Source organism: Candidatus Bathyarchaeota archaeon (assembly GCA_029882535.1).
In the GTDB taxonomy this organism is placed as follows: domain Archaea; phylum Thermoproteota; class Bathyarchaeia; order Bathyarchaeales; family SOJC01; genus JAOUKM01.
This window is the reverse complement of the sequence record JAOUKM010000012.1, coordinates 1-43,184: the sequence shown is the minus strand read 5'-3', so window position 1 is coordinate 43,184 and position 43,184 is coordinate 1. Positions and strand designations below refer to the sequence as shown.

Here is a 43,184-nt window from a genome sequence, read left to right as displayed (position 1 = left end):
AGAAATCTCCCCAGAGAACTTGCCAACATAAACAACATTGTAAACTTCATCACCTTTCGTGATCTTCCCAGTATCCCACGGTTGTCCTCCACCCTTAGGATAGAAAATAGTTTGATCTAAGACTATATATTTACCATCTTTCACTGAAACAACAGTAGCATCACACTCCCGGAGGTAACTATCCTCCAAATACAAGGCCTTAGCCATAGAAATAATCCCTCTAACAATGAAGCGCTGGAGATTTATAAGCAATATTTTCAAACTTCGACTTGCCTGCACACGCGATCTTAATGACGACTACAAAAAAGGTGAAGAGCAAGGAAAAAGGTTAGACCTATTTGAACATGCGTGAAACAGCAGAATAAAAAGGGGATTGTGGGTTTTCTATTTTATGAAGTTGCGGTGCCCACCGCCTCTCCAGTTAGGCTTATCAATTAGCCAGTATTTCTTGCCCATTTGCATCTACTTATTCACTCTTATCAGTTTGAAGGTAACTAGGCATTCGAACAATATGTTGCATCATAGCCTAGTCTGCCTTTTGTTGTGATTAAAAGAACGATGGCCATACCCCAATAAACGATTCCTCTAAGGAAAAACCAAGTGCCGAGTCCCTGAAGCACATCTCCCGGCGTCGGAATAAAATTGGAAATCACGTTTGTACCTGAATGTAGAAGCATAACTGGGATAACACTCTGATTCGACTTGAGGTACAGCCGATTGAGAATGAACGTAAGAGGAATCAAATTGAACAGATACCATCCAAAAGTTGTATCGTAATAGTTCATGACAGGGAGGTGCCACGCTGCATGGAAAAGTCCTAGGATCAAAGAGGCAGGCACAGGGTGGAAATGCTCAAGCAAAGCGGGTAATGCGAACCCTCGCCATCCAGGCTCCTCATTACCACCAAGTAACAAAGTAACCAACAACAAGTTAATGGGATAATAGGACCAGGGCATTGCTGCAGATAAGTCTGACCTTCCTCCTAGAACCCAGTATAGACTGTAGTGTAATGCTCCAATGCCAATAGGAAGGAAGAACGCGCCAGCTAGATACAGAACGATCGGAATGCGTATTTTGAAGACTTGGCGTAACCATTGAATAAGTCCAGATCGCCCCCGGTATATTCCCATCACAACGATTGCTGCTAGGAATGGCCCAAAGGCTGCCGGAACGAAAAAAGGTGTTAGACTCTCTTCGGGCACCGATGATAGCGCTGGAATCAATATTGCCCAAGTTATTGCAAATGTTAATACGAAATATAGTGCCGTCATGCGTAGAGTAAACCGGGATTGGTATGTGTTGGTATCAGCCATTCCTCTACACTCCAATCTTTTTTATATTTCCGTTGCTGCGTAAGTTCTCTATTATGTAGTTCCTCTTCGATTACATTCAGGAAGTCCCTGGAAAGTTCCGTCTCTGATTTTTATGATTCCACGGTCGATTTTCGTAATCAGATCAGTTATTTTCTGGATGAACAATATCATCCGCTCATGGTTATTAAGCGAGCGAATAAATAATGTTTACGTTAAATTTTAATCCCCACACACAGCCTTCCACTTTTCAACCTTCCGATAGGGAGAACAGGGCGTGGTCTAAACAGACAATCTTGTCGGGAATGGAGAAAGACTAGAAGATACTTCCATAGGATCTCATAAACTGCGAAGTACATTGCATAGAGTGGAAGTCACACAATGGATAGGGCTACTTCGGGAGACATCTCCACTGTAACCGATACGTGAAAATTTGGGTAAGTCAGAGAACGAAAATAGGATAGCAAAGTAGGGCATTCATCCGCGCGCGCTCATGTTATGTGAAATTCTCAGGGAGCTGACACCTTTGAGATTAGAACTTTCGACCTTCTCTCCCCTCTATACTATGACGGTCGAGCATTGGTCTTATTACTTTGTCAAGCCAACGACAGGTTGAGTTGACGCCTTTGGATCAAAAATCTATTGTCCGAAAGCAAGGTGAAGTAGATGCTGTTAGACTGCCTTTCCACGAAGCAACCAAAGCGAAGGCCAAAAAGGAATTGATCAAAAGACTTGACCATATACAAGAACTGGCAAAGCAGAAGAACTACTCTGAAATAGAAAAGCTGCTACAAGAATGCTATGTCTGACTCTTGCCACGAGCATTCCGATGTGCACGAAAGAATTTTCTGGAACCAAAGAATAGGTACTAACCAGAATGAGAAAACTACATCAAATAATCGCAATCATTCTGATTGTATTCTCTGTCATACTTAGCGTTCTAGCTGTCTATGTTCTATATCTCCAACCAATGGCATACGAGAACTATTACTTAGAAATAATGAACAATTGTAATGACCCATCAAAGAAAGTCATAGTGAGAAGTTGGTTCATAAGAGACTACAATTTCACAGAGATCTGCGATTGGGTACGTGGAAACCTTGACTTCGTGCCTTTCAATGAAAGTTTTCCACAAGAGCAAAGACATACAGATCCGCTTGAGATTAAAGAATTTGGCAAAGGAAGATGTGGGGAATTCAGTATTCTTTATGTTGCCGCTTGTTTGGCTCATGGTTATGAGTGCAGATTGGTTGTCGCTGCTGATTGTAGCGGTCTTGTCTGGACTGGCAAACACGCATGGGCGGAGGTCAAATTTATGGGTGAATGGATTCATGTTGATCCTTCAGAAAGGAGATGGAATGAGCCCCAGATGTATAAGCAGTGGAGCTGGGGAGAAAACATCGGATCAAAAGTTAGGATTTTCGCATTTGAAGAATGTAGAGCAGAAGAAGTTACAAAAAAATACCTCTGATTACAGATCTGTAGAAGAAATGTTGGGTTCGGGGTTCAAATCCCATGCAAGCTGTGAGTCAGCATTAAATAGGCTCGATGTACGATAACTTCTGATGGAGCGGATATATTGAGCAATCAGGTTTTTGAGCAACTTGCGGAAGCTTTGAACAAACTTCCCAACGGCTTTCCCAGAACCCCTTCAAACGTGGAGATAAGAGTTCTGAAGAAGATATTCTCCCCTCAGGAGGCTTCAGTGGCAAGTCAGCTAACTAGCTCTATGGAGTCACTTGAGGTTGTTGTTGAGCGCATTGGGCTTTCATCTGAAGATGCAGAAGCACGGTTGGGGAAGATGGCGAAACGAGGACTTTTGTGGAGCTGTAAAGAAGGTGATAAGCTATTCTTTAGGCTGGCACCTTTTGTCGTGGGCATCTACGAATCACAGCGGGAAAGTATGGATCACGAGTTAGCTCACTTGGTCGAAGAGTACTTGGCAAATGGTGGAGCTGTTGGAATTATGAAGCCACAACCAGCTCTGCACCGTGTTGTCCCGGCTCAGAAGGCAATCAAGTCTGAATGGATTCTCCCGTATGACGACGTGAAAGCGATTCTCTTGAGCTCCAAAACATTTCGTTTGAGTGACTGCATCTGCAGAGTGCAACAGGATCACATTGGTCGTAGGTGTGACTTTCCCTTGAGGACTTGCCTTAGCTTCTCTTCAGCCGAGAGACAACCGAGTGAGGATGATATTTCGAAGGAGGAAGCACTGGCTTTTCTCGATAAGGCAGAGGAGATGGGCCTTGTGCATACGGTTAGCAACGTGATGAAAGGGCTCGGCTATGTCTGTAATTGTTGTGGGTGTTGCTGCGGCATTCTCAGAGGAATAACTGATTGGGGCATTGAGAATTCAGTGGCCTACGCCAACTATTATGCCGTAATTGACCCTAACGAGTGTCTAGGATGCGGAATATGTAGGAAGAGATGCCAGGTACACGCCATCTCAGACGGAGGAGGAGTGTCAGCTGTGGATCGCGAGAAGTGCATTGGCTGTGGCTTATGCGTCACAGGATGCCCAAATGGTGTAGCGAGACTGGAGAAGAAGCCTGAAAGCGAGATTGTCAATCCTCCCGCTGACTTCGAGGCTTGGGAACATGAGCGTCTTCGAAATCGTGGGCTAAGTAGTTGACATTGTGTTTCTGAGAAGAGATCTTCACACAAAAAAGATGGGATTTGCGGGAAATAGTGGAGATATCTCCACTTGTCTCTTAAAGCCTAATTTTTCTCTCAACAATTTCCACAAGTTTTTCAGGTTCTTTTAGAACGTCTACAACAGGTATGCTTAACCTTTTTGCGGTCAAAACTGCAGAACTTGTAAATGCAATTATTGGTTTGAAACGCTTTGATGCTTCCACAGCCTCCTCAAAAGTTTTGATAGCTACTATTTTAAGTACTGTTGGCTCATGTTCAACCAGATTTCTAAAACCCTCAAGGACAACCATGTCTGTGTCGTTTTGGCAGTTTCTGATAATTTCTTGAAGACTCAAATTTGTCGTGTCAACTTTCTTTATGAATCCCAATTCTCCAGGCGCAACTACCACCACTGTTTGTGCTCCTGCCTGCGCATGCCGCCACGTGTCTTTTCCCTCAACATCCATTGTGAAGCTTGGTTCAGAAACATGTTTTATAGTGGCAACACGGCATCCTCGTTTTGTTAAGCCTTTAACTAGAGCCTCTATTGTTGTTGTTTTGCCTGAATTTTTTCTTCCAATCACTGCAATAACAGTCATAGTGGCATCCACGTTGTTGATGCATCTAAAAGAACTGTCTCAAATTAAAAGAGTTTCGTGGTGAGGGCATCTCCGCAAACTTCACGAAAAAGTAATTATAAAAAACGCAACAAGAGTTTTTATTCGACCAAAATCTCATGTAAATTGAGGATGCAGTAATTGCCTAGCCTATGGTGCAAATTAGGACTACACAAATGGAAAAACTATGGAAAACAAGTGCTTATTACTTGGAAAGAGCCAGGCTTTGTTCTAGGAATAAAAAAAGAAATCCGAAAATATGTGTTCTCTGAAAGGGAATGTTTACGGTGTGGAATTAAGGAAAAAAGGAAATTTTCTGAAAACTTAGATGGAACTTTGGCAGCAGCAGGATGGGAAAGAATAGAAGAAAACAAAGATAGTATGTCCATGCGTGCATAAAACGGCTTTATGGACGATAACCGTTCAGAACGCTTACGGCTAGAACCGCGGCTATAATGTCTGCAGTTGTTCCTGGATTATGCTGATTAGTTGGTCCACGCAATTCTCTATCGAAGACAGAAAGCTTTTTTCTACCAAAGGACGTTGTTAAACCACCTAATCTTAATACTTCTCCCGCCCTCTCAGAGATCTCTTTCGCCTTATCCAAGCCAGCCTTTCGAGCAATAAGGGTGTCAGGAACTGTTGAAAGAACCTTAAGGAACGCGTGAACTATTGCACTGTTTAGATTGTTTGTTTCCTTGAGTTGCTGAGTGAAATAACGTAAACCCGTTTCAAAAGTTATGTGATAGTTTTCCACCCATTCCTTTGAAATTGAGTCGTAAGGCGCGGAAATTTTGAAAACTTCATAGAGGGTCACATTTTCTTCGAGGATTTTCTTTTTCGAGCTTGGGTCGTTCACATCTAGAGTTGGAGCCTTATCAACCAAACCATTAGGATTAGCTATGTTAATTGCTTCATAAACAGCTACAGCATCCGAGGGCGTGGTAGACTCTACGACCAATTTTATGTTCTCTCTTAGTTTGGAAAAGGAAAACTCTTCGCCCTCCGTCAATGTCATTCCGGCTGCAGCAGCGATCGGAGAAAGCAAAAGAATCGCGCCCAGCAACGTGTTGCCTCCGTGTTGCCAAGCATCGATGTTTACCACTGCATCCTTTATGATTTCTCCAACACCTATCTCATTTAAGTCAATTTTTCCTGCAGAAAACATGATACCCCGCTCAGCAGCGCGTGCAAAACTGGGTTCGACAGCTACTGCAGAAGCCAAAAAATGTTCATACTGGGTATTCTGAAAATCTGCTGTTCTGCTAACGTTGCCAGGCTTGTGTGCGCTAACTTCTAAAAGGATGGCTAATTGGAGGCAGCTGGAAACATGCTTTGCTGTTCTGCGCACATCTTGGTGCAAAAGACTACCTCTTTTAAGACATGGAGAAGAAGTTTTATTAACGTTGTGTAAAAAAGTACACAGCAATTTACAAAACTACACAGGTGGAGAAAATGAACAGAAAATATGTTACAAATGCAGTTTTTATTGCGCTTATATCAATTTGGGTCGCGTTAATGTTGGGGACTGCAATTGTACCTGTTTACCCCATTTTTGGAACGCCTGCACAAATCACTTTATCGAGTATTCTTTTCTCCAGTCTTACGGCACCGCTTCTGGGTCCTCTGTGGGGCACTATTTCTGGTTTTATTTTTGGCTGGCTAGTTCCCTTCGTAAATCCTGCAACATCAATAGGCTTATTCACTTTTCTGAGTCCTACATTAGGAGCTTTGATGAGCGGACTTGTCCTATTCAATCGATGGAAAGAAGCGACGCTAATCTTCGGATTGGAAATGATCGTTTGGTTTGCACATCCATTTGCTTGGTATGAAGCCATGCCTATTATAACGTGGCAATCCTGGCTTGCGCTGATTCTGATTGCAACACCTCCAATACGTAAATGGCTGATTGACTCGATACGGACAAGAGACGAAAAGAGGTTACCCATAGCTCTCTGGTGCTTAGCTTGGATTGCTCGAATTGGTGGAGAAGTTGCCACTAGCAATAACATTGCTGTTTGGATTCTGGGTTGGGGAACACCCGAGATGTATCCATTTTGGGCGCCACTTACTTTATACTATGCTATAGCAGATTTTCTGAACTGTCTTGCAGGGGCTATCATAGGTACAGCAGTTCTTTTGGCTCTGAAAAGAAGAGGTACTAGAGTATTAGCTGTTGATTTTCTTCAAACAAAAATGGAAAGCCAAAAATACTAATTTTCTTGCATTGTTAAAGGGATAATTCTTGGAAGTAAGATCTAGAGAAGGTGACTTAATCCAAACAAGGAAAAAGTGGATTTTTGACGTTAAGGGTTTAGTTCATCCTCCAGACAAAATAGTTGCTTTTCCCCGTTTCATTCCAGACCCTCATGGAAACCGAAAACGAAGAGGCATTGCTTATAGAAAGATTTACGCTCTTTCCGAACGTTACGAGCTTCTCGAAGAACGGTTTCCCCGCTATTTAGTCTTTGATCTCGTTTTTGATGAACGCCTTTGCAAAGTCCCTAAAAAAGACATAAGAAATTATTATAATCCAGTCAATCGTCTACAGGAACTTCGTAATAGTCACCAGTTAGACCAGTTAGAAGAAGATGCTTTGCAGTTTGCTGAGTTGTTGCATATCCACTCAGATGTTCCTTCGAATAAGCTCGGCATCTCTGGCTCTCTTCTAGCACAGTTGCATACACCCAAATCAGATATAGACCTGATAGTCTATGGAGAGAAAAACTGCCGCGAAATCTACAGGACATTAAAATCGGTGACGAGAAATGGAAAAAGCGCAATAAAAGCGTTTACGCAAGAGGGACTAAGCCTTCTTTACAATTTTCGTTCACAAGACACAGAAATGCCCTTTGAAGACTTTTTGGTAACGGAGCGTAGAAAAGTTTTGCAAGGCAAGTTTCTGCAACGCGACTTTTATATCCGATGCGTAAAAAATTGGAACGAAGTCGAAGAACACTACGGCGATGTAGTTTACAGAAAAGTTGGCTATGCGAAAATAAAGGCAGTGATTTCGGATGATTCTGAAGCCATATTTACGCCCTGTCGCTATTCTGTTGAGAACGTGCAGGCGCTTGAAAGAAAATGTGAAAGAACTGTGACGGAAATTGTGTCTTTTCGAGGAAGATTTTGCGAACAGGCAAGAAAAGGGGAAACAGTGATTGCGCAGGGAAAAGTTGAGGAAGTGCAAAGGAAAAATGGGGACACGTTTTTTAGGCTTCTTTTAGGCGGCAAACCCTTAGACTTTATGGTGCTAGCAGGGTGAAGATTTTGGAGGAACGAGGCTTCAGAGATCGCGATTTTCTAAGCACAAAAGAAGGCTTTCTCTTCTGTGTTGTGGGTCCATATCATCCCACTGACCGTGTAATTAGTTATCTCAAATATTCGCCCGACTCAAAGGGAAAATGGTGGAAGGGAAAAAACCGATTTAAGCGTGTAATGCGAGTATACACGATTTCAAACTTGTTGGAAACATTTGACCTTTTAAAAAATGCTTATCCTCAATACTTGTTCTTCTCTTCAGCCTATAACATTACAATGACTGGTGTTCCACAGAAACATGTAGTGAAGCACCTTAAGCCTGATGAGAAGCTGGCAAAGCTTTTCAAGAAATCACATCTTGACTCTTTGCAAGGAAAAGTTGCCCGTTTCGTGTCCTTACTAGCCAAATTAAGCGCTGTTCCAGCTGATAATTTTGGCGTTACAGGTTCAATACTGCTGGACATTCACAATCCTGCTTTTTCTGACATGGACATCACCGTGTATGGAGCGGAAAATAGCTACGCAGTGAAAAACGCCTTAACCAAAGCGCATCTGACTGGTAACTCTGGGGTTAAACGTTTTGGAAGAGAAAAACTTAGGAATTGGTATATGAACAAAACACGTAATCATCCAATTAGTTTAGCTGAAGCAGAGCGGATTTATGAGCGAAAGTGGAACATTGGCATATTTGACGACACTTTTTTCTCTGTGCATCCCATAAAGCTGGAAGAAGAGCTGACAGAAAGCTATGGTGACAAGGCATATCATCCCGCTGGGATGGTGACTGTGAGAGCGGTTGTTGCCGACTGTGAAGACAGCGTGTTTCTCCCTGCCGTTTATGGGGTTAGAGAGGTTGAGGTTGAAGGAGATGTCGAGGTAAACGTTGAAGAAGTGGTTTCTTACGAAGGACTCTATGACAGTCTTGCAGAGAAAGGCGAGACAATTGAGGTTAAGGGAAAACTTGAACACGTTGTTGACAATCGCACAGGTAGAAGGTATGACAGGGTTTTGGTGGGTTCGCTTGAAGGAAAGGGTAGAGAATACATAAAACCAGCCTAGACCAGTGAGAGCGTTGACAGTTAGGGAACCCATTTAAATATTCTGGTAATATTACAGTTGTTTTAATAACATTGCCAGCAAGATAGCAGAGTATCGAGAAGTTGGAGGCTCTAAGTTAGCTTAATCCGAGAACCTCTTTAAGATAAGCGTGATAAGGACCAAGTTTTCCGCCGTAATTTCCAGCAGAAATTCTAACTACGCCAGGTATTTTAACAGCCGCCTTTATCCCTTCAGCCATCGCTTTCTTCACAACATCCAAGTCAAGCCCGTTGATGACAATTTCGTAAATGCATCTGACACCATCAGGTACCTGCGAATCTGCCACTAGCTCTTTAAGTTTTGGACAGAAAGGATGGTTAGTAGACGCTTTAAGCTTATAATTAATCGAGCCTGCTTTAGACCCTGCCCTGCAGATGCCTCCTGGAAAAGGCATTATCACCTCTTTAGTGTTTTTATTGATAGCTTCTGCAGCCTTTTCCGCCGCCTGTAAACCTGCTGTGCTGTTTTGAGCCATTATTATTAAATTTCCCCCAGCAATTGCTTTTGCAGCGCCAAACTTATCTTCCACCATAAATTCGCCTTCCATAACTGGAAGACGCCAGACTTTCCTATCCGCTAAGACATCTTTTTTCTGAAATCCGTCTCCGAAAAGACGAAGACTCCGCCCTACCTTTAGTCTTCTTTTCGCTTCGGGCAACGCATCAAAAGCCGCAGTAGTTGGACAAGTCATTATACACTGGCCAATTCTGAGAATCATCTGAGCCTTCAAGTCAAACCGTGTTCTGTGGTAAATTTGAATCAACACTCCCGCTCTTCCGTCTGGCGTATTCGCTGGCTGCACAACTCTTTCTATTCCAGCCTCTGCTGGAGACATGATAATTGAGGAAGCAAAACCAGTAGCAGTTTTAGCCGCTGTGTTAGCCCATTTCTGATTCTCCGCAGTAATTAAAATCCTTCCTACCCACATACCGAACATTTCGGCAAATGTGTCTTCAATTAACGTATCCTCATAGAGAAAGTGTCCCGCTAGTATTGTTTTAGGTGATTTTTCTAACATGGTTTCCACGTATTCCTTTTCTTGAAAGCTTGTGTAGAGTCACGTTTTCAAAAGCCATGCCTGAGTCTATTAACATTTGTGCCTTTTCCAATGTGATTTCAGCCTTAAGGTTATCGGTCTCTTCGATACCCTCTATCAGCTGTATGCAAGGCTAGGGTGCTTGTGATTGACCTGAGATCTAAGTGTTGCGTGCAGCCGGAATACTGTAGCACCTCAATGAAGACCTCTTAAGATAAACCGAAACAGTTATCGTTTCGCGTGTTTTCTTACGTAAGGGACATGGAGTGACGTGAGGATGGAAGCCTCTTGAAAGATAAAAATAGGGAAATTCACATTCAAAATGTCGTGGCATCAGCTGCTTTTGATCAACCAATAGACCTAGACGCCGTAGTTAAGGCTTTTCCACACGTCGACTACCGACCGAAAGTTTTTCCTGGACTCGCCTTCAGGCTGAAGAAGCCGAAAACGTGTACGCTCTTATTCAAAACGGGAAGAATGGTGTGCACCGGCGCCAAATCAGAGAGGAATGCTAGAAGGGCGATCTTGAAGGTTGCCAGAGAATTAAGAGCAGTTGGCATAATCATTATCGGAAAGCCTGAAATAAAGATTCAGAATATTGTTGCCTCTGGAAACCTCGGCGGACCGGTTGATCTTGAAGCATTGTGTGAGCGAGCTCACGTGGGTGGGAACCTCATGTACGAACCGGAGCAGTTTCCAGGCGCGATTTACCGAATGGAAAGCCCAAAGGTAGTTTTCCTAATATTCTCCGCTGGCAAGATTGTGTGTGTGGGCGCAAAAAAGGAAGAAGAAATCTACGAAGGCGTCGAAAACCTTGGGCAAAGGCTGAAGAAACTGGATGTCCTATATAAAAGAATGCCCTAAATGTGAAAATGCAGGTTTTGAGGCGACAGTTGATGGCTCGAGGTAAGAAAATAAAGAACATTAAATGTCCCCAATGCGGAAAACTGATGAAGAAACATTGGAAAAAGGCAGAATACGAGTGCAGAAGCCCGAGGTGCCCTGTAATTTTCGTGAGGATACATCACAACACAGAACAAGTTGGGCGAGCGCCGAGATTCAACGAGACATAATGCGAGTTTGAGGAACGCGAAAAAGTGTTAAGAGGTGGAGAAAACCCAAAATTTGGCAAAAAGACACTGAATATGTGCTGCTTGTGATCTTGTGGTAAAAACAGGCGTGTTTTATAGGTCGATGCCTTTTTTGAATGCGTATAAGTTTGTTTCTGCAGTGCCTGCTCTGACGCTGGCCGTGATAGCTTTTTCCATGGCTTCTTTGCTTACTATGTTGGTTATCTTTGTTAGTGCGCCAAGCATTACGACGTTTGCGTACATTTTGGACTTCAGTTGTGTTTCAGCAATTTTGGTTGCTGGTAATCTGTGAACTTGGGCTTTAATTTCGGGGATTTGTTCAACCAAATCTTTGTCGACTAGGAGAGTGGCGTTTTCTTTCAAGTCTTTAACGTACATGTCAAGAGCGCTTTGGCTCATTGCCACAAGAACGTCACATTTTCTCACCATTGGGAAGCCTATTTTCTTGGTTGAGATTATTACTTCGCTTTTTGCGGCGCTTCCTCTAGCTTCAGATCCGTAGCTCTGGGTTTGCACCACGTTTTTTGCGTCATACACTGCAGCACGACCAAGTATTTGGCCTGCCAGCACGACTCCTTGTCCTCCAAGTCCGCAGATTCGCACTTCGACTCTACTCATCGCTTTTTCGCCTCTTTCAACACTGTCTGAAACATTTCGGTTAGGGTTGGGCGAGTCTGGTGAATGAACTCGCCGACAACTATTTTATCCTCCAGTTCTTCTCTAGTCAGCCTTTCAACATCCTCAATCTTCACGCTTTGCTTTTTTAGCCACAGCAGCATCTCTCCAGCGTTTTTGAACCCAGCACGGCGACCGTAAGCAGTTGGACACTGACTGACTACTTCAACGAAGCCGAAGCCCTTTGTGGTCAACGCCTTTTTAATGGCTCCCTTTAGCTGATTTATATGCGCTGTGGTCCAGCGTGCTGCATAACATGCGCCTGCGGAGACGACAAGTTGAACAGCATCTAAAGGACGTTCAAAGCCGCCGTAAGGAGTGGTGGTAGTTTTCGTCTTCAAGGGAGTTGTCGCTGCCACCTGCCCTCCAGTCATGCCGTAGATCATATTGTTTACCATAATCACGGTAATATCCAAGTTCCTTCTCGCCGCATGGATCAAATGGCTCAAACCTATTCCTACAATGTCGCCATCGCCGCCAAAAACAACCACCTTCAAATCAGGTCGCATGAGCTTAACACCCGTCGCAACCGGTATACTTCGCCCATGCGTCGTGTGGATGGAGTCTGCTTCAAAGTGTGGGGAAGGAATCCACGAAGAACAGCCGATGCCGCTACAGAAGACAAATCCTTGAAGGTCTCGGTGGCCAAGCTCATGGACAGCCCTAAGGAAACACGTAGCTACTGTCGTGCCGCCGCATCCTGCGCAGAAGGGAAATTCTATGCCTCTTAGATAGCTTTTGCTGGAAAAGGGTTCACTCACGGTTTTACACGCTCCTTTCGATTTCAGAAAAGAGTTCTTCAGGCGTTGACATCTCTTCGCCGCCAATCTTGTTGACGGGGATAACTTCTGTAGCGCCATTAACAACTCTTTGCACTTCAAAGAAAACCTGCTGCAAGTTCATCTCTGGCACAATAATTGCCTTGGCTTTCTGCGCCATCGTTTGAACAATTCTTTCTGGAAAAGGCCAAATCGTCTTCAACCTAATAAAACCAGCATTAATCCCTTTATCTCTTGCCATTTCTAACGCTTCATAAACTGCACGAGATGTGCATCCGAAAGAAACGAAGCCGACTTCACAATCATTTACGTTAAAGGCTTCAAAATCCATCAGCAATTCAGCGTTGTTCCTAACTTTTCTTACAAGCCGAGTTACAAGATTGCGATGGACTTCTGGGTTGGCTGTGAAACGCATTCCAAACTCGTCATGAGTCGAACCTGTCACTGCTATGTTATAGCCTTCACCTACAGACGGCATAGGAGGAACTTCTTCACCGCCAAAGAACGATTCGTCGCCAGGCTTCGCCTTCTTTCTATTAACAATCTCTATTTTTTCCAGAGGCGGCATAAACATTTGTTCTCTCATGTGAGCCACGATTTCATCAGCTAGCAGAATGACAGGTGTGCGATATTCTTCAGCCAGATTAAAAGCACGCACGGTTAGGTCAAACATTTCCTGCACCGAATTCGGAGACAGCACAATTGAAGCATAGTCTCCGTGCGTACCCCAACGAGCCTGCATAACGTCACCCTGACCACATTTCGTAGCTTGCCCCGTGCTTGGTCCAGCTCTTTGGATGTCAACTATAACACATGGAGTTTCGGTCATGAACGCGTATCCGATGTTTTCTTGCATGAGGCTGAAACCAGGACCAGAAGTTGCCGTCATCGCCTTAGCGCCCACCCAGCTTGCTCCAATCAGAGAGGCTATCGAAGCTATTTCATCCTCCATCTGAATCATGATACCGCCCACTTGTGGAAGACGCTTCGCCAAATGCTCAGCGATTTCACTGGCTGGCGTAATGGGATAGCCTGCGAAAAATCGGCATCCAGCGATGATAGCGGCTTCAGCTAGGGCTTCGTTTCCTTGCATGAAATACATGCTTGAAGACAGATGTTTAGCCATCCCCTGTGTCTCCTTGTTGTTTTGTTTGTGTCCACTGTTTAGCTTAAAGCTTTATCTAGGCAACTAAAAACGTGTGTGAGATAATCGTGGCTATTGTCTTCTTCGTCGAATCATAACCACAACAACTACTATAGCCGCTGCGCCGGCACCCGCATAAATATACATCGAATACTTAACCATAAAAGAAGGCTCTACGACGACGAACTGCAAGGTATCGCTGACGGATTCATACATCACCTGATTCTCCATAAACTGTGCTTGGACGCTCCAAGAACCGAGGAAGGATGGTTTAAAGCTAGCTGAGAAATTGCCGTTCTGTATGTAGCGATATTGTGCGAATGTTGATCCATTTGAAGCTGTGAAAATTAGTTTTACACTTGCATTTGCAGATTCTGTTATGGGTCTTATAAAGCCGTTGATTGACATGTTTTCTCCAAATGTTATAGCTTCGCTGCTTAGAGTGAAGTTTATGTAAGAAGGATACTTTACTATGTAGCTTCCGTTAATGTTCATCATGTTGTCAAGAAGATCAAAGGCGTCCACACGATAATTCACCATTACGCCAGCCTCCTGACCAAGAATCGTTCCGTTGCAGGTGCGATTGCTGACCAGCATTTCAGAAAAACTAGATGTGTTCCAGTTGTCAATGGAATAGTAGAGGAAGGCTTGTTGAATGTAGGAGTTGTTTGAAACAGCGGTGATAGTTGTTTCGTTGTTAGGATAAACCATTTGAATAGGAGTTGCCAATTTCAACACCGAACCGCCAAAGTTTGTCTTAACTCTGAAACTTACATTTCCGGCGCCGAACTCGCCAATGATGACAAGGTGATAGAGACTTTCCCCATCATAAGACGTTGTGTGGTTGATTAGCATATCTTGCCCAAAATACTCGCAGCTCGCATAGACATCTCCTCTGAAACCTTCACTGTCTAAGTTGTAGCCGCCGAAAGAACCGCTCACTTCGCCGTAGAGTCCATGCTCCCACGCTAAGGGAGTACCATTCAACAGTTCACCGTTCTTGCTTGAAGGATTCGCCATAAGATACAACCTTGCCTCGTACATGTCAAGCGTGTCAGGCACCTGAACTTGAATTTCGATGCGTTCGCTGTTGGTGGTGAACTCGTATGCCCAGCTTGTGTTTTCAACAGATGTGTTGCCTTGTTTTCCTTCAATGAAGCGGCTGTGCCAAATATTTGGTTTAACATGTTCAATAGCCATGAGTGTAGCAGGTTGGGCAGCTTGACTTTCTCGAGGGTCGTTTCGGATGACAAAGCTGTAGTTGCCCGAATGCTTTGGCGAGAAGAATGGCTGGTCTATGGTTGTTCCTAAATGTTCAGGCAGTCCAGCTGCTTCGGTGTGGTAGCCTTCTAATTCTCCTTTGGGGTTGTAGACATATATGTCGTAGTCGGTTTCGGGCGTGGAGCCGTCGTTTATCCAGTCGCCATAGCAGTAAACGTGATACGTGTGGTTTGCGGCTAAATTATAGACGTATGTCCAGTTAGCGCCGATTTGAATTTGAGACTCGTTAATCTGCATGGGGGCGGCTGGTCTGCGTGTGAAAGTCCAGTTGCCGTAGGGCGGCTCATTGATGTAGGTAAAGGTCCAATCGTTCTCGTAGATGAGACCCGAAGCTACAATAGCTAGCGAAGAGGCTAGAATACACGTTAGCAGCGGCAAGAACATCAGCGTTTTAGCTAACTTTATGAGCAATGGTTGTTCCTTCGCCGAGTGAAACTTTGTGTCTAGGTTGTTTTGTGGGGGCAATAATCGTTATGAAGAAGGGGTAAGGATTCTGAATCAGAATCAACCTATTCATTACATGGCTTATGAAGTTACATGGTTTGTTCTATTTTGCCTTAAAAATGCCATGCAAAATCTTATGAGAGGGCTTATTCCTAAGTGCTACAGAAGGTGAAAACCTTGGATAAAGACCTAGTGGACTACGCGCTAGACTATGCACGAAGCAAAAAAGTTGAGTATGCCGAAACAAGAGCCCACAGCACACAACACGACGAACTAGTAATAAAAAACGGTGTCCTAGACGCTTTCGTCTCAACCATCGACACTGGATTCTGCGTAAGAATACTAGCCAACGGCGGACTGGGCTTTGCATCAACCAACAAATGGACAAAAGAAGAAGCAAAAACAGTCGTCGACACAGCATACAAATTTACCACAATAGCAAGACGCAAAGACAAGATTACCTTCGCAGAAGAAAAAGGTGTCGAAACAAAATGGAGTGTCGAACAGAAAAAGAAGATAGAAGACATTCCACCCGAAAAGAAGATAGAAGAGTTGATGGAAGTCGACAAAACCTTTGCGTCTCAAGAAATAAAAATTCCTGGAAGAATAATGGCTTGCACAATAAACCTCACAGAGAAATATTTTGTAAACTCTGAAGGTTCAGCAATTTCATCTTTTGTGCCAAACATAGAAACCTTTGCTTTCATAACCGTGGCTGAAAATGGCAAGCCAGAACAAGCTTACAAACAGTTTGGACGCAGTGGAGGATGGGAGGCTTTCGACGAGTGGAAGATGACTGAGGCAATGCTGCATGAAGCCAAAGTGCTGCAAAAACTAGTCAAAGAAGGAAAAGTCGTCAAACCTGGAAAAATGGATTTGGTTTGCGGAACAGAAGTTACAGGCATCGCATCCCACGAATCTTGTGGACACCCAATAGAAGCAGACCGCATACTCGGACGTGAAATGAGCCAAGCAGGACGTTCCTTCATATACCCCGGCGGTCCCTTCTGGATAGGAACCAGAATTGGCAACGACATAGTAACCATAGTAGACGACCCGACAGTTAAAAACAGTCACGGTTATTACGAATACGACGACGAAGGAATCAAAGCAAGACGACGATACCTGTACAAAAATGGCATAATAAACGAGTTCCTACAGAACAGAGAAACCGCAGCTAAACTTGACACGAGGAGTAATGGTTCTTCAAGGGCAAATAGCTACGCTAGAGAAGCCATCGTGCGAATGGCAAACACTTTTCTGCTGCCTGGCGACTGGACGGAAGAGGAAGTCATCGAAGACGTAAAGCATGGAATTTACATGAAGTCTTTTACAGAATGGAACATCGATGACAGACGTTTCAATCAACGCTACGTAGGCAGAGAAGCATACCTAATCGAAAATGGAGAATTGAAGCATCCTGTTGCGAGACCAATTATTGAAACTACGACTAAGAATTGGTGGAGCAGTGTCGATGCTATATCAAAGGAGGTTGGATTTGACGCCGCGACATGTGGTAAAGGTGATCCGATGCAGGGAATACCTGTTTACGCGGGTGGTCCAGTTATTCGTTTGAAAGAGGTGTACGTAAAATGAGCGAAGTATTAGCGAAAACAGAAGCCATAGTAAAGAAGGGAAAAGCCCTTGGTGCAGACGAAGTTCTCGCCAAAACCGTCTTTGGACGGCACAGACAGACACGATTCAGTAACAACCAAATAGATATCGCTGTGGCGTGGAACAACTACGTAACAGATGTCGCCCTCACATGGAACAAACGATTAGTCGCAACCCAAATTCGAAACTTCCAAAACACAGACAAAATCATGGAACAGTTATTCAAGTTGGCTAAGGTTTCGAAGGAAAACCCGATGTACGGCGGAATAGCTAAGGGTACATTCAATTACTTAAAACCTACAGCAGATAAAAAGCTGCAAGAACTAGAAGACCCTGCCGAATACGTATTCGAAGCCATAGAAGCCGCCAAGAAGGAAGCTGGTGTAGAGGTAAACACGGGAGGAATCCTCTACGCAAAGTACGAAGACGTTTACCTTGCCTCTTCTGAAGGACCAACTGGCCAAGATGCAAGATCAGCAATCGAGTTGTCAATCAGAGCCTTTTCGCAGATTGACGCCTCAGGTCACGGCGTAGAATGCTGTTCCTCATTGAGAGATTTCAAGCCTTTCAGAGCTGGAGAGAAAGCGGGCAAAATAGCAAGGTTGGCTAAGAACCCAAAACAAGGAGAAGAGGGCAAGTTTAATGTTATCTTTGACCCGCTGTTTTTCGGTTCAATGCTTGGCACTTGGGGTACAATGGCATCTGCGTATAGCGTTATGATCCAATTGTCAGTGTTTGTGAAAAAACTTGGCCAGAAAGTCGCGTCTGATATGGTGACATTGCGAGACAACCCTGCCGAATACTCAGTTAGCAACCGTGTTTTTGATGCCGAAGGTTTTCCTATACAGGAAAACGTGTTCATCGATCACGGTGTGCTTAAAACATATTTACACAACACGTCAACTGCAAAAATCTTCAAGACCAAAACAACAGGTAACGCTGGATTGGTACAGCCGATACCGTGGAACATTGAAATGGACTCAGGCGACATTAGTAGAGAGGAGCTTTTTGGCGAAGTGAAACGTGGCTTATACTTGACTAACACGTGGTATACCAGATTCCAAAACTACGCCACAGGAGACTTTTCCACAATTCCCAGAGACGGCATATTTCTAATAGAAAACGGTGAAATCAAGCAGTCATGGAAAGATTTGCGGCTAAGCGACAACGCTCTTAGGTTACTAAGTCAAATCACAGGCATGTCAAAAGAAAGACAGCATGTGCATTGGTGGCTTGAAGCCGAACCGCCATCCTTGTCGCCGTATGTTCTGGCAAAAGACATACAAATGACGAGGCCGAAGTAGCAGCTTTCTTTTCTTTTTTTTCTTTTTGCAAAAATCTTAAGCATGCGACTGTGCATATGAAGAAATCAATAGAAGGGTTTTTCTGTGAAAGCAGAACTCGAAAAGATAGTGAAAGATGAACTTTCAGGAGAAGTCGCTAAATCCTACGTAGCCCAAATCACCTGTTTCCACCGAATTCAAGCCTCCACAACGTTCCACGAAGCTGCAGAATACGTCAGAGACACACTGCGGAGTCTCGGTTTTGAAAATGCCAAAATCGAACAATTCACTTCTGACGGCGCCACAAAATATTGGACCTATACTTCTCCAATTGGCTGGGAAGTCAAAACCGCCGAACTGCACTTGGTTGAACCTAAAAAGAAGCTAATCATCAGATACGAAGACACGCCTACATGTCTTCACACCTACAGCAAATCCACACCACCCGAAGGCATCACAGCCGAGCTAGTTGACGTAGGCGAAGGAACGAAGCCTAAACATTATGAGGGAAAAGATGTAAAGGACAAATTCGTTTTAGCAACTGGCAGAGCAAAACAAGTTCACGAACAAGCGGTTTACAAGTACGGCGCCGCCGGCGTCATCACAGACACCATAACACATGAGATGAAAAATGTTCGAGAAAGCGTTGACATACCCGACGCTCATGCCTACCAGTCAATATGGCCTACAAAAAAAGAACAAGACAAAGTAACTTTCGGCTTTTCGCTCAGCAAACGACAAGGAAACCACCTGCGAGCCTTACTCAGCGGCGACAAACCTGTTATGTTAAAAGCTAAAGTCGACGCGAAACTGTTCCCAGGCAACCTAGACATAGTAACAACCATAATACAAGGCAGCTCAAAGCCAAATGAAACAATCTTCCTCATTGCCCATCTTTGCCACCCAAAACCAAGCGCCAACGACAACGCCTCAGGCAGCGGCTTACTTCTGGAAATCGCCCGCACCATACAAACATTGATAAAATCGGGCAAAATCGAAAAACCGGCAAGAACCATACGATTTCTTTGGGTGCCAGAAACTTTCGGTACAATCGCCTATCTGTACCATCATCAAGATTTGGCATCCAAGTTGGTTGCGGGCATAAACCTTGACATGGTAGGACAAAATCAAGAGCTTTGCAAATCCACACTCAATCTAGACAAGACGCCAGATTCTAATCCATCATACCTTAACGATTACGTTTTCAGCCTCATAGAACACTCAGCGGAAGAGTTCGACCCCAAGACAGTCTTCGGTTCAGCATCAACATTCCGATATTCAATTAATGCCTTCAGCGGTGGAAGTGACCATGCAGAATTCAACGACTCCACCTTCAGTGTCCCGTGCATTATGTTGCTTCAGTGGCCAGACCTGTACTACCATACAAGCATGGATTCAATCGACAAAGTCAGCGAAAACAGCTTAAAACGTGTAGGCTGGATAGCCACGGTTGCTGCCTTAACTCTTGCCAACGCTACAGTTGAAGATGCGATTTTCATGGCAAATCTAGCAAGGTTGGGAGGAATAGCTAGATTGCAAGAAGCAAGCAAGGAAGCATTTACAGGTTTGTTCAAGAAGAGGAAAAACCTAAACCCCAACGAGTCAGCAAAAAACCTTGCCAAAACAGCGTTCAACTTCAAGAACAAGATGGAGCATTTAGTTTGGCGCGAAAAAAAGGCAGTAAAATCGGCGGAAAGGCTGGGAAGCAGTCCTGAGTTTGAAAACCTCACCGCAAAATATGTGAAAGACGTAAAACAGTACGGTCGACTTGAAATTGCACGATTCGAAGAAACCTTGGCCCACGCCACGAAAACAGCGGGCATTACACTTCCTGTGCAACTAGAAGAAACTGAGGCAGTAAGAGAGGCAAAAAGTCTAACCCCAAAACGATTGTTCAAAGGCACTTTCAACGCAGACGCTTTGAAGAGAGCATTGGGCGAGAAAGAGTATGAATTGTATGAAGAGATTGGAAAGAAAGACGAAGATTTTAGAAAGAAGACGTATGAAATCTTTAACTTTATGGATGGAAAACGCACAGTCTATGAGATTGCGAAAGCAGTGTCAGCGGAATACAGCGTAACCAAGCTGGAGCACGTACTGAAGTTTATACATGACCTTGAGAAGACAAATTTCGTTTCTTTCAATAACTAAGCGCTAAGCGAAAAAACTAAGGATTACTTGTATCTCTCTCTTCGCCGCTGTCGCTTCTTTTTCTCTCGCCTTTTTCTTTTCTTTTTCCATTTAGCTCGCATTGCATCCGCCTCTATTCTATTGTCGCATGCTTCCGCCTTAATTCTTCCTCAGTCTTATTTAAGCGATACATAAGTTCTACAATAAGACTGTCAAGAAATATCGTACAGTTATTTTCAAAGATACTACCAAGAGGGCTCAGAGGTTCACGTTCGCCCAAAATCTGCCTTGAAAGATAGTCTTCTTCTCTAGGCCAACCCATCTTCGTTCGACCGGTAAGAACAACAATGTGATCTGCTATGTCTCCTAGGGGAGACTTTGCATAAGTGGTAACGGCTATAACCTTTGCACTAATATCCTTTGCAGCCGTGCTTGCAGTTAGCACCATCTTCGTCATGCCGGTGCCTGAGATGGCGATAACCAAGTCATTTTTTCCGCCGGCTGGTGTTATGGTTTCGCCTAAGAAATATACGTTGAATCCTAGATTCATCAAACGCAACGCGAAGGAACGGCCGACAAATCCGCTTCTACCCACTCCTACAACGAAGATTTTCTCTTTTTGGGCTTCGATTATCATTTGCAACATTTTTTCCACTTGTTCAGAATCTAGTGCTTCTATGGCTTTTTGTGCGCCAGCAAGGAGTTCTCGGGCTGCGGCTTTCAGCATTTTCAAGCTTTTTCGCCGGGAGAGGCATACTTTTTTACTTATTAAAAATCTTGTGGTAGCCAGCTAGTTTAACAATAAGAGTTTTTGCGGAGACTTACAGCTTTAAAAGGTCTGAAAATGACGGTGTAGGCACATAATACCGTATGTAAACACCGATTATCAATATAAGAATGGAAGCTAAGATTAGCAAATAGTCAGCTTTTCTCATTTTCAAAACGTACAGGTTAGTGCGCTTTTCGATGGCGCCCCAAGCTCTCGATTCCATAGCTTCTGCGAGCTCTAGACTTCTGCGAATGGCACTGATGATTAGGGGGATGAGAATTGGAATGTAGTTTCTTATTCTCTTCAAAAAGTTTCCTTTTTCAAGCTCCAGCCCCCGAGCTTTCTGAGCATCCATAATCGTTTGGGCTTCATCAGCCAAGACTGGAACAAACCTTACGGCAGTGGTGAAGGCGAAGCAAAACTCGTATGGAACGTGGCTTTGCTCCAAAGCCAAACCCAAATGGTCTGGCGAAGTTGTTAGAAAGAATACTGAGAAGGATTCGACAAGTACTACGAAGCGCAGTGTCATTGCTGAAGCATATTCAATGTCCTGAAGCGTTGGATAACCTGTATACATAAACCTGAAAAAAAGGTTAGTACTGAAAATAATTACAGCTAGAAACGCTGCTCCTCTCAGAGAGCGTACCCATTCTTTCTGAACACGCGCCAAAAGAACAAACGGAATTTGCATTAGAAATAAGATGATTAGGGGAAGTAATTCCCAAAAGAGTATTGCGACCACGAAAATTGAGCAGACATAAAGAAACTTGATTCGCGGGTCTAGCATGTGGATGGGAGACGTAACTCTTCTGAACTTTAAACCGTCAAAAACGCTCATTTCTCACCCAGCCGTTTCATCAGGATTTCTCTTGCTTCGTAAAGGTCAATTACATCTGTTGGTAGCCCAAAATCTGTTAAACCCATAAATATCTGAGCTACTTGCGGCAGCACTATAGAAGCTTGAGTTAAACGGTCAATATCTGTGAGCACTTTTTTTCCGACACCGTCTGCGACGATTTTTCCTTCAGACATTAGTATTACGCGGGGGTTACATTCCGCTACGAACTCCACATCGTGAGTGACTACTACAACGGTTTTTCCTTGCGTGTTCAGTTGGATTATAAATTGGCGAAGTATTTCCTTTTGCTGGTAGTCTTGTCCTATTGTAGGTTCGTCCATTACCACAACTTTAGGGTTCCAAGCAAGCACCGACGCTAGAGCAACACGTTTTCTTTCGCCTCCGCTAAGCATGAAAGGCGAGGTTTTCCGGTATTCCGTAAGCCCTAACAGGTTCAGAGCCCATGTCACTCTCTTTTTTAATGTGGTGTCTTTGTAGCCGAAGTTTTTGAGGGCGAAGGCAACTTCTTCTTCTACGGTTTCACAGAAAAGTTGGTTGTCGGGATTTTGGAAGACAAACCCTACGTTTCGCGCGAGTCTAGCCACGCTTGTAGTTTTCGTATTTACGCTGCCAACCAAAACCTCTCCCTTTGTGGGTTTCAGCAGCCCGTTGAAATGTTTTATTAACGTTGTTTTTCCAGCGCCGTTTTGACCCATTATGGCTATGAATTCGCCATCTCTTATTGTTAGAGAGACTCCTTTCAACGCTTCAACGCCGGTTGGATAAGTGAAGTAAACGTCTTTGACTTTTATCATGTTTTCAAAACCTCGCGCAAAAGCTTTACAATCTCCTCGGACGTTACTGGCACGTTATCCGTTTTCAGTCCATTTTCCTCTTCGAGAATTTGGTACAGTCTTGTTGCTTTCGGTATCCCAACTCCTAGTAAACGGGCTTTTTGAGAGCCTAAAACCGTTCTAGGTTCACCATCTAAGATAATTTTTCCTTTATCCATTACAATAACATGGTTTGCATATCTTGCCGCTAAATCCAGCCGGTGTTCAACTAAAATTACTGTAATGCCTAAAGATTTATTCAGCTTATCTATAACTTCGAAGATTTTTTCAGCGCCCATAGGATCTAGGAAAGAGGTTGGCTCGTCTAGCACCATGATTTCAGGACGCATGGCAATGATGCTTGCAATAGCTACTCGTTGCTGCTGTCCTCCAGAAAGCTCGTCAGGTGCTCTCTCACGCAGGTTATAAATGCCACTGGTCTCTAGCGCCCAGTCTACTTGCTTCTGCATATCCTCTCGTGGAACACCGAGGTTTTCCAGCCCGAAAGCGACGTCTTTTTCAACTGATAGGGCAAACAACTGGTTTTCGGGGTTTTGGAATACTAGTCCAACATGAAGGGTAAGCTTGTGAATTGGATTGCCTGCAACGTTTAAGCCAGCGACTTGGATTTCGCCTGTTAGCTCTCCTTGGTAGAAGTGGGGGATCAAACCGTTAAAACATCGGCAGAGAGTGGTTTTTCCACATCCGCTTGGACCTGTAAGGATGACGAACTCACCTTTTTCGATTTTTAATGAGACTCCGTGGATAGCGGGTTTTGTAGCGTTTGGATACGTATATGTTAAGTCTTTAGTTTCGATGACTGCCAACCTAGGTCGCTCACTTAACTGCCAAACTTTCTTTCATTTAAGAGTAGCTACTTAAAACAGAGTCAACTATTTTTCGGTTTCCGTAGTATTTGCTCTTTTTGACGCGTATGTGTTCAGTGTATTAGAGCAGGGAATAGTGAATTTCGATGTTAGAGAAAAAAGGGATTCGCTTGTTATGGTTCTTTTGCTCCATAGTTGCCGGTGACTTTTACTACATCGTAGATAGTAACCTGACCATCTCCGTCATAGTCGCCTGGGAAACCTCCAAGTTCTTTTCCTACAATGTCTAGAGTGTAGCGGCCTCTCACGTAAGTAATGTTTATGAAAGTATAGGTGTCATTGGCTTCCGGCGGAAGAATTTCTACTTCAGATCCGTTAACAAGAACTTTGAATGGGCCGTCTAGCCAGTCCCTAGGAATCGTTATGTTTAAGATCCCAGAGTAGCCTGCTGTAGCTTTTAAGCTGATTTGTTTGAGGGTTCTGTTAAATTTGAACGAAGCTAAAGTGCAGTCACTAGTTGTAAAAATCGCTTGAGCTGTATCAATAAGTTTCCCACTCAACGAAATCACTTGTCGGCAAAATATTCTTTTGGCACTCCATGGTTCTATTAGCGGGTAATTGTCTCCGTGATGAGGTATCTTTGTGTCACCAATTCCGTCACCAAGGATTCTTCCTCCGCTTCCGTCATCCTGTCCTTCATAGTCACTCCAGTAATTGCCTTCTAAACCATTATCCCAGCTAGTATTGAATGACGTGAAATTCAAGATTGTGTGTTTGTAGCTTGCAAAGTTGTTGTGATGAAGAATTGTTCCATTTGAATTTGAAAAAACTAACGTATGATGTGGAAGCTCTGTTAATGTTGAGAGGTGGTTGCTAGCGATTACGTTGTTATGAGACTGCTCCAGCACAATGCACAATGTATATTTCCCATAAGACGTACTGTTTGTTATTACATTATCAATGATATAATTGCCATCTGAATAACCCAGCCATATGCCTCCCATCACATCGGATTGGCTAAACAGTTTATTGTTCATAATGCTATTGTTTTCTGAACCCGCCAACCAAATTGCAATTCCACCATGAGTATGATGTGATACAGCCACATTTTGGACTTTAGAATTGCTACTAGTGATAAGTTGTATTCCTTGCCAATTACTAACGGAATACATAGGCTCTAGGAGCTCCAAGTCTTGTATGGTTACACTTGTAGACTTTATCACCGATACACATTTGTGGTGATTTTCAAAGGTTATGTTTTGTATGGTTACAATTGTAGAATTCACCACTAATGTGCCTCGGTAGTTACTTTTGAGGCATAAATTCTCTGCGGTAATGTTTCTCGAATTTACAATAGCTACATATCCAGCATCCTTGGGAATTGACTTGTCCTGCTGATCTACAAAGTAACAAATTCGTTTCCCGTCAACGGTATTTGACTCGTCGATGTCTTGGATGAAATGGTCAATGTGTGTAGACAGGCCTTCTACTGCGAAATTCCATGTGTTGCCAATTATCTCGTTATTTCTCAAAGTAATGTTACTCGAATAAAATATGAATAAACCATAGTCACCATTCTGTATCTTTAAATTGTTGATCACAACGTTTGGTGCAGTTATATTAACCACAGCTCCGTACCCCCGACCATTGATAACGGGCTGATGAGTATCATAATTCCTAATTGTCAAAGACTTGTTCACAACCACATGCTCATAGTAAGGAGACGTGTCATTTTCCATAACTTCAATTATATCCCCTGGCTTCACACTAGCGTTGTTTATCGCCTCTTGTATCGTAGCAAAATCTGGGTATGTTGGAGGCTTTGTGGGACCTACGTACCATATTTGCGGGCTATCAGAAGCCCTCATCTGTCGTATTTCAAACACCATCGTCAAAATACTGATCAAAAGCAGAGTCTGTACTATTACTAACATTGCCTTTTTCATTTTTCCTTTCTCCGAAATTCATTATATCTCACAGACTATTATATTTTTTGCACACATCTTCTATCTTTGCATAGATTATATCTACCCTGCACAATTCTGGCTAAATCTATAATAGCAACACCGCTAGAATCATAATATACACACAGAGCAAAATCATTATCGAACCACTAAAAACGAATTTTAAGAGTAGCTGGCCAATCTTCTGAAGAAGTTGCTTGAGTTCACCATTGAGGATCGGAAGTGATCCACAAGGAAAAAAGAGAACAGGTTAAAATTTCATTTTTCCAATGTTTTCATTTATTACGTGGCGAGTGGAGGGGGGAGATAAAGTGAAGAAAAATTCTAGACATTTGTCTAGAATAGATGCCTCACACTCGCCATTATGAATAAATAAACGCTTTAGATATATTTCTTATTCTCAAACAAGAAGCACTTCTGCTATAGAAAAGGATAGTATTCTAGAGACATTGAATAGACAATACAAAATGAAGAAAAGAAATCTCAAGAGTATCCACTTAAAATTCGGTCATGCTTTAGATGTTTTCATGAGTGCACTTTCTCTTAAATGGCGTGTCTACGGTAATCGGTTCCAAATAATGAAGAAAAGAAGGAACAGTTTTCTCAAAACTCATGTGCATGTGCAGAGTTATTTGAGAATGGTCAGTTGAATCTTATTTGAAAATAGAATTTAGAATTCAGAATTTTTATGTCAAGTTCACGAGTTTCTATTTGGATTGGTGACAATTCCGAAATGAAACCGATCTTTGCTTTCAGAATCTTGCTGAAGCATAAAGGATACTCTGAGAAAGCGATTAAAGAGATTTGGAAATGGTATGACTTTTCAGAAAGAAAAGGAGTTAATTTTGGCTAGCGCGGCGCATCAGCTTTTTTTGCACAATCATGGTAAGGGTATTCCGTTCAATGCCAGTGCTCGGGCTCATTTGAATGGTTGATACAGAAAATTGCCTTGATGTATCAATTAATCTTATATAAGGCTTAAACACAAGCTTTGTTTATATTCAGCTGAGTTGGTTGATGCGGATATGAAAAAATTAAAGCCTGTTGACTATAAAATTCTCTTTGAGCTGGTTAAGAACTCCAAAATTAGCGACAGAAAGCTAGCTAAGAAAATCGGGGTTTCTCAGCCAACCGTTACGAGAAGAAGAGCAGGATTAGAAAAGGAAGAGCTGCTTGACTACACTGCAATTCCGAATTTCGAAAAACTTGGTTTTGAAATTATGGCGTTCACTTTTGGTCATTGGAAGCATGGGACATCTCCTGACGAAAAGCCGTCAGAGGCTAAGTCTTTTCTTTCAAAGTATCCAAATATAATTTTTGTCTCTACAGGGCGTGGTTGTGGAATGGATAGAATGTTCGTTTCAGTTCATAAAGACTATACTGATTATGCAGAGTTAATGAGTGCACTTAAAACTGAATGGGGGAAGTTTATGTCCGCTTCTGACACTTTTATTGTCAGCCTCAAAGGGGACAATATTCTTAGAAACCTCACATTCAAATATTTGAAAGATTATATGAAGAAGGTAGGAATTTTTCAAGTTTCATAGTGTTGCGAGCACTATAAGGTTAAGCCTAATTCTAGCCTAACTTCTTTCTTTTCTATGTTTTGGTGGAATAATGTGTAGTGTCAAAACCAATTAGCTCAAATCCCTGTTTTATATAGAAGTTGATGGCTGAAATGTTGCATGTTTGTGTTTTAAGAATCAGCATTCTTGCCCCTCTTTCCTTAGACATCCTAACAGCCTGCTTCATCAACAGTGTTCGGATACCTCTTCTATGAAACTGTTCTTTGACGAAAAACTGCTAAACCCGCATTCTATCATTCCACTTATGATATCCTATCTCAATCCAGCCTACTTGCTCACCATCTAATTCAGCAACGAAAACTCTTGGCTCTTCAACGTATTCCCTGAAAAGCTTAGATTCATGTTTCTCTTCCAGAGTTTTCCCAAGAGGTTTAAGAGTCAACGCTATTTTCCAAGAGTTTGCTTCATGGCAAATCGATAAGTCATAATAGCTGGTGTCATATACCGATACTTCAACTTAGGCAATGAGGCATCGTTTCTCGTAAGTTCAACTACCTTAACTTTCTCTTTAACATCCTGACCTATAGATATCCCAAGGCTCTACACACATAACCATGCCCCTCCCAACCCCTAAATGATAACATGCCATAAACCTATACACGAATGGGAATAAGGGCTAGCAACAATAAGTTATTTCTCAGTATACAATGAAACTGTCTTAAGCTCACTAAAGAAATAGTCTCTATCCTCTTTGCTCTTAATCTGCTCTCCAGCCTCTCTCGCTAAACCAACATACTTCTCACACTCTGCCTTCTCCCCAGCAACAGCACACGCCCTCGCCATCGCCTCGTAAGCAAACACAATGTCAAAGTCGCCAATGTTATTCTCCTTGCAGATTTCTAGACATCTCTTAGCATGGTAGAGTGCTGATTGAGGCTTTTTTAGAACCGAAAATACACGAGAAATCTGCCCCTCACCTCTTTCAAACTCGACAGCTCCTCCAATTACGCGCCAATGAAAACGAGCAGCATGAACCATTTTATCATCTTCTTCTATGACTCTCCTTTCTTATCAAAAAAGCTCTAAACAAGATTGAAACAGTCAACGGCAAGCCCCCTGTGAGATTCTTGCGCTGTGTACCTTTTTTCTTCAGCCATTTTATCACAACCACATTTTGTTTCTTGTTTGCCCTATAATTTGCGTATTTAGAATATTCATAAATTCAGATTCTCTGTGCTCGCCAATTGTTTTTCAGTTTCAATAGTGCCCGTGCAGTCAAGCGTTTTTTAGTTTATCTTTCAGCAATCTAACACAGCGTTTAAAACACGCCTTCAAATCCCCAACTCCATTAACCCCCGCAGCAACCGCGTGACCACCACCCATACCTTGAAGATACTCACCTAACGGCCTTGCCAAGTCACGGCCAAGATGCACGCCAGCTGCACGATAAAATTGCTGAGAAGCTCGTATGCTAATCTTCAGTTTTTCGTCTTTCTGACCTGCTACAATGGCTATGTGGGCGCCTAATGAAATTAAAGCTCTGGCAGCAGAGGCTTGATAGGCGCTGACATGTGAAAAAGCGACAATCCATCTTCCGATTTTAAGAAGTTTGACCCTCTTTGACGCCTTCAACCGCGCTATACGCTCAGATTCGTCCATTGGCAAAGAGAGGAGACTCAAAGCTTCCCGTGCATTTACGCCAGCATCAATCAAATCGGCAACGATTTTGAGGGTTGTTGAGTTTGCCAAAATAAAATGGCGTGTATCAAAGGCTATGCCTAAAAAAAGCGATTTGGCTTCGTTCTCCGTGAATCGAACGTTCATGTTCATGAAAAACCTGTAGATAATTTCGCAAGTGGATGATGCGTTTTCATCTGAAACAGAAAGAGTTGCTAAGCGCTCTGTTTCTGGGTGACTGGCGTGATGATCAATTACGATGATTGGAGAATTGGAAGCTTTAACTCTCTCTGCCCAATCGCCCAACTGTTGAATGGTATTTGTATCCAATAATACAATTGCATCAGCTTCTTCAATCTGGGGGTTTGGCGTTAGTTTTATTGGCAAGGCAGTCAGCAAATGTTTCGATAGGCGGCTGGGACCTTCTGCTGCTGTAATTTCAGTTCGTAAACGGGGACGAAGACGCTCTAGCAAGCAGGAAAAAGCAAAGGCAGCTCCAATTGCATCTGGATCTGCATTATGATGACATAACAAAACGACAAGCTTAGCATTAACCTGGTCTAGAAGAGCAGTTATATCTTGGATTTGCAACTTAGCTCCCTTAAACATTGTTCTATTGCTTCAAAGGCCTTTTCTGTAGCTTCATTAGCAAGTTTTTCCACATTATATGGTTTCATTAAAGGAGACAAAACGAGATCAACGTCAACTGAGACTGTGACAGGTTTGGAGCCAACGGTTTCGACAGTGATGCCCAGCGCCGAGATTTTTCGTTGAGGAACCTTCGATAGAACATAATCTCTGGCAGCTTTTTCCGCAATTTCTGATAATGTCTGCATTTGGTCTTCTGTAAGCTCTGGTATGCCTATCCTTTCCAACAATTTCACCGGAAAGCTAAGGTATTATGGGGCTTGAGGGACCAGAGCTTAGGTCACGTTTAAGCTTTGCTTGTAATTGGTTGAGTTGATTGCGTAGCCTCTCTGCTTGTTTACCTAGCACTTCTGTACGTGTGTCGAGAAGTTCTTTGCGTTCTTTTAGTTCTGCTTCAACCTTGTTTTTCCGAGATTTTACGAGAAGTGAACCGATAGACTTGTAGATTACAGCATTTTTAGTTAGGTTTCCTAATTCTGTTAAAGCTTGTCCTGTCTCGGTTAATTCTAATTCCACCTGCTGTTTCTGGGCTAAGATCGTTTGAAGGTTGCGTTGAAGCTGTTGTAGTTGAAGTAGCCGTTCTTGAACTTTAGGTGGAAGCTGTGATATGTCGCTCATTTTTATTCCTCAAAACGTTGTGTGTAGCTCTTTTTTCAGCAATATAGTCTCGTGTTAATTAAGTGTTTTCACAGATGGCTTGTCTTTTCAAGACTGACAGCCACCTCATATGTATCTTTCACGAGGGCAACCCATCGAAGGTAGGAATTTAGTGTTGCTCTGAGGGCTGAAGTGTCTTTAGCCTCGATTCGTATAGTAAGTTTCTTGCCTTCGCCTTCAACAGAGACTTTCGACCTAGATGTTGTTGGTTTTTTTGTCTCAGGCAGCAGAGCCTTCAACAAGACTTTCAACAACTTCTCTGAAGGAAGTTCGAGATGGATTACTGTGTTTCTCTTCATTTCCGTGGCCTCCAAGTTAAATAGGATATTGTTATTCGTGGGCCGATTTCGATTTTTCGCGGTGTCTGTAAGAATGTGATTTGGATGCGACGTGCAGCGTTAAGTGAAATATCCATTGCTGCTTGTGTGTTTGGAGAGAGTGTTTCATCACTGGTTAGTTTTGGGATGTTGAAGAAGTGAGAAAGAATGTCAGCAAGCTTGCGAGCTTCGAAAGAAATTCCACTCTCGGTTTGAAGAATTAAGGATTTAGCTGCTTTGCTTCGTACATATCCAAATGTTTTTTGAAGTTTCACTTTTCTCACGCACATCAGCGGATAGAACTGAACCAAACCACTACTACCTAATTCAAAAAGGTGAAGTTTTCCTAAGCCGCCTTTCCAGCGATCACAGATTATAACCTTTTCAGCTTCATGTTCCAACGCTTTCTCAGCGAGAGTGTCTAAACTCGATTTGCCACGGTTGATTCTCATAGACCTGGGTATTGAACGCGCAAGGTCATTACAAAACGTTCTCATCATCTGTGTTGGATTACGCGAAGTAGTGATTAGGATTTTTGAAGGCTCTGCACTTTTCAAAGCTCGATCTGCTCCTAAGGTTAAATAAAAATTAGTTGCAGTTTCTAAAGCTTTGTGAAAGCTATATCTTCTCTGTCTTTGTAGATCCGTCGCCTAGAGTAGACAATTTACAATACGCTTCTATTAGTCTCTAAATAGCATTTTTTCCACCTATTGCTATGGGTCTTCAAATTCCTTCCCATAGCTTGCACATATTCTTACTACATCGAATATGTTGATGGCTCCATAGGGCTTTTTTATGTCGCAGTGGGGATTCCAGTTATCGTCTCCAGGTTTAGAGCCGTAAGCGTCACATGCCAAAACAACGTCGTAAAGGTCAATCTTTATATCATGGTTAACGTCTCCAGAGTTCCAATAGGGGTTCATTAAGGGATAGTCATCTTCCACGAACAATCCCGTACATTCGCCACCATATGGAGTGTCGCCGACTCCGTCTCCGTCACGTCTTCTCCAGTATACTCCCACCAATAGTTGCCTTCACAACCGTTATCCCAAATGTTTTGTCCATCATCCCACGCGTTCATTGGGCGGTTGTATAAGAAGTTGTTGTGGTAGATGATGTTATCTTCAGTATCACCATATAACTCAAAGCCTGCCCCTGTCCAAAAGGGACTAAAAGTATACTTTATAGTATTGCCTGTTACGGTGTTAAATCTGGAACCAGAGAAACCCATGCCCCAAAGGTAGTTAAACGCCACCATGTTATCTTCAATGGCGTTGTGGTTTGAAGAAGCCAAAAAACATCCCAATACAGGAGTTGTTTGTTATAACATTGTCAATGATGCTGTTCCAATAGAATGGTCTAAGCCTATGCCAGAATAGCATTTCATAGCAACGTTGCCACTGACTGTACAGCCCATTGCCACTAGATCAATGCCGCTACCTGTACTATTTCGAACGGTGAAGCCGCTCAGACTAACATTGTCTGCAACTATCGAAACCACATTGCCCATGTGTCCGCCTCCATCAATAATCGTCGTTTTAACATATTCTCCAACCAGCGAAAATATCTTGTTCACTCGCACATTTTCCTCGTATATTCCCGGCGAAACCAGAACAGTGTCACCCGTAGTTGCCGCTTTTATGGCTCCTTAAATCGTGGGGTAGTCTTGCGGCACCCTGACAACGTTTGAAGCAGTGACTTCCTCAAACCCGGCAGAACTATAGCCAAACAAAGGCAAAGACACCAAAAAAGAAAACACTAACAAAACCAGTACAGCAACACACATCACCCACAAAAGAAAACGACACAAAGCCTACACAATAAAAATATATGCAATTAGCAGCTTAACAATTTTGTGTTTCAAATAAAAATACGCCAAAAACGCATCTATCAAACACATCTCAACCAAAATAAAATCCCAAAATCTAGAATCTCACATGCTACACATAGACAATCTTTTAAAACTCAATATCCCTAAAATAATCTCACTACACAAAAAGGTGAAACCAAACATGGTAAAAGTAAACGACGTCGAAGTCCCCGAAGGATTATACTACACAAAGGAATACGAATGGGTAAAAATCGAAGGCGACAAAGCCCGCATAGGTATAACAGACCATGCCCAAAAACAACTACGCGAAATCGTCTACGCAGAACTACCCACAGAAGGCGAAACAATAATCCAAAACGAACCATACGGCACAGTAGAATCCGTCAAAGCAGTCTCAGACCTCATAGCACCCCTAAGTGGCACAATCGAACAAGTAAACACCGAAGTCCAAAACAGCCCAGAACTCCTCAACCAAGCACCCTACAACAAAGGCTGGCTACTCGTAATAGCCCCCAGCAACATGGATGAACTAAAAAACATAATGAACCACACCCAAGCAGTAGAGTGGCACAAAAGTCTCTAAAAGAAGGCCGAGACAATGACTCGAAAAATAGTTATTATCGGCGCTAATGCTACTGGCGTTGACGCAGCCTCAGTTGCCAGAAAAACTGACCGCACTGCCGAAATCACACTCATAAATAAAGAAAGACATAGCGGATACTCTCGCTGTGGCTTACCCTTTGTCATCGGCGGCCACATACCAAACTTCAGCGATCTCATAGTTTTTCCCCCAAACTTCTACCAAATGATGAAGCTAAACCTAAAAACAGAAACAACAGCCACAAACATAAATCCCACAAACAAAACAATCGACATAACCGACAAAACTGGCAACACAGAAACTATACCCTACGACAGCTTAATCCTCGCCACAGGCGCTTACTCCTTCATCCCCCCAATAAAAGGCAGAGAAAAGCAAGGCGTGTACTCTCTCCGCACAATAGAAGATGGCCTACAAATTGACCAAGCAATCAGAAATGGAGCAAGAAACGCCGCCATCATCGGCGCCGGACTAATCGGCTTAGAGACAGCTGTGGCTTTGAAGGAAAGAGGATTAAACACGACAGTAATAGAGCTCTTACCCCAAGTCCTGCCTGTTATGCTGGACAAGGACATGGCGAAGCTTGTCCACGAAATGCTTGAACAAAAAGGATTAAGGATAATCGTAGGAAAAGGCGTTGACGAAATTCTCGGAGCAGAAACAACGGCAGCTGTTTCAGTTGCAGGTGAACAATTCCCAGCTGATATCGTAGTAGTGGCAACAGGAGTCAGAGCTAACACAGAACTCGCAACAAAAGCAGGCATAGCCACAGGTGAAACAAGAACCATAAAAACAAATGCAAGAATGGAAACAAACATCAAGGACATTTACGCTGCAGGCGACTGCGCTGAAAGCATCAACATAATCACCAAAAAACCGGCATGCCCTCAACTGGGTACAGTAGCAGTGAGACATGCAAAAGTTGCAGGAATCAACGCTGCAGGAAGCTACGCATTATTCACAGGAGTTCTCGGCTCAGCAGTAACACAATTCTTCGACACACAAATAGGTGCCACGGGTCTAACAGAATTCTTCGCAAGAAGAGACGGAATAGAAACCGTCGCTGGAACAATCACTTCGAAAACAAGAGCAGACTATTATCCCGGCGCTAAGCCAGTAAAAGTGAAACTGATTGTCGAAAAAGAATCCCAACGAATCATCGGAGGCCAAATTATAGCTGGAGAAGAAGTCACTCAACGCATAAATGCACTATCCTTCGCCATACAAAAACAGATGACTATCCGAGAGCTAGCTAAAGCAGACACAGCCTATGCACCGCCATTGAACGAAACATGGGATCCCATGGTCTTAGCCGCAGAAGTGGCACTGAGGAAACTCCGCTAAAAACACAATTTCCTTCTCCTTTCCTGAAGAATCTTATAAACTGTAGGAAAATTAATATGGAAAGTGTATTTACAATAATGCAAAACTATGAAACAATGGTGATCTAGAATGGCAATAAAAGTAGCTATAAACGGATTTGGCAGAATTGGACGCTTACTCTTCAGAGCTGCCACGGAAAGAAAAGCCAACATAGACTTCGTAGCAGTAAACGACCTCGCCCCCCCAGAAACCCTAGCATACCTCCTCAAAAATGACTCAGTGCATGGGCACCCCCCATTTGACGTAAAGGTTGAAGCGGATAAGATAGTTGTAGACGGCAAACCGATAAAAGTACTCTCAGAAAGAGATCCAGGTAAATTACCCTGGAAGAATCTAAGCGTTTACTTGGCAGTCGAATCAACCGGCTTATTCACAGACAGAGAAAAAGCTTCACTGCACTTGCAAGCAGGCGCCACGAAAGTCTTAATTTCCGCACCCGCCAAAAACCCTGACATTACCTTAGTGTTAGGCGTAAACCACGAAAAATACGACCATGCAAACCACAACATTATCTCAAATGCTTCGTGCACAACAAACTGCGTCTCTCCAGTTGCCAAAGTATTGAACGACAACTTCGGCCTAAAGAAGGCACTCATGACAACTGCCCATGCATATACAAACGACCAAAGAATCCAAGATCTGGTCCATAGAAAACTCCGCAGAGGCAGAGCAGGAGCAGTATCAATCATACCTACAACAACGGGCGCTGCTTTAGCTGCTACAGTCGTACTTCCAGAACTTTCAGGAAGAATGAATGGTCTTGCTTTAAGAGTTCCAGTGCCAAATGTCTCAATAGTTGACCTTACGGTGTTGCTAGAAAAGGAAACAACAGCAGAGGAAATCAACGCTGCATTCAAGGCAGCTGCTGAAGGACCGCTCAAGGGAATAATGGACTATACAGAAGAACAGCTTGTTTCAGTTGATTTTAACCACAATCCATACTCTGCAACGATCGATGGGCCATCCACGATGGTAGTTGGCGGTAACCTGGCAAAGGTGCTTGCCTGGTACGACAATGAATGGGGCTTCTCCTGCCGCATGAGTGAACTCGTGGAACTCATAGGCAAGAAAGCCTGCCTCTGAACAAAATCCAAAATACTTTCCTAAAATGTCCTTGGAGGCATTCGCCCTCTTTTTTTTGGTTGGTAAAAAAGATGAAAAAAATCTTAACTATGAATGATTTCGATTTCATAAATAAAACCGCTCTGGTAAGGGTGGACTTTAACTCTCCAATTGACCCTCAATCAAAGAAAATTCTTGAAGACGTAAGAATCAGATTCAGTGGAGAAACAACAATTAAGGAACTTGCCGAGGAAGGCGCAAAAGTGGTGGTGCTGGCACATCAGGGAAGACCGGGAGAACCCGACTTCATCTCACTTGAGCAGCATGCAAAGATTTTAGGCAAAATGCTAAACAAAACCGTCAAGTATGTGGATGACCTCTTTGGAGAAAAAGCAAAGAGAGCCATTAAAGACTTGAAAAGTGGGGAAATTCTGGTTCTAGAAAACGTTAGAACATACCCCGAAGAACGAAAGAAAGGAACACCAGAAGAACACGCAAAAACAGATTTTGTTAAATCACTAACGCCTCTAGCTGACGTGTTCGTTAACGATGCTTTCGCGGCAGCTCACCGCGCCCATGTCTCCATCGTAGGCTTCACAGAAGTATTGCCGAGTGTTGCGGGTCGTATTATGGAGAGAGAACTCAACGCCTTAAGCAAAGCCCTTGAATTGCCAGAAAAGCCTTGCGTCTACATTATAGGTGGCGCAAAAGCAGACGATGCTCTAAAAATTTCGAAGCATGTGTTGGACAACAACATCGCTGACGACGTTTTGACAGGTGGCGTGGCAGGTCATTTGTTCCTAGTTGCAAAGGGCGTGGACCTTGGAAAACCAAACATAGAGTTTCTGGAGAAGAAGAAGTTGATGAGGTTCGTTTCAGGCATCAAGGAATTTGTAAAGAGCTATCCGAACCAAATTAAGACACCTTACGACCTAGCTGTAGATGTAGACGATAAACGGAAAGAAATAGCTGTAGAAGAACTTCCGACAAACTATCCAATCTATGATATCGGAACAAAAACTATCCAACACTACAGTGAAATAATACGAAAAGCCAGATCCATCGTGATCAGCGGACCTGTGGGAGTCTTTGAAAAGGAAGAATTCATGAAAGGAACTAAAGAGATCCTAGAGGCCACAGCGGAGTCAAAAGCATTCTCTCTTGTTGGAGGAGGCCACACAGTGGCGGCAGTTGAACAATTAGGGCTTGAAAAGAAAATGGGCTACGTAAGCACTGCTGGCGGAGCATTAATAGAGTTTCTAATGGGCGAAAAACTGCCTGGAGTGGCTGCCTTGGAAGCAGCAGCAAAAAGACAATTCTAAACTCTCTTTTTTTCTAGTATCCTTCGATGGTGCAGTGTTTCTTAAGGTATTCCTCTGATTTGTCTTCCAACGTTCGTTTTAGCAAGTCTGTTCGTATACTTAGGTACTCATCTCGCAGTATATCAAAGTGGAAGCCGTCCCATTTTCGTCCATTAACGAACGCAGCTTGTCTCATTATTCCGCCTTTTTTGAAACCACAGGCTTCCAGAGCTTTATGAGCACGACGATTGTATTCTACGCTCCATGCCTCGCACCGTTCCGCATTCAATTGGTTGAAGGACATTTCTAACAAAGCCACTGTAATTTGTCGCCCTAACCCTTTCCTCCACAGTTCCTTCTTGCCAATATACGTTCCAATATCTGCAGTTTTCACATTTCCCCATTCTCCTCGCCGCAGCTTAGCAATTCCAATAGCCTCTTTCGAATCAACAAGTTCAATGATAAGGTGAAGGCTTTTCTCATCTTTCACCCATTCTTCATATTGTTTCTCTAACTGCGCCATGTTCACAAAGTTCATAGGCTTGCTTCTTGAGTACATTATTAGTTCAAAATCGTTTTCCCACTCATGCAGCAATCTCAAATCTTCTTTTTCTGTAGGTCTAAACCGAAGGTTTCCAAACTCGAACATGGTATCCACACGCAAATCCACAATGCTTTACACGATGAGCTTATTAACTTTAATCTTGGATGAGGGACAGCTAGAGCGGGTTTTCTAATTAGTCGTCTTTTTAAGATTTTATTTCAGGCTTCTGAGAGACTATCCTCTCCAAGCTTTTTACGAACTTGGTTTCTAATAATTTGTTTACGTTTCCCATCGAGTCCTCTAGCTTATGATCGAATTTTATTTCTCCCAGAAAGGACAGGTTGTGCTTTTCAACGTTTTCGCGGATGAATGACGAATCGGTCATTTTCATGTTCTCTATAATACCAATGATGGACACCTTCAAGTCTTTCAGTAGTTCCATCAATTTTCTAACTGTCTCAAACACCACTTTAGATGAAGTTGTCACAACGAGGAAGTTAATGTCTTTAACGAGTCTTATCATGTCCAATGTCGCGTCTCCGATGCCCGGAGGCATATCAATCACAAGAAAATCCAGCGAGCCCCACTGAGTAATAGCCAGCAGCTCTATTATTGCATTAGAGATGTCGACGCCTCTCAAGGGTGATGGCGCGTCACCGGAATAGTAGATGATTGACATGTACATTAAACCGTGAGCTACGGGTGGGATGATTCCTTTTTCCTCTTTAGGATATGATCCCTCAATTCCCAGTATCACGTGGGTAGATGGGCTGGTGAAGTCTAAGTCCAGCAGACCTACTTTGAAGCCGCTTCTCGAAAGTGTAAGCGCCAAGGTGGATGCGATCAAGCTTTTGCCTACTCCCCCTTTGCCACTTGACACTGCTATCATCTTTCCTATTTTTGCCAATCTTTTGTTGATGACGTTTAGTCTGGAATCAACCATGGCTATTTCACCCCTTTTATTGATTCCAACCAAACTCCGCGTCCAACTAGGATTTCAAAGTCTGGGCTGCTGCATTTAGGACATTTTATGTATGTGTGGGCGATTTCGGGGATAAAGTGGATTGCTTCTGATACGTCTTCTTCTAGGTTTTCCGCGTCAAAACTCCATTGGCGCCCACAAACTTTGCATTTCAATTCAGCCTTTATAGTTTCAAAATTGAACTTCGCGTTTTTGAGAAGGGGAGATTGGAGTTGAGATAGAGCGAATTCGAATATCTCTTGATCTATTTGTTGCAGTTCGCCAATCTTGATGTTTACTTCAGCGATGTCTTTTAGCCTTTCTTCTCCGGCTATTTTGAGAATTGTGGAAATCACTGCTTCTGCTAAAGCCCATTCGTGCATACTGATCCTTCAGGTTAATTGTGCTTTAAAAGTATCGTAACTTCATATGCAACTGAGACTTGGTCTGCCTAGTTTGATCTCAATTTTTCTTATCAAACCGAAAAGATGTTCAGCCTAACTTCTTCTACTCCTTTTCTGGCTTTCAGCTTTTTGGCTAATTGTTTTATTTTCTCAGCTTCTCCTTTTACTGCTATTGTTTCTAAGCACTTTTCTTTGGTTAAATGGACGTGTATCGTGGCACAAATTATAGATTCGAAGTGATGCTGGGTGTCTGTTAGATCGGATTCTAACTCTCTTGTTTCATGGTTGTATATTATAGTTATTGATCCAGCCCTTGTTCCTTTCACGTCTGCAAGCCATTTCTGTTCGTTAACAAAAGTGCGAACGGTGTCGTGAATTGCTTTTGATCGGCTTTTGTACCCTATGTCTTCAATAACTTTGTCAAAGTCCGAAAGAAGTTCAGAAGGAAAAGTAATGCCTATACGAACAATCTTTCCCATATCTCTTCACTACTCGAATAATGGTTTAGGGATCTTGGCTTTTATTTCTTAATGTCGTTTGCATAATCAGTATTAGACTTGTGAAGAGTATTTTTTCTTCTTTTGTTTTTTCTCAGGTTTCAAGGTCTTATTTGATATCTCTTTTATCAATGGTTCATCAGCTAATCCTTCGATCTTTGCGTCTGGATCTTCTTCTTTAACTCACTTCTTAAGGCAGCTTTGTCTACGTTTCCTTGCGTTTGAACTTTGACGTGTGGTTTTCCGTTGGTTTCATAGGTGATGGATATGGAGTATCCTGAATTGGATGCTGATGGAGAGTTGTTGTCTAGTAGAAAGTTTTCTTCGAAGAAGACAAAGTGTTGTTTTAAACGCTGCACATAGGTTTAATAGGGTGTTGTGTATAAGCAGTGAATGCATGCAAGAACTAGTTTTTCTGCATTGAGTAATATAGGAGTTGAAATAGCGAATGAACGAAAGAGAGATGCATAAGGCAGTTTGTGCTGATTGTGGAAATGAATGTGAAGTTCCCTTCAAGCCTGACGGAAGTAGACCAGTATACTGCCGAGAATGTTATTCTAAGCGAAGACCACAAAGAAATCAAAGAAGATATTAAGCTCACAAGCTAACATCTGTTCTTTGTTCACCAACCATTTTTTCTCTTTTTAGTATTATTATGTATGTATTCTATACAAATTAGGTTACCCACGGAGAAACTATTAGGCGCGCACGTACGTATGTACTAACAATGACTCTTCACTCTTGAAGCGTAGAGTAAAATAGCAGATAATGTATACTGCGCACCTACGTTATGGTAAGTGTGGGTAATGCCTAGGGACACTGTTTGCAGCGCCACATTGGACGATAAGAGTCCGAATACAAAATTATTTACGAAGGAGAGACTTTCTATTTCTGCAGCGTTAAATACAAGAAGAGGTTTAAGAGAAATCCAGCTAAATTCGCAAAGTAGAATGGAATACACGCGCCTCTTGAATTTTTAATGCGCGCGTAGAAGCTGTTGTTTCTGCAAAAATAGAGTGGATAGGCGGATCTGTTTTCTCCAATGGTTCTATTTTTTAATTGTAATTTCCATTGTTGAGACGTTTCTCGGGTTTCCGCCTTCTCTGGGTGTGATTTGTTCGGTGCCGATGGAGATGGCGTGGACTTTGGCGTCTTTGAAGAATCGGTTGCGGAGGATTTCGGCAACATCAACGGCCGTGCTTATAGCGCGGCCGCGCGCTTTCAGGATGACTTTATCCGTGTCACTCATATTGAAAGCTGTGATGACTGCCATGACATAGTTCATTGGAGGTTTGTTTCCAATGTAGACTGTGTTTTGGTCTTTGCTTGCTTTGGGAGGTGCTCTGCGGCTTTTAACTTCTTTTTCCTTTGCAGCTTCTTCGCTTTCCACTTTTTCAGTAGATGCCTCGTTTTCGATTTGTTCTTTGTTTGACATGTATTTACACCAGTTGTTGTTATGGCTTGTTCATATGAAGCATGTGGCTTAAATGTTATGGTGTAAGGAGCCGACACAAACAGGCGCGCGTATGAGCATGACAAAATCAATAAAGAATGTGCGTGCATCGTGGAGACAATTCTTTGCGCATATCGCTCATTTCTTTGAATCGACTTTCACCATAAAAACAGTGTTTTTGCCTTCGTGACTCCTTTCACATAGTATCGCCAAAGTTTTTCCATCTTCGCTAATCCACACGCACTTGCCGAAGTGCCCCGCTTCCGGATGAAACTTCCCACCTGCAGGAATCTTCACCCTATCCCCAACTTCAATTTCCATCATCAACACACCCCCCTAAACATGCGACGACCAGCTTCAAAACAACAATCATGCAGCACACGGCTTCCTCCATCTCAATAACCACCACAACTATTAAACCTTACATAAAGACACGCGCGCAATAAACATTTAGCGATAAGTTCTTTTACTTACGACTTTAACCACACCCCATAGGAAATCCTGTTTCAATTACAAACATTCCTTTTTATTCGAACTAAAACTGACATCAAAAAGTAAGCTGCAACTTAAGAATAGCCTAATAGAATAGTCTAGTCACTGTACCAAACACACACTCACAAAGAACGCACGTTTTTGGTAGCGGGGCGTAGATTTGAACTACGGATCTCTGGGTTATGAGCCCAGCGGGTTAAACCTGGCTACCCCACCCCGCTTCCCCTTTCAAGTTTGATATAGCATGCCTTAAATGTTTTGAGGTGTCATTGCGTGCGAAAAGCATTATAACATCCATCATGCTTCTTTTAGCTGTGCATAAATTTGAAAAAATCATATATCCATCAAAGATTTCATCCAAAACTTGACAGACCCATCTTCATAGAGGGACTGCCTGGGTTTGGGAATGTGGGTAAAATTACAGCACAACTGCTAATTAAGTTCAGTGAAGCGAAACTGTTCGCAGAATACTACTCCCCATTTTTCCCCGACTACGTTGTTCTTAGTAATCATGGAATTTGCAGTCCTCCGCGTTACGAATTTTATGCACCTCCATCTGGAAATAAGTTGAGTGTAGTTGTTTTGACAGGAGATTCGCAGCCTCCATTGGATAATGTCTTGGCTCATTATGAAATATGCGAGGAGGTTTTAGATTTTGTGCAGAAGCTAGGCTGCAATTTTGTAGTAACTGTTGGTGGTGTCCCTGTTTCGAGTGAAAAAAAGGACGTCTATGTAGCAACCACATCAAATGAGCTAGCTGCAGAAGTTATGGAAAAAGGCGGCATAATCTATAGGCAAGGTCGAATTATGGGCGCTACTGGGTTGTTATTGGGTCTAGCTAAAGAGCGGGGATGGAATGGTTTTTGTCTTTTGGGCGCGACTAGTGGGTTACGGTCGGATAAAGATGCAGGATTTGCAGTGTTCAAGTTATTGATGAAAGCTTTGGGGCAAGAGGTTCAACAAGCACTGTAGAATATAAAAAGAAGAAAAAGGTTAATAGTGAAGTTAAAAGTATGTTTTCCGAATGGAGGACATTTGTTTGGCGAAAACTAGTAGCAGATTTGTAAGACACGAAGTTAAGCAAGTGTTGTACGCGGTTTTGGCTGCAATACTGTGTTTTGTTGGACCGACATATTTTGTAGTCGTGATAAGTAAGGTTATTCCTCAAATATACGCGATAATTTTAGGTTTCATCTGTTTCCTAATTGGAATTGTTTTTGTTCTTCAACTAGTTAAAGAATGAATTTTAAATTTTGGCATCTATTCAACCGTGACTTTTTCCCTTTTCCTTCCATAAGCTGGGAAGATTGCAGAATGCTCTTGCACCCAGTGTCGTCGATTCTTCTAAAGTTACCCTAAGTTTTGCTTCATAGCCATTACTAACTGTCGGCAAATTCAGCTTTTCCAACGTAACGTTTGCAAGTGTAAAGTTTAACCCAGTTGGTGTAATGGGAAAGTACATTAGGGTGCTCAACGTCTTCGAGTCCTCAACATTCAATTGTACCTCGAAAGGTTCACTGGACTTACAGTCTGACGCGTCTATTGTATGTACATGTTTTTTGTCCATGACAGTTAGTTGTTCCAATCTTTTGGCTTATCAAGTTCAGCTAAGAATAGCCTTCTTAACCGCTCAAAATGTCATAACCTCCTTAAACTCGGATACAGCTATGGATTTCTTAAATTCTTTCTGAATTAGGGCTTCTGCTCCTTTTCTCGTACAAATAGCAATAAAAGAGTTGCTAGGAATGTTAAGATGAAGGAAAAGTAGAATGGGGTATACGTTCCGAAATGTGCCCACAAAATTCCAGCAATTATAGAAGCGGGTAAAGCAAATAGTCCTACAACAAGTTGGTAAGTACCCAGTACGCTTGCTCGGTATTTTTCAGGTGCAAGCTCGGAAACGAAGGCTCTTTGGACAGGCTCTGCTGCTGTTTTGTGTAAACCATATAGAACAAATAAGAGTACTATTGCTGTTAGAGAATTGGCATAAACGAATCCCCAGCATAATGCTCCCCAGAAAACGTAAGATGTGAGCAAAACTGCTTTTCTGCCTGTTATGTCTGCTAGTTTTCCGAAAGGTAGCGACATAAGAGAAGCAATCGCGGTGAATATAAGATAGAAAACTGCTACGTTAGGGATTTCGAAGAGGGGAAAAGGAATTTTAAAACCGAGATTATATGCGTAGATGAGTAGGAAAGA

The 43,184-nt window shown here is 42.8% G+C and carries 52 protein-coding genes, 1 tRNA gene and 1 pseudogene; 20 read left to right on the top strand and 34 right to left on the bottom strand.

Annotated elements, in window-relative coordinates:
* Both OEX01_04855 and OEX01_04850 read right to left on the bottom strand, forming a co-directional pair.
* Positions 1 to 207 (bottom strand): alanine--tRNA ligase-related protein (locus tag OEX01_04855; protein ID MDH5448315.1); only part of this gene is annotated, 207 nt, incomplete at its 3' end.
* Between the two features lie 287 nt (positions 208 to 494).
* Positions 495 to 1,313, bottom strand: a complete 819-nt coding sequence (locus OEX01_04850; GenBank protein ID MDH5448314.1) for a CPBP family intramembrane metalloprotease — start codon at positions 1,311 to 1,313, stop codon at positions 495 to 497.
* A 623-nt stretch (positions 1,314 to 1,936) separates the two neighbouring features.
* On the opposite strand from OEX01_04850, the gene OEX01_04845 reads away from it, so the two are divergent.
* The 3 genes from OEX01_04845 to OEX01_04835 all read left to right on the top strand — a co-directional run bounded on the left by OEX01_04845 (position 1,937) and on the right by OEX01_04835 (position 3,945).
* Entirely contained in the window at positions 1,937 to 2,119 is a 183-nt protein-coding gene (locus OEX01_04845; GenBank protein ID MDH5448313.1) for a hypothetical protein, read from the top strand.
* A 68-nt stretch (positions 2,120 to 2,187) separates the two neighbouring features.
* Positions 2,188 to 2,781, top strand: coding sequence for a transglutaminase-like domain-containing protein (locus tag OEX01_04840; protein MDH5448312.1), 594 nt, complete (start codon positions 2,188 to 2,190; stop codon positions 2,779 to 2,781).
* A gap of 108 nt (positions 2,782 to 2,889) precedes the next feature.
* Entirely contained in the window at positions 2,890 to 3,945 is a 1,056-nt protein-coding gene (locus OEX01_04835) for a 4Fe-4S binding protein (GenBank protein ID MDH5448311.1), read from the top strand.
* 79 nt (positions 3,946 to 4,024) lie between these two features.
* On the opposite strand, the gene mobB is transcribed toward OEX01_04835, so the two are convergent.
* A complete protein-coding gene (gene mobB / locus OEX01_04830; protein MDH5448310.1) occupies positions 4,025 to 4,546 on the bottom strand; it encodes a molybdopterin-guanine dinucleotide biosynthesis protein B in 522 nt (173 codons plus the stop codon).
* 159 nt (positions 4,547 to 4,705) lie between these two features.
* Here mobB and OEX01_04825 point away from each other — a divergent pair, with 159 nt between their 5' ends.
* A complete protein-coding gene (locus OEX01_04825) occupies positions 4,706 to 4,963 on the top strand; it encodes a hypothetical protein (protein ID MDH5448309.1) in 258 nt (85 codons plus the stop codon).
* A gap of 7 nt (positions 4,964 to 4,970) precedes the next feature.
* Here the strand turns inward: OEX01_04825 and OEX01_04820 are convergent, their stop codons facing one another.
* A complete protein-coding gene (locus OEX01_04820) occupies positions 4,971 to 5,927 on the bottom strand; it encodes a triphosphoribosyl-dephospho-CoA synthase (protein MDH5448308.1) in 957 nt (318 codons plus the stop codon).
* A gap of 92 nt (positions 5,928 to 6,019) precedes the next feature.
* Here OEX01_04820 and OEX01_04815 point away from each other — a divergent pair, with 92 nt between their 5' ends.
* From OEX01_04815 to OEX01_04805, 3 genes are read left to right on the top strand one after another with little or no spacing between them, the layout of a single operon-like run.
* A complete protein-coding gene (locus OEX01_04815; protein MDH5448307.1) occupies positions 6,020 to 6,781 on the top strand; it encodes a hypothetical protein in 762 nt (253 codons plus the stop codon).
* 28 nt (positions 6,782 to 6,809) lie between these two features.
* Positions 6,810 to 7,829 carry a hypothetical protein gene (locus tag OEX01_04810; GenBank protein MDH5448306.1) on the top strand — a complete coding sequence of 340 codons (1,020 nt, stop codon included), beginning with the start codon at positions 6,810 to 6,812 and terminating at the stop codon, positions 7,827 to 7,829.
* Positions 7,826 to 8,884: a hypothetical protein gene (locus tag OEX01_04805; GenBank protein MDH5448305.1), complete on the top strand. Its 1,059-nt coding sequence runs from the start codon at positions 7,826 to 7,828 to the stop codon at positions 8,882 to 8,884. Before OEX01_04810 ends, OEX01_04805 begins: the two co-directional genes overlap by 4 nt.
* Positions 8,885 to 8,999: 115 nt before the next feature.
* Here OEX01_04805 and fhcD read toward each other — a convergent pair whose 3' ends face one another.
* Positions 9,000 to 9,941, bottom strand: coding sequence for a formylmethanofuran--tetrahydromethanopterin N-formyltransferase (gene fhcD / locus OEX01_04800; protein MDH5448304.1), 942 nt, complete (start codon positions 9,939 to 9,941; stop codon positions 9,000 to 9,002).
* Positions 9,942 to 10,247: 306 nt separating this feature from the next.
* On the opposite strand from fhcD, the gene OEX01_04795 reads away from it, so the two are divergent.
* Together OEX01_04795 and OEX01_04790 are read left to right on the top strand one after the other, a co-directional pair.
* On the top strand, positions 10,248 to 10,823 hold the full coding sequence (locus OEX01_04795; GenBank protein MDH5448303.1) for a TATA-box-binding protein: 576 nt from the start codon (positions 10,248 to 10,250) through the stop codon (positions 10,821 to 10,823).
* Positions 10,824 to 10,855: 32 nt separating this feature from the next.
* Complete coding sequence (locus OEX01_04790; protein ID MDH5448302.1) at positions 10,856 to 11,032, top strand: hypothetical protein; 177 nt, start codon at positions 10,856 to 10,858, stop codon at positions 11,030 to 11,032.
* Between the two features lie 111 nt (positions 11,033 to 11,143).
* On the opposite strand, the gene OEX01_04785 is transcribed toward OEX01_04790, so the two are convergent.
* From OEX01_04785 to OEX01_04765, 5 genes are all read right to left on the bottom strand, one after another.
* Positions 11,144 to 11,668, bottom strand: a complete 525-nt coding sequence (locus OEX01_04785) for a 2-oxoacid:acceptor oxidoreductase family protein (protein MDH5448301.1) — start codon at positions 11,666 to 11,668, stop codon at positions 11,144 to 11,146.
* The gene (locus OEX01_04780; protein ID MDH5448300.1) at positions 11,665 to 12,486 is read right to left on the bottom strand and encodes a thiamine pyrophosphate-dependent enzyme; all 822 of its coding nucleotides are present in this window, start codon (positions 12,484 to 12,486) and stop codon (positions 11,665 to 11,667) included. Before OEX01_04780 ends, OEX01_04785 begins: the two co-directional genes overlap by 4 nt.
* 4 nt (positions 12,487 to 12,490) lie before the next feature.
* Positions 12,491 to 13,630, bottom strand: a complete 1,140-nt coding sequence (locus tag OEX01_04775; GenBank protein MDH5448299.1) for a 2-oxoacid:acceptor oxidoreductase subunit alpha — start codon at positions 13,628 to 13,630, stop codon at positions 12,491 to 12,493.
* Positions 13,631 to 13,720: 90 nt separating this feature from the next.
* Positions 13,721 to 15,340, bottom strand: coding sequence for a hypothetical protein (locus OEX01_04770; GenBank protein ID MDH5448298.1), 1,620 nt, complete (start codon positions 15,338 to 15,340; stop codon positions 13,721 to 13,723).
* Complete coding sequence (locus OEX01_04765) at positions 15,321 to 15,446, bottom strand: hypothetical protein (GenBank protein MDH5448297.1); 126 nt, start codon at positions 15,444 to 15,446, stop codon at positions 15,321 to 15,323. The genes OEX01_04770 and OEX01_04765 overlap by 20 nt, the downstream gene beginning before the upstream one ends.
* A 104-nt stretch (positions 15,447 to 15,550) precedes the next feature.
* Here OEX01_04765 and OEX01_04760 point away from each other — a divergent pair, with 104 nt between their 5' ends.
* From OEX01_04760 to OEX01_04750, 3 genes are all read left to right on the top strand, one after another.
* Positions 15,551 to 16,969 (top strand): TldD/PmbA family protein, encoded by a 1,419-nt coding sequence (locus tag OEX01_04760; protein MDH5448296.1) that lies wholly within the window; start codon positions 15,551 to 15,553, stop codon positions 16,967 to 16,969.
* Entirely contained in the window at positions 16,966 to 18,291 is a 1,326-nt protein-coding gene (locus OEX01_04755) for a TldD/PmbA family protein (GenBank protein MDH5448295.1), read from the top strand. The genes OEX01_04760 and OEX01_04755 overlap by 4 nt, the downstream gene beginning before the upstream one ends.
* An 84-nt stretch (positions 18,292 to 18,375) precedes the next feature.
* Complete coding sequence (locus OEX01_04750) at positions 18,376 to 20,421, top strand: PqqD family peptide modification chaperone (GenBank protein ID MDH5448294.1); 2,046 nt, start codon at positions 18,376 to 18,378, stop codon at positions 20,419 to 20,421.
* A gap of 112 nt (positions 20,422 to 20,533) precedes the next feature.
* On the opposite strand, the gene hxlB is transcribed toward OEX01_04750, so the two are convergent.
* The 5 genes from hxlB to OEX01_04725 all read right to left on the bottom strand — a co-directional run bounded on the left by hxlB (position 20,534) and on the right by OEX01_04725 (position 25,601).
* Positions 20,534 to 21,127, bottom strand: a complete 594-nt coding sequence (gene hxlB, locus OEX01_04745) for a 6-phospho-3-hexuloisomerase (GenBank protein ID MDH5448293.1) — start codon at positions 21,125 to 21,127, stop codon at positions 20,534 to 20,536.
* Between the two features lie 94 nt (positions 21,128 to 21,221).
* Positions 21,222 to 22,007 carry an energy-coupling factor transporter transmembrane protein EcfT gene (locus OEX01_04740; protein MDH5448292.1) on the bottom strand — a complete coding sequence of 262 codons (786 nt, stop codon included), beginning with the start codon at positions 22,005 to 22,007 and terminating at the stop codon, positions 21,222 to 21,224.
* The gene (locus tag OEX01_04735) at positions 22,004 to 22,822 is read right to left on the bottom strand and encodes an energy-coupling factor ABC transporter ATP-binding protein (protein ID MDH5448291.1); all 819 of its coding nucleotides are present in this window, start codon (positions 22,820 to 22,822) and stop codon (positions 22,004 to 22,006) included. The genes OEX01_04740 and OEX01_04735 overlap by 4 nt, the downstream gene beginning before the upstream one ends.
* Positions 22,819 to 23,667 carry an energy-coupling factor ABC transporter ATP-binding protein gene (locus OEX01_04730; protein ID MDH5448290.1) on the bottom strand — a complete coding sequence of 283 codons (849 nt, stop codon included), beginning with the start codon at positions 23,665 to 23,667 and terminating at the stop codon, positions 22,819 to 22,821. The genes OEX01_04735 and OEX01_04730 overlap by 4 nt, the downstream gene beginning before the upstream one ends.
* Positions 23,668 to 23,840: 173 nt before the next feature.
* Positions 23,841 to 25,601 carry a right-handed parallel beta-helix repeat-containing protein gene (locus tag OEX01_04725; GenBank protein MDH5448289.1) on the bottom strand — a complete coding sequence of 587 codons (1,761 nt, stop codon included), beginning with the start codon at positions 25,599 to 25,601 and terminating at the stop codon, positions 23,841 to 23,843.
* A 718-nt stretch (positions 25,602 to 26,319) separates the two neighbouring features.
* On the opposite strand from OEX01_04725, the gene OEX01_04720 reads away from it, so the two are divergent.
* Positions 26,320 to 26,484, top strand: coding sequence for a hypothetical protein (locus OEX01_04720; protein ID MDH5448288.1), 165 nt, complete (start codon positions 26,320 to 26,322; stop codon positions 26,482 to 26,484).
* Positions 26,485 to 26,656: 172 nt separating this feature from the next.
* On the top strand, positions 26,657 to 27,178 hold the full coding sequence (locus tag OEX01_04715) for a winged helix-turn-helix transcriptional regulator (protein ID MDH5448287.1): 522 nt from the start codon (positions 26,657 to 26,659) through the stop codon (positions 27,176 to 27,178).
* 256 nt (positions 27,179 to 27,434) lie between these two features.
* Here the strand turns inward: OEX01_04715 and OEX01_04710 are convergent, their stop codons facing one another.
* The 10 genes from OEX01_04710 to OEX01_04665 all read right to left on the bottom strand — a co-directional run bounded on the left by OEX01_04710 (position 27,435) and on the right by OEX01_04665 (position 32,032).
* A complete protein-coding gene (locus OEX01_04710; protein ID MDH5448286.1) occupies positions 27,435 to 27,599 on the bottom strand; it encodes a hypothetical protein in 165 nt (54 codons plus the stop codon).
* 248 nt (positions 27,600 to 27,847) lie between these two features.
* A complete protein-coding gene (locus OEX01_04705; GenBank protein MDH5448285.1) occupies positions 27,848 to 28,195 on the bottom strand; it encodes a hypothetical protein in 348 nt (115 codons plus the stop codon).
* A 237-nt stretch (positions 28,196 to 28,432) separates the two neighbouring features.
* Positions 28,433 to 29,425, bottom strand: coding sequence for a DHH family phosphoesterase (locus OEX01_04700; GenBank protein MDH5448284.1), 993 nt, complete (start codon positions 29,423 to 29,425; stop codon positions 28,433 to 28,435).
* Entirely contained in the window at positions 29,407 to 29,718 is a 312-nt protein-coding gene (locus OEX01_04695) for a DUF3194 domain-containing protein (protein ID MDH5448283.1), read from the bottom strand. The genes OEX01_04700 and OEX01_04695 overlap by 19 nt, the downstream gene beginning before the upstream one ends.
* A 7-nt stretch (positions 29,719 to 29,725) precedes the next feature.
* Positions 29,726 to 30,100 (bottom strand): prefoldin subunit beta, encoded by a 375-nt coding sequence (locus tag OEX01_04690; protein MDH5448282.1) that lies wholly within the window; start codon positions 30,098 to 30,100, stop codon positions 29,726 to 29,728.
* Positions 30,101 to 30,168: 68 nt separating this feature from the next.
* A complete protein-coding gene (locus OEX01_04685; protein MDH5448281.1) occupies positions 30,169 to 30,438 on the bottom strand; it encodes a KEOPS complex subunit Pcc1 in 270 nt (89 codons plus the stop codon).
* Entirely contained in the window at positions 30,435 to 31,013 is a 579-nt protein-coding gene (locus OEX01_04680; protein MDH5448280.1) for a hypothetical protein, read from the bottom strand. The genes OEX01_04685 and OEX01_04680 overlap by 4 nt, the downstream gene beginning before the upstream one ends.
* 156 nt (positions 31,014 to 31,169) lie before the next feature.
* The gene (locus tag OEX01_04675) at positions 31,170 to 31,406 is read right to left on the bottom strand and encodes a hypothetical protein (GenBank protein MDH5448279.1); all 237 of its coding nucleotides are present in this window, start codon (positions 31,404 to 31,406) and stop codon (positions 31,170 to 31,172) included.
* Positions 31,379 to 31,750 carry a hypothetical protein gene (locus OEX01_04670; GenBank protein MDH5448278.1) on the bottom strand — a complete coding sequence of 124 codons (372 nt, stop codon included), beginning with the start codon at positions 31,748 to 31,750 and terminating at the stop codon, positions 31,379 to 31,381. The genes OEX01_04675 and OEX01_04670 overlap by 28 nt, the downstream gene beginning before the upstream one ends.
* 27 nt (positions 31,751 to 31,777) lie before the next feature.
* A complete protein-coding gene (locus OEX01_04665; GenBank protein ID MDH5448277.1) occupies positions 31,778 to 32,032 on the bottom strand; it encodes a hypothetical protein in 255 nt (84 codons plus the stop codon).
* Between the two features lie 436 nt (positions 32,033 to 32,468).
* On the opposite strand from OEX01_04665, the gene gcvH reads away from it, so the two are divergent.
* The 4 genes from gcvH (at position 32,469) to OEX01_04645 (ending at position 36,655) form a co-directional block, all read left to right on the top strand.
* On the top strand, positions 32,469 to 32,870 hold the full coding sequence (gcvH, locus tag OEX01_04660) for a glycine cleavage system protein GcvH (GenBank protein MDH5448276.1): 402 nt from the start codon (positions 32,469 to 32,471) through the stop codon (positions 32,868 to 32,870).
* Between the two features lie 15 nt (positions 32,871 to 32,885).
* The gene (locus OEX01_04655) at positions 32,886 to 34,232 is read left to right on the top strand and encodes an FAD-dependent oxidoreductase (GenBank protein MDH5448275.1); all 1,347 of its coding nucleotides are present in this window, start codon (positions 32,886 to 32,888) and stop codon (positions 34,230 to 34,232) included.
* Positions 34,233 to 34,340: 108 nt separating this feature from the next.
* On the top strand, positions 34,341 to 35,354 hold the full coding sequence (gap, locus tag OEX01_04650) for a type I glyceraldehyde-3-phosphate dehydrogenase (protein ID MDH5448274.1): 1,014 nt from the start codon (positions 34,341 to 34,343) through the stop codon (positions 35,352 to 35,354).
* Between the two features lie 89 nt (positions 35,355 to 35,443).
* Positions 35,444 to 36,655 carry a phosphoglycerate kinase gene (locus OEX01_04645; GenBank protein MDH5448273.1) on the top strand — a complete coding sequence of 404 codons (1,212 nt, stop codon included), beginning with the start codon at positions 35,444 to 35,446 and terminating at the stop codon, positions 36,653 to 36,655.
* Between the two features lie 13 nt (positions 36,656 to 36,668).
* Here the strand turns inward: OEX01_04645 and OEX01_04640 are convergent, their stop codons facing one another.
* The 7 genes and pseudogenes from OEX01_04640 to OEX01_04610 all read right to left on the bottom strand — a co-directional run bounded on the left by OEX01_04640 (position 36,669) and on the right by OEX01_04610 (position 41,206).
* Entirely contained in the window at positions 36,669 to 37,283 is a 615-nt protein-coding gene (locus OEX01_04640) for a GNAT family N-acetyltransferase (protein MDH5448272.1), read from the bottom strand.
* 100 nt (positions 37,284 to 37,383) lie between these two features.
* Positions 37,384 to 38,121: an Mrp/NBP35 family ATP-binding protein gene (locus OEX01_04635; protein ID MDH5448271.1), complete on the bottom strand. Its 738-nt coding sequence runs from the start codon at positions 38,119 to 38,121 to the stop codon at positions 37,384 to 37,386.
* A gap of 2 nt (positions 38,122 to 38,123) precedes the next feature.
* Complete coding sequence (gene hypA, locus OEX01_04630; protein MDH5448270.1) at positions 38,124 to 38,522, bottom strand: hydrogenase nickel incorporation protein HypA; 399 nt, start codon at positions 38,520 to 38,522, stop codon at positions 38,124 to 38,126.
* Positions 38,523 to 38,614: 92 nt separating this feature from the next.
* Positions 38,615 to 39,022, bottom strand: coding sequence for a nickel-responsive transcriptional regulator NikR (nikR, locus tag OEX01_04625; protein ID MDH5448269.1), 408 nt, complete (start codon positions 39,020 to 39,022; stop codon positions 38,615 to 38,617).
* Positions 39,023 to 40,088: 1,066 nt separating this feature from the next.
* Positions 40,089 to 40,361, bottom strand: a pseudogene (gene albA, locus OEX01_04620) (DNA-binding protein Alba).
* A 270-nt stretch (positions 40,362 to 40,631) separates the two neighbouring features.
* A complete protein-coding gene (locus OEX01_04615; GenBank protein ID MDH5448268.1) occupies positions 40,632 to 40,817 on the bottom strand; it encodes a hypothetical protein in 186 nt (61 codons plus the stop codon).
* A 310-nt stretch (positions 40,818 to 41,127) separates the two neighbouring features.
* Positions 41,128 to 41,206: transfer RNA gene (locus OEX01_04610), tRNA-Met, on the bottom strand.
* Between the two features lie 103 nt (positions 41,207 to 41,309).
* Here OEX01_04610 and OEX01_04605 point away from each other — a divergent pair.
* Entirely contained in the window at positions 41,310 to 41,957 is a 648-nt protein-coding gene (locus tag OEX01_04605) for a PAC2 family protein (protein ID MDH5448267.1), read from the top strand.
* Between the two features lie 67 nt (positions 41,958 to 42,024).
* On the top strand, positions 42,025 to 42,228 hold the full coding sequence (locus OEX01_04600; GenBank protein MDH5448266.1) for a hypothetical protein: 204 nt from the start codon (positions 42,025 to 42,027) through the stop codon (positions 42,226 to 42,228).
* A 21-nt stretch (positions 42,229 to 42,249) separates the two neighbouring features.
* Here OEX01_04600 and OEX01_04595 read toward each other — a convergent pair whose 3' ends face one another.
* Positions 42,250 to 42,552 (bottom strand): class II SORL domain-containing protein, encoded by a 303-nt coding sequence (locus OEX01_04595; protein ID MDH5448265.1) that lies wholly within the window; start codon positions 42,550 to 42,552, stop codon positions 42,250 to 42,252.
* Positions 42,553 to 42,677: 125 nt separating this feature from the next.
* On the bottom strand, positions 42,678 to 43,184 hold a 507-nt coding region (locus tag OEX01_04590), incomplete at its 5' end, for an MFS transporter (protein ID MDH5448264.1).

Coding starts and splice junctions, on each gene's coding strand:
- OEX01_04735 (MDH5448291.1), bottom strand. CDS start 22,822: ATGATAAAAGTCAAAGACGTTTACTTCACTTATCCAACCGGCGTTGAA.
- OEX01_04715 (MDH5448287.1), top strand. CDS start 26,657: ATGAAAAAATTAAAGCCTGTTGACTATAAAATTCTCTTTGAGCTGGTT.
- OEX01_04655 (MDH5448275.1), top strand. CDS start 32,886: ATGACTCGAAAAATAGTTATTATCGGCGCTAATGCTACTGGCGTTGAC.
- OEX01_04840 (MDH5448312.1), top strand. CDS start 2,188: ATGAGAAAACTACATCAAATAATCGCAATCATTCTGATTGTATTCTCT.
- OEX01_04595 (MDH5448265.1), bottom strand. CDS start 42,552: ATGGACAAAAAACATGTACATACAATAGACGCGTCAGACTGTAAGTCC.
- hxlB (MDH5448293.1), bottom strand. CDS start 21,127: ATGCTGAAAGCCGCAGCCCGAGAACTCCTTGCTGGCGCACAAAAAGCC.
- OEX01_04720 (MDH5448288.1), top strand. CDS start 26,320: ATGTCAAGTTCACGAGTTTCTATTTGGATTGGTGACAATTCCGAAATG.
- OEX01_04850 (MDH5448314.1), bottom strand. CDS start 1,313: ATGGCTGATACCAACACATACCAATCCCGGTTTACTCTACGCATGACG.
- OEX01_04685 (MDH5448281.1), bottom strand. CDS start 30,438: ATGAAGAGAAACACAGTAATCCATCTCGAACTTCCTTCAGAGAAGTTG.
- OEX01_04635 (MDH5448271.1), bottom strand. CDS start 38,121: ATGGTTGATTCCAGACTAAACGTCATCAACAAAAGATTGGCAAAAATA.
- OEX01_04790 (MDH5448302.1), top strand. CDS start 10,856: ATGGCTCGAGGTAAGAAAATAAAGAACATTAAATGTCCCCAATGCGGA.
- OEX01_04815 (MDH5448307.1), top strand. CDS start 6,020: ATGAACAGAAAATATGTTACAAATGCAGTTTTTATTGCGCTTATATCA.
- gap (MDH5448274.1), top strand. CDS start 34,341: ATGGCAATAAAAGTAGCTATAAACGGATTTGGCAGAATTGGACGCTTA.
- OEX01_04725 (MDH5448289.1), bottom strand. CDS start 25,601: ATGTTAGTAATAGTACAGACTCTGCTTTTGATCAGTATTTTGACGATG.
- OEX01_04705 (MDH5448285.1), bottom strand. CDS start 28,195: ATGGTTCATGCTGCTCGTTTTCATTGGCGCGTAATTGGAGGAGCTGTC.
- OEX01_04645 (MDH5448273.1), top strand. CDS start 35,444: ATGAATGATTTCGATTTCATAAATAAAACCGCTCTGGTAAGGGTGGAC.
- mobB (MDH5448310.1), bottom strand. CDS start 4,546: ATGACTGTTATTGCAGTGATTGGAAGAAAAAATTCAGGCAAAACAACA.
- fhcD (MDH5448304.1), bottom strand. CDS start 9,941: ATGTTAGAAAAATCACCTAAAACAATACTAGCGGGACACTTTCTCTAT.
- OEX01_04765 (MDH5448297.1), bottom strand. CDS start 15,446: ATGAATAGGTTGATTCTGATTCAGAATCCTTACCCCTTCTTCATAACG.
- OEX01_04690 (MDH5448282.1), bottom strand. CDS start 30,100: ATGAGCGACATATCACAGCTTCCACCTAAAGTTCAAGAACGGCTACTT.
- nikR (MDH5448269.1), bottom strand. CDS start 39,022: ATGGGAAAGATTGTTCGTATAGGCATTACTTTTCCTTCTGAACTTCTT.
- OEX01_04755 (MDH5448295.1), top strand. CDS start 16,966: ATGAGCGAAGTATTAGCGAAAACAGAAGCCATAGTAAAGAAGGGAAAA.
- OEX01_04615 (MDH5448268.1), bottom strand. CDS start 40,817: ATGATGGAAATTGAAGTTGGGGATAGGGTGAAGATTCCTGCAGGTGGG.
- hypA (MDH5448270.1), bottom strand. CDS start 38,522: ATGCACGAATGGGCTTTAGCAGAAGCAGTGATTTCCACAATTCTCAAA.
- OEX01_04785 (MDH5448301.1), bottom strand. CDS start 11,668: ATGAGTAGAGTCGAAGTGCGAATCTGCGGACTTGGAGGACAAGGAGTC.
- OEX01_04740 (MDH5448292.1), bottom strand. CDS start 22,007: ATGAGCGTTTTTGACGGTTTAAAGTTCAGAAGAGTTACGTCTCCCATC.
- OEX01_04640 (MDH5448272.1), bottom strand. CDS start 37,283: ATGTTCGAGTTTGGAAACCTTCGGTTTAGACCTACAGAAAAAGAAGAT.
- gcvH (MDH5448276.1), top strand. CDS start 32,469: ATGGTAAAAGTAAACGACGTCGAAGTCCCCGAAGGATTATACTACACA.
- OEX01_04775 (MDH5448299.1), bottom strand. CDS start 13,630: ATGGCTAAACATCTGTCTTCAAGCATGTATTTCATGCAAGGAAACGAA.